At 40.5% G+C, this 57671-nt stretch carries 55 protein-coding genes (1 of these 55 running past the window's edge); 23 read left to right on the top strand and 32 right to left on the bottom strand.

Annotated elements, in window-relative coordinates:
• Positions 1-94 precede the first annotated feature (94 nt).
• A complete protein-coding gene (tnpC, locus tag ACFOUY_RS15680) occupies positions 95-1207 on the top strand; it encodes an IS66 family transposase (protein ID WP_378961972.1) in 1113 nt (370 codons plus the stop codon).
• A gap of 606 nt (positions 1208-1813) precedes the next feature.
• Here the strand turns inward: tnpC and ACFOUY_RS15685 are convergent.
• The 6 genes from ACFOUY_RS15685 to ACFOUY_RS15710 all read right to left on the bottom strand — a co-directional run bounded on the left by ACFOUY_RS15685 (position 1814) and on the right by ACFOUY_RS15710 (position 6826).
• The gene (locus ACFOUY_RS15685; protein ID WP_378961973.1) at positions 1814-3337 is read right to left on the bottom strand and encodes an ATP-binding protein; all 1524 of its coding nucleotides are present in this window, start codon (positions 3335-3337) and stop codon (positions 1814-1816) included.
• A 421-nt stretch (positions 3338-3758) separates the two neighbouring features.
• Positions 3759-4037 carry a hypothetical protein gene (locus tag ACFOUY_RS15690; RefSeq protein ID WP_378961976.1) on the bottom strand — a complete coding sequence of 93 codons (279 nt, stop codon included), beginning with the start codon at positions 4035-4037 and terminating at the stop codon, positions 3759-3761.
• A 97-nt stretch (positions 4038-4134) separates the two neighbouring features.
• Complete coding sequence (locus ACFOUY_RS15695; RefSeq protein WP_378961977.1) at positions 4135-4908, bottom strand: DNA-formamidopyrimidine glycosylase family protein; 774 nt, start codon at positions 4906-4908, stop codon at positions 4135-4137.
• A gap of 2 nt (positions 4909-4910) precedes the next feature.
• Complete coding sequence (locus ACFOUY_RS15700; protein ID WP_378961979.1) at positions 4911-5294, bottom strand: DUF3606 domain-containing protein; 384 nt, start codon at positions 5292-5294, stop codon at positions 4911-4913.
• Between the two features lie 263 nt (positions 5295-5557).
• Positions 5558-6436: an SDR family oxidoreductase gene (locus tag ACFOUY_RS15705; RefSeq protein ID WP_378961981.1), complete on the bottom strand. Its 879-nt coding sequence runs from the start codon at positions 6434-6436 to the stop codon at positions 5558-5560.
• A 21-nt stretch (positions 6437-6457) separates the two neighbouring features.
• Positions 6458-6826, bottom strand: a complete 369-nt coding sequence (locus tag ACFOUY_RS15710) for a DoxX family protein (protein ID WP_378961983.1) — start codon at positions 6824-6826, stop codon at positions 6458-6460.
• Between the two features lie 108 nt (positions 6827-6934).
• Between ACFOUY_RS15710 and ACFOUY_RS15715 the strand changes: the two genes are divergently transcribed.
• From ACFOUY_RS15715 to ACFOUY_RS15750, 8 genes are all read left to right on the top strand, one after another.
• The gene (locus tag ACFOUY_RS15715; protein WP_378961985.1) at positions 6935-7297 is read left to right on the top strand and encodes a winged helix-turn-helix transcriptional regulator; all 363 of its coding nucleotides are present in this window, start codon (positions 6935-6937) and stop codon (positions 7295-7297) included.
• Positions 7298-7491: 194 nt separating this feature from the next.
• Complete coding sequence (locus tag ACFOUY_RS15720; RefSeq protein ID WP_378961987.1) at positions 7492-7806, top strand: hypothetical protein; 315 nt, start codon at positions 7492-7494, stop codon at positions 7804-7806.
• Between the two features lie 133 nt (positions 7807-7939).
• The gene (locus tag ACFOUY_RS15725) at positions 7940-8446 is read left to right on the top strand and encodes a helix-turn-helix transcriptional regulator (protein ID WP_378961989.1); all 507 of its coding nucleotides are present in this window, start codon (positions 7940-7942) and stop codon (positions 8444-8446) included.
• Between the two features lies 1 nt (position 8447).
• Complete coding sequence (locus ACFOUY_RS15730) at positions 8448-9086, top strand: nucleotidyl transferase AbiEii/AbiGii toxin family protein (RefSeq protein WP_378961991.1); 639 nt, start codon at positions 8448-8450, stop codon at positions 9084-9086.
• 264 nt (positions 9087-9350) lie between these two features.
• Entirely contained in the window at positions 9351-9785 is a 435-nt protein-coding gene (locus tag ACFOUY_RS15735) for a hypothetical protein (protein ID WP_378961992.1), read from the top strand.
• A gap of 278 nt (positions 9786-10063) precedes the next feature.
• Positions 10064-11428, top strand: a complete 1365-nt coding sequence (locus ACFOUY_RS15740) for a Fic family protein (protein WP_378961994.1) — start codon at positions 10064-10066, stop codon at positions 11426-11428.
• Positions 11429-12045: 617 nt separating this feature from the next.
• Complete coding sequence (locus ACFOUY_RS15745) at positions 12046-12768, top strand: helix-turn-helix transcriptional regulator (protein ID WP_378961996.1); 723 nt, start codon at positions 12046-12048, stop codon at positions 12766-12768.
• Between the two features lie 50 nt (positions 12769-12818).
• Positions 12819-13277 (top strand): GyrI-like domain-containing protein, encoded by a 459-nt coding sequence (locus ACFOUY_RS15750; RefSeq protein ID WP_378961998.1) that lies wholly within the window; start codon positions 12819-12821, stop codon positions 13275-13277.
• A gap of 354 nt (positions 13278-13631) precedes the next feature.
• On the opposite strand, the gene ACFOUY_RS15755 is transcribed toward ACFOUY_RS15750, so the two are convergent.
• The 5 genes from ACFOUY_RS15755 to ACFOUY_RS15775 all read right to left on the bottom strand — a co-directional run bounded on the left by ACFOUY_RS15755 (position 13632) and on the right by ACFOUY_RS15775 (position 19684).
• Positions 13632-14816 (bottom strand): ATP-binding protein, encoded by a 1185-nt coding sequence (locus ACFOUY_RS15755; RefSeq protein ID WP_378962000.1) that lies wholly within the window; start codon positions 14814-14816, stop codon positions 13632-13634.
• A gap of 763 nt (positions 14817-15579) precedes the next feature.
• Positions 15580-16479, bottom strand: coding sequence for a nucleotidyl transferase AbiEii/AbiGii toxin family protein (locus tag ACFOUY_RS15760; protein ID WP_378962001.1), 900 nt, complete (start codon positions 16477-16479; stop codon positions 15580-15582).
• Between the two features lie 84 nt (positions 16480-16563).
• On the bottom strand, positions 16564-17187 hold the full coding sequence (locus ACFOUY_RS15765) for a DUF6088 family protein (RefSeq protein ID WP_378962003.1): 624 nt from the start codon (positions 17185-17187) through the stop codon (positions 16564-16566).
• Positions 17188-17527: 340 nt separating this feature from the next.
• Positions 17528-18241: a class I SAM-dependent methyltransferase gene (locus tag ACFOUY_RS15770; RefSeq protein ID WP_378962005.1), complete on the bottom strand. Its 714-nt coding sequence runs from the start codon at positions 18239-18241 to the stop codon at positions 17528-17530.
• 1026 nt (positions 18242-19267) lie between these two features.
• Positions 19268-19684: a winged helix-turn-helix transcriptional regulator gene (locus ACFOUY_RS15775; protein ID WP_378962007.1), complete on the bottom strand. Its 417-nt coding sequence runs from the start codon at positions 19682-19684 to the stop codon at positions 19268-19270.
• An 89-nt stretch (positions 19685-19773) separates the two neighbouring features.
• Between ACFOUY_RS15775 and ACFOUY_RS15780 the strand changes: the two genes are divergently transcribed.
• On the top strand, positions 19774-20220 hold the full coding sequence (locus ACFOUY_RS15780) for a nuclear transport factor 2 family protein (protein WP_378962009.1): 447 nt from the start codon (positions 19774-19776) through the stop codon (positions 20218-20220).
• A gap of 4 nt (positions 20221-20224) precedes the next feature.
• Positions 20225-21106 carry an NmrA family NAD(P)-binding protein gene (locus ACFOUY_RS15785; RefSeq protein ID WP_378962011.1) on the top strand — a complete coding sequence of 294 codons (882 nt, stop codon included), beginning with the start codon at positions 20225-20227 and terminating at the stop codon, positions 21104-21106.
• 724 nt (positions 21107-21830) lie between these two features.
• On the opposite strand, the gene infC is transcribed toward ACFOUY_RS15785, so the two are convergent.
• The 4 genes from infC to ACFOUY_RS15805 all read right to left on the bottom strand — a co-directional run bounded on the left by infC (position 21831) and on the right by ACFOUY_RS15805 (position 26980).
• Positions 21831-22400, bottom strand: a complete 570-nt coding sequence (gene infC, locus ACFOUY_RS15790; protein WP_378962014.1) for a translation initiation factor IF-3 — start codon at positions 22398-22400, stop codon at positions 21831-21833.
• Positions 22401-23101: 701 nt separating this feature from the next.
• Positions 23102-23287, bottom strand: coding sequence for a hypothetical protein (locus ACFOUY_RS15795; protein WP_378962016.1), 186 nt, complete (start codon positions 23285-23287; stop codon positions 23102-23104).
• 541 nt (positions 23288-23828) lie between these two features.
• On the bottom strand, positions 23829-25064 hold the full coding sequence (locus ACFOUY_RS15800; RefSeq protein ID WP_378962019.1) for a cation:proton antiporter: 1236 nt from the start codon (positions 25062-25064) through the stop codon (positions 23829-23831).
• A 38-nt stretch (positions 25065-25102) separates the two neighbouring features.
• Positions 25103-26980 carry a mechanosensitive ion channel family protein gene (locus ACFOUY_RS15805; protein ID WP_378962021.1) on the bottom strand — a complete coding sequence of 626 codons (1878 nt, stop codon included), beginning with the start codon at positions 26978-26980 and terminating at the stop codon, positions 25103-25105.
• Between the two features lie 221 nt (positions 26981-27201).
• Here ACFOUY_RS15805 and ACFOUY_RS15810 point away from each other — a divergent pair, with 221 nt between their 5' ends.
• From ACFOUY_RS15810 to ACFOUY_RS15820, 3 genes are all read left to right on the top strand, one after another.
• A complete protein-coding gene (locus tag ACFOUY_RS15810) occupies positions 27202-29436 on the top strand; it encodes a bifunctional alpha,alpha-trehalose-phosphate synthase (UDP-forming)/trehalose-phosphatase (RefSeq protein ID WP_378962023.1) in 2235 nt (744 codons plus the stop codon).
• Positions 29437-29505: 69 nt separating this feature from the next.
• Positions 29506-30540, top strand: coding sequence for an AI-2E family transporter (locus tag ACFOUY_RS15815; RefSeq protein ID WP_378962026.1), 1035 nt, complete (start codon positions 29506-29508; stop codon positions 30538-30540).
• A gap of 204 nt (positions 30541-30744) precedes the next feature.
• Positions 30745-32007 (top strand): DUF2254 domain-containing protein, encoded by a 1263-nt coding sequence (locus ACFOUY_RS15820; RefSeq protein WP_378962028.1) that lies wholly within the window; start codon positions 30745-30747, stop codon positions 32005-32007.
• A 419-nt stretch (positions 32008-32426) separates the two neighbouring features.
• Here the strand turns inward: ACFOUY_RS15820 and ACFOUY_RS15825 are convergent, their stop codons facing one another.
• From ACFOUY_RS15825 to ACFOUY_RS15870, 10 genes are all read right to left on the bottom strand, one after another.
• The gene (locus tag ACFOUY_RS15825; RefSeq protein WP_378962030.1) at positions 32427-33320 is read right to left on the bottom strand and encodes a mechanosensitive ion channel family protein; all 894 of its coding nucleotides are present in this window, start codon (positions 33318-33320) and stop codon (positions 32427-32429) included.
• 10 nt (positions 33321-33330) lie between these two features.
• Positions 33331-35079, bottom strand: a complete 1749-nt coding sequence (locus ACFOUY_RS15830; RefSeq protein WP_378962032.1) for an APC family permease — start codon at positions 35077-35079, stop codon at positions 33331-33333.
• An 84-nt stretch (positions 35080-35163) separates the two neighbouring features.
• Complete coding sequence (locus ACFOUY_RS15835) at positions 35164-35736, bottom strand: hypothetical protein (RefSeq protein ID WP_378962033.1); 573 nt, start codon at positions 35734-35736, stop codon at positions 35164-35166.
• A gap of 128 nt (positions 35737-35864) precedes the next feature.
• Positions 35865-36254: a LytR/AlgR family response regulator transcription factor gene (locus ACFOUY_RS15840; RefSeq protein WP_378962035.1), complete on the bottom strand. Its 390-nt coding sequence runs from the start codon at positions 36252-36254 to the stop codon at positions 35865-35867.
• Between the two features lie 422 nt (positions 36255-36676).
• The gene (locus ACFOUY_RS15845; protein ID WP_378962038.1) at positions 36677-37078 is read right to left on the bottom strand and encodes a hypothetical protein; all 402 of its coding nucleotides are present in this window, start codon (positions 37076-37078) and stop codon (positions 36677-36679) included.
• Between the two features lie 261 nt (positions 37079-37339).
• Positions 37340-38677 carry a TIGR00341 family protein gene (locus tag ACFOUY_RS15850; protein ID WP_378962040.1) on the bottom strand — a complete coding sequence of 446 codons (1338 nt, stop codon included), beginning with the start codon at positions 38675-38677 and terminating at the stop codon, positions 37340-37342.
• Between the two features lie 30 nt (positions 38678-38707).
• On the bottom strand, positions 38708-40024 hold the full coding sequence (nhaA, locus tag ACFOUY_RS15855; RefSeq protein WP_378962042.1) for a Na+/H+ antiporter NhaA: 1317 nt from the start codon (positions 40022-40024) through the stop codon (positions 38708-38710).
• Between the two features lie 832 nt (positions 40025-40856).
• Positions 40857-41549, bottom strand: coding sequence for a winged helix-turn-helix transcriptional regulator (locus ACFOUY_RS15860; RefSeq protein ID WP_378962044.1), 693 nt, complete (start codon positions 41547-41549; stop codon positions 40857-40859).
• Between the two features lie 495 nt (positions 41550-42044).
• Complete coding sequence (locus ACFOUY_RS15865) at positions 42045-42206, bottom strand: hypothetical protein (RefSeq protein ID WP_378962047.1); 162 nt, start codon at positions 42204-42206, stop codon at positions 42045-42047.
• A gap of 1 nt (position 42207) precedes the next feature.
• Positions 42208-42747 carry a DUF6934 family protein gene (locus ACFOUY_RS15870; protein WP_378962049.1) on the bottom strand — a complete coding sequence of 180 codons (540 nt, stop codon included), beginning with the start codon at positions 42745-42747 and terminating at the stop codon, positions 42208-42210.
• Between the two features lie 233 nt (positions 42748-42980).
• Between ACFOUY_RS15870 and ACFOUY_RS15875 the strand changes: the two genes are divergently transcribed.
• Positions 42981-43292 (top strand): hypothetical protein, encoded by a 312-nt coding sequence (locus tag ACFOUY_RS15875; RefSeq protein ID WP_378962091.1) that lies wholly within the window; start codon positions 42981-42983, stop codon positions 43290-43292.
• On the top strand, positions 43252-43407 hold the full coding sequence (locus tag ACFOUY_RS15880; protein WP_378962088.1) for an HNH endonuclease: 156 nt from the start codon (positions 43252-43254) through the stop codon (positions 43405-43407). Before ACFOUY_RS15875 ends, ACFOUY_RS15880 begins: the two co-directional genes overlap by 41 nt.
• A gap of 150 nt (positions 43408-43557) precedes the next feature.
• Here the strand turns inward: ACFOUY_RS15880 and ACFOUY_RS15885 are convergent, their stop codons facing one another.
• Complete coding sequence (locus tag ACFOUY_RS15885; protein WP_378962050.1) at positions 43558-45054, bottom strand: Fic family protein; 1497 nt, start codon at positions 45052-45054, stop codon at positions 43558-43560.
• A gap of 835 nt (positions 45055-45889) precedes the next feature.
• Here ACFOUY_RS15885 and ACFOUY_RS15890 point away from each other — a divergent pair.
• From ACFOUY_RS15890 to ACFOUY_RS15920, 7 genes are all read left to right on the top strand, one after another.
• On the top strand, positions 45890-47281 hold the full coding sequence (locus tag ACFOUY_RS15890) for a TolC family protein (protein ID WP_378962052.1): 1392 nt from the start codon (positions 45890-45892) through the stop codon (positions 47279-47281).
• A gap of 7 nt (positions 47282-47288) precedes the next feature.
• The gene (locus tag ACFOUY_RS15895; RefSeq protein ID WP_378962053.1) at positions 47289-50510 is read left to right on the top strand and encodes an efflux RND transporter permease subunit; all 3222 of its coding nucleotides are present in this window, start codon (positions 47289-47291) and stop codon (positions 50508-50510) included.
• Between the two features lie 13 nt (positions 50511-50523).
• On the top strand, positions 50524-51603 hold the full coding sequence (locus ACFOUY_RS15900) for an efflux RND transporter periplasmic adaptor subunit (protein ID WP_378962056.1): 1080 nt from the start codon (positions 50524-50526) through the stop codon (positions 51601-51603).
• A 67-nt stretch (positions 51604-51670) separates the two neighbouring features.
• Positions 51671-51901: a hypothetical protein gene (locus ACFOUY_RS15905; protein ID WP_378962058.1), complete on the top strand. Its 231-nt coding sequence runs from the start codon at positions 51671-51673 to the stop codon at positions 51899-51901.
• Entirely contained in the window at positions 51898-52464 is a 567-nt protein-coding gene (locus ACFOUY_RS15910; RefSeq protein ID WP_378962059.1) for a hypothetical protein, read from the top strand. Before ACFOUY_RS15905 ends, ACFOUY_RS15910 begins: the two co-directional genes overlap by 4 nt.
• 29 nt (positions 52465-52493) lie before the next feature.
• Positions 52494-52676: a hypothetical protein gene (locus ACFOUY_RS15915; RefSeq protein WP_378962061.1), complete on the top strand. Its 183-nt coding sequence runs from the start codon at positions 52494-52496 to the stop codon at positions 52674-52676.
• Positions 52677-52762: 86 nt separating this feature from the next.
• On the top strand, positions 52763-53119 hold the full coding sequence (locus tag ACFOUY_RS15920; RefSeq protein WP_378962063.1) for a response regulator: 357 nt from the start codon (positions 52763-52765) through the stop codon (positions 53117-53119).
• A gap of 73 nt (positions 53120-53192) precedes the next feature.
• Here the strand turns inward: ACFOUY_RS15920 and ACFOUY_RS15925 are convergent, their stop codons facing one another.
• The 6 genes from ACFOUY_RS15925 to ACFOUY_RS15950 form a co-directional block, all read right to left on the bottom strand.
• Complete coding sequence (locus tag ACFOUY_RS15925; RefSeq protein ID WP_378962064.1) at positions 53193-53582, bottom strand: YidH family protein; 390 nt, start codon at positions 53580-53582, stop codon at positions 53193-53195.
• A gap of 343 nt (positions 53583-53925) precedes the next feature.
• Entirely contained in the window at positions 53926-54381 is a 456-nt protein-coding gene (locus ACFOUY_RS15930; protein ID WP_378962065.1) for a DsrE family protein, read from the bottom strand.
• A 3-nt stretch (positions 54382-54384) separates the two neighbouring features.
• Complete coding sequence (locus tag ACFOUY_RS15935) at positions 54385-55464, bottom strand: c-type cytochrome (RefSeq protein ID WP_378962067.1); 1080 nt, start codon at positions 55462-55464, stop codon at positions 54385-54387.
• A gap of 12 nt (positions 55465-55476) precedes the next feature.
• A complete protein-coding gene (locus tag ACFOUY_RS15940; RefSeq protein WP_378962068.1) occupies positions 55477-56817 on the bottom strand; it encodes an MBL fold metallo-hydrolase in 1341 nt (446 codons plus the stop codon).
• A 43-nt stretch (positions 56818-56860) separates the two neighbouring features.
• Positions 56861-57241: a DUF983 domain-containing protein gene (locus ACFOUY_RS15945; protein ID WP_378962070.1), complete on the bottom strand. Its 381-nt coding sequence runs from the start codon at positions 57239-57241 to the stop codon at positions 56861-56863.
• An 86-nt stretch (positions 57242-57327) separates the two neighbouring features.
• Positions 57328-57671, bottom strand: the 3' portion of a protein-coding gene (locus ACFOUY_RS15950; protein ID WP_378962072.1) for a DUF6691 family protein. The gene runs 70 nt beyond the window's last position; 344 of the gene's 414 nt are visible here — the last part of the coding sequence; its start codon lies beyond the right edge, outside the window; its stop codon occupies positions 57328-57330.

The raw sequence follows: 57671 nt of genomic DNA on the forward strand, positions 1-57671 counted from the left end.
ACATTAACTAATTGGTTATAAGTTAAATATAAGAAAATAAACCCATAAAAACAAGTCAAATAGTTGGTAATCAGATATTTAAACACTTAACTTAATGACATTGCCGGCAGGTGAGCCGGGATTAAAAAGCACATTTATTATTGCGCCGCTTCCTACCGCGGTAATCAAAAATTGCATGGCTGACGCTTCGCTACTGGCCACACTGATTGTTGAGAAATACTGCGATCACCTTCCGGTCTATCGACAGATGACCCGTTTTGAACGTGCAGGCATCAAACTGGCTCATTCTACATTACTGGACTGGATCGCAAAAACCTGTACACTGTTACAGCCCCTTTATGAAAGTCTAAAACAGGAAATTTTGAAAAGCAGTTACCTGATGATGGATGAAACAACGATGAAGGTGATGGATAAAAATAAACAGGGAACCACTCATAGAGGATATTTCTGGGCAGCACAAGCTCCGCCCGCCAAACTGGTATACTTCGAATATCATCTCGGCCGAAATCAGGAAGTACCTCAACTTATCCTTGCGGGTTATAAAGGCTATCTCCAATCGGACGGATATGCCTGCTACGACACGCTATCAACAAATAAGGATATCAAATTGCTGGGCTGCATCGCCCATAGCCGCCGGTATTTTTCTGAGGCAGAGAAAAATGATCCCAAAAGGGCTGCTTACGCGCTTGAGATATTTGGTCAGCTATATGATATTGAGCGGGACATCAAGGATAAAACTGCTGAAGAGCGGAAACAGGCTAGAACTGAATTGTCAAAACCGATATGGGAAAGCTTTGGACGGTGGCTTGAGGATAATGCTGGCCAGTTAGGTGAAAAAAGTGCTATTTACAAAGCTTTTGCTTACACTATGAAACGCTTTAAACGCCTTTCAGTTTACATGGACGACGAAATGCTCAATATTGACAATAATCCCCTGGAGTCCAGTATCAGACCCATTGCATTGGGCAGGCGCAACTTTCTCTTTAGCGGATCCCATGATGGGGCACAAAGAAGTGCAATGCTATATTCATTTATGGGAAGCTGTAAGTTGCATGGAATAAACCCTATGATGTGGCTGGAGGATGTGCTGAAAAAGCTGTCCAACAATCCAAATCAGCCAATTCAGAACTTTTTACCAAATAATTGGAAAAAAACTCAAACAATAGAAACTGAAAATCAACAAGAACTTGCTGTAAAATTAGCTTAAAAGACAAATATCATAATACTGTAGATCCTAGATGTGCCGTATTGTTAGCTTACTCTTGAACAATTTTTTTCTCTTGGTTTCTATTTTCTATGTTAGCCATGTTTTTTATAATAAAGACATAATCTGTAATGAAAGGTTTTGTAAAATTTGATCAAAGTGTTATATCTTAATTTTATAGGCCTATATATCTGTTTTTTATTTTGTAATTGTTGAGTCCAGGCATGATATTCATTCATCCCGGCTGCCAGATTTTGAGTTCCTGTTCTCTGGGGCTACTTTTTCGTCTTTTCTTTTTGAAAAGATTTTTTGGGCAACTGAACAGTAAACAGAAATTTAGTTCACTAAAAGATTTTTTATTTATGGAAATTACAGAAATCTTGATAGGAAGAGCTGTGGTTGAAACAGTTAAAGAAGACAAAAACGTAAAGTAACTAGACTGCCTTTTTTAGCTGAATTAAATGGACATGCCCTGTGTCAAATTCCTTGATAATTAACTGCTATTCCATGATTTGACTGAAAAATAAGCAAGGCAATAGGGGTATTTATCCCTCTCGGTGAGCTTTTTTCAATACCCTGAAATGATTGATAATTGATCCATTTCCTCCTTTAAACGTTTCCGAGCCATGCAATGCCTTCTTCTGCCTGATTAAAAAAGATTATCTCTGAACGTTTTGCCTCATTATCGATGCTTTTTTCAGCAGAAAGCTGACTAAAGGTGCTTTCAGATAAAATCCATGCGAAATACTTTAATCCAGCAAGTTCCATTAACGGCAGCCATACCGTAGCAGCCCAGTCCGATGCTTCTGACCAAGTGCCTGGTACCAAACGATTGTCGTTAAAAACTTTAGATTTTTGGTTAGCCTTCAGATATTCAACCATCAAGGAGCCCCCATGTTTTACAGAATGCATGTCTTGATATCCGGTCCATTCGACATTCATAATATCTGAATCTTGGCTACATGAAATGGTTATATATCGATCTTTATAATAGCTGTTCGTACGTATTTTTGGCTCAAAGTATTTTTCTTGAAGAAGTGGTAGCTTAAAGGAAAATACTGAGCCTTGACCAATAGTACTTTCAATCCAGAAACTTCCTCCGTGACGCTTTATGATGTCCGCTGAAATGTAAAGTCCTAAACCAAGTCCATCGAACCGCGTTGAAGAGTTATCTGCACGATAGTAGCGGTCAAAAAGCTTTTTTACGTCTTTTGGGTCAATGCCAATTCCATAATCTTTTACTGAGACAATTAAATTTTTGTCGATAATCCTGCAATCAATGTCAACTTTAGAAGCGCCAGGGGAGTATTTTACCGCATTTGAAATAAAATTTTGAATGACCTGTTCCAGTCTGAATTTATCACCGGTATAAACGATGTCTTTTTCAATTTCGAGATTTAGTTTGTGGCTAGTATAAATGTGGTTCATTTCCGAAACAGCATCTGATAGCATTTGCGAAAAATTGAAATTATCCTGATTAAGCGTCAGCTTTCCCGCATTGATCTTGCTTACATCAAGTAAATCACCTATCAATCGCTCTAACCGTTCGAGCTGGCTTGCCGAGCGCTGGAGATAGTTTTTTGTTTTTCCATCTTCCATACTTTTAAGCAATAGCTGATGGAATCCTTTAATAGTAGTTAAAGGCGTTTTTAGTTCATGACTGGCAATAGAAAGAAACTCATCCTTTCTAGCTTCATTTAATTTCTGGAAGTGAATATTTGTATTGGTGCCAACCCAAATATCTGGCCGGCCTTGCTGTTCTATCAATCGGGCTCGGGCTAGGTGCCAATAGTAATTGCCGTCAGCGAACAGTAACCTGAATTCGGTGACATAGTCATTTTTACTTCTCAAGGATTTCTGCCATAGTTCGACACTGGTCTCCAAATCTTCTTTATGTACGAAAGCGGTCCAGCCATGCTCCAATATTGCCTGTTGGCTGTGTCCAAAATCAGAGCATATAATTTCATTGACGTAGTCGATTTCACCAGTAGCATTGGCTGTCCATACCTGTTGCGGAATGGCACTCAAAAGTAAATTTGGGAATGGGATCTCGTTGTCAGCAGTTAGCTTTGAGATGGTATCATGGTTTTTATGCTTACTATTTTTTTCGGGACCTCGCCTCACAGAATTCATAGTCAAATTTAAATAAAATCATACAAGAAGTATGTGCTAACCGGCTTAATATTGTAATCAAACTTTTTACCGGCTTTCCATCTTCAATTCTTTTTTGCAGCTCAAGGCAGACTGCGTTCAGGATGAGTAGGGGCTAAGTCACCATAAACAACTGATTCAAACACTCACTTTTACAAACCATTTATTAAACTTTTGATAAGCTTATCAAAGCCTATATACCTATGCATTAAAACAGCAGCACTATAGTAATTTTATCTCTAGCTCCTTCAATTTGCAATCCGTTCAAACCTTAAGCTGGATATAAATGATCGTTGAATTAGTGGACAAAGCTTCGAGCGGATCAGCTGGTGTTTTGTTTTATAAAAATGATCAAAAACCGAGCGCTGCCTATCTTAAAGAGCCCATGGAAAACATTGTTTTTTTAAAGATTATTGTTCCTATGGGCTTCAATTTTTCCTATGACTTCCCGTAAATCGGAGGTTTGAAGTTTGATAGTGCTACCATTTTGCAGCTCCTGCTCATATAGAGGGAAATTTTCTATAAGATCTTCGATGGTTAGAAGTTCCCAGTCTTCCCCAGGCGGTCGCAAACCGGCGATAATTCGTCCCTCATGCAGAAGTTCGTATAATCCATTTACTTCAACTATCGTTAAAACGTATTTGCTGCTGTTGATTTCCAGATCAATTGTTAGTGGTGTCATGCTTCTTAAAACGCCATGCGCTTCGAAAATGTTTAGCGTTAGCTAAAATATGGCATTCTTAAAGGATTTTCAGTACATTGGAATTCTGAGCGCTAAACTATCCGAAAATTTCCTGGCTATCTGTGTAATAGGATTTACGTCCGCCAATTTTTTCTGATTTTATCGCTTCTCCCTTTTTGGTTTGCTTTAGTTCAGCGTTATGGATCTGCATGAAATCTCTCAGTTCGCCCTTCAGCTCATCACCATTCTCTTTGTCGATTTTTTCAATAGCCTGGTTAAGGACGCTTTCGATGCTTCTAAAAAGAATTTTAGCCTGCTTTACCGGTATCGCTTTAGCAACTGAAAATGGCGAGATACCTGCATGATAGAGTATTTCATCCGCATAGGAATTACCAATTCCCCTTATCAGGTGCTGATCCATTAAAAGGGTTTTAATGAGGGTACGTTTCTTTGCCAGCAGGCTGAGAAACTCCGCTTCACTGATTTCCAGCGCATCGGGGACTTCAGTATCTTTAGGGTTCAGAGTCGGGGTAGCCTGCTTTTGCATATCAATAAGCGAAAAGCCCTCGCCATCCTCAAAATAAAAACCAAGGATCTGAAACCTTGGGGGCTCATCTTGTGCATTCGCCACCAGTTCTCCCCTTAACATCAGGTGCAGCCCAAGAACCTGATTTCCCGTAAAGTGCAGTTGCAGGGTTTTGCCCGCCCGGGTAACTTGCAGTAGCTCCCTGTTCTCAAGGTTTTTCTTCAATTCTCTGCCTGAAACGTTGATTTTTTTTGCCAGGCTGACTTCCAGCTTGCTAATTACTTTTCCTTTAAACCTCCGGTTTAGGATTTGCGCAAAAACAGTCAGATCGGGTAGTTCAGCCATATTTATTTTTGTAAAAAATTTTTAACCGCTTCAATAGAATTTCCCTGCATAAGGATAGCCGCTTTAAGTTCATCCACACTAACTTGAAATTTCTCCGCCCATTGCGATAAATCATCAGGCGAATCCGGATTTATCTTTCCGCTGCTGGTTGCAAAATCTCCAGGTTCAACGCCCTCCCAATCACTTTCTATCCCATGCCTGTCCATTGATTTGTCAGCATCAATTTCCTTATAAAATTCCCTCGCCCGTTTCAGCCCGGTAGCAATCGCAATACCTTCCTCAACCCCCTCACTAAGTAAGGCATTTGCTATTTCTACAGCTTTCTCCTTCAAGTGGTCTGGCTGATTTTTATATGATGGGGGGAAATCTCCGTTATACCAGGGCATGATCATTGATTTAATTAAGGATAAAACAGGATACTAACTGAGAATGTTTTGTGAAACGAGAGAATAATCTTTAGCTTCTGTCCTATACTGGAGTAAGTTAGACATTTTGGCCAATCGCCATGGTATCGTTTGACAATAGGCTCCGAAATCCCCACCCAGAAGCATAATATTATGAGCCCAATATCCTTTATTCGACGAGCTATAAATTTTTATATTTCGCCAAATTCAATAGACACCAGTGAGGACGTCAAAAGTTTTATCTACTACTTTCTAAAATAATTTTCTAGATATTGGCGTACAGAAGTTGGTTCCCTCTTCAAAAAACTGGCTAAAGTATCATCTTCCTTATCCATTACCTGCTGTTTCAATGCAGTACCCCACATTGTTAACATATCAATGTACATTTCTGGGACTTTTGCCTTTTGGAGAATAGCATTAAATTCGTTGATGCTAGGAGATTTATATTCAATTTCTTTGCCTAGTATTTCAGATATATTCTGTGCGACGAATTCGAAATCCACAGCTTCGGAATTAGTCAAAGTATAGATTTTATTTTCATGGCCCTCGGTGATCAAAACATGAGCAGCAGCTTCTGCCAATTCTTCACGAAGTACCCATCTCGCTTTTCCCTTACCTGCCGGAAACAAAATGCTTTTAGTTTCGGCAACCTTATCACCTAAAAAAGCCATTATCATTTCTGCATAGATACCATTTTGAAGTATCGTGTAATCCAGTCCGCTCTCGGCCAAGTGTTTTTCAGTCTCGAGGTGGGATTTTTGAAAATCAGCAATCGCTGAATCCTCAAATCCTGGTTTTCTCACAAAAGAAGTATACACAATATGGTTTACGCCTGCTTCTCTGGCCGCATTTATTGCATTTTTGTGATGCTGTGTCCGGTTTTCAATCGCTTCTCTATTGTTGCTTGATACTAACAATAATTTATCTACACCCGTAAATGCCTTTACCATCGAACTATGGTCGGTATAATCACCTTGCCTAACATCTATTCCTTTTTCCAAATCCTTTGCTTTGTTGCTGTTTCTTACCAAAACAGCAATTGTTGAAGGTTCAACTCCATTCTTTAACAAATGTTCAACTGCTTTAGAACCAAATTGACCTGTTGCTCCTGTAACTAAAATCATAAATTATTTTTTAAATTTTTATTAATCTCTATTTGTTTTTCGAAGTTTTGCATCACACACATACGACACAATCAAGATCGCCAGGAAAACCAATCCTGTTATCACTTTACCAAGGGGATCGCCTACTGCCGCATGTGATAAGGAAGCTGAGGCAAACATAATAGCGAAACCAATGTATGCAGTTTCCCTCAATAAGCGGACAGGCAACCATATCAAAACTGCACCTATAATTTTTGCAATTCCCAATTCAATCCTGAAATAATCAGGGAAACCTAAATGTGCCATTGATATTTTGACTTCAGGTTTGGTAAGCGTTTCAAACGCAATAAATAGCATCATTGCTGAAATAATTCCAGTTGTAGCGTAATAGGTAATTTTTAATTTGTTCATTTCTTTATTATTTTATGTTACAAAGCTATGTATATTTGCTAACCAAATTATAGTAGTATACCAAAGGTGAGTAGTTACCTTTTGGTTAGTTTTAATTAGATAGAAATTATGGCAACAAGTAAATTAGAATACACACCAGTCCAATGTACAAACCGTATTTCGGCAACTGAGGATGCCATTTATGTTCTTGGCGGTAGGTGGACCATTAGGGTCATGATCGGGGTTTTAGGTGGCAATACAAGATTTAATGAATTGCAACGAACTGTAAAAGGGATTTCTGCAAAAATGCTGTCAGTAGAATTAAAGAAATTAGAAATAAACCAACTTGTGGAAAGAAAAGTGCTAGCTGAACAGACTCCTGTTATAGTGGAGTACCTGCCAACTGAATATAGTGAATCTTTAAAGGATATTATCACTGCCCTGGCGCATTGGGGTACAAACCATAAAAAGAAAATTACAACTGATAATTAGGGAAATATAGCCGTTTTATCGAAAAGGGTGATTTTTAGCTGCGTTAACTGTACTTTAAATCTTCTTCCAAATTTATATCATACAAAAAAACGGAACTAGGGGACTTGCAGGGAAAGACGTTTGAGGGAAAATACGAGATAAGATAGGGCTCAAAATGTAATAATGGCAGGCGTCCACACGATATCGTAATTTTATTGAATATTATTGAAAAACAAAAAGGCTGGCTAAGTAGGGAAATTGCCGAAGAATTAAAGATAAGTCCGTCCGAAATAAGTGAATCATTGAATCGTTCCAGTATATCAGGCTCGCTGAGCCCTGATAAAAAAAAGGTAATTAAGTCTGCTTTTTTATCTTTTTTGCAGTACGGTCTTCGATATGTTTTCCCGGTTGAGCCTGGCCCTGTAGAATGTGGGATGCCAACAGGCCATAGTGCAGATATATTAAAGGACTATTTCATTTCTGAGGAAACCTATGTCTGGCCGCGTAATTTGCATCCAAAAGGAATCTAAACTAATGCATCTCAAAAAAAATATCTGACGAGAAAAAATCTCCAGCATACTATTGCAATTCCACTATCCCATTTTCAGTTAAATAATCAGATATAAGCATTATTGTATAAACAAATTTGTTTATATTTGTTTTATGGAATCAGCATTTGAAAAATATAAGGGTATTCATCCAGGTTTGTTATTGGAGCGGGAATTAAAAAAAAGAAGCCTCAAAAAAGGCCCTTTTGCACTTTCTATTGGTGAGTATCCTCAAGTTTTAAATGAGATAACAAAAGGTAAACGTGGTATTTCTGCAGCACTATCGGTAAAATTGGATAAAACTTTGGGACTGGAAATCGGTACAATGTTCGTTCTTCAGGCTTATTATCAGGTGAAGAAAGAAGAAGAAAAAACCTCAAAAAGTATTCATCCAAATCTTTCCATTATTCGTGAAATTCTTTTCTGGGATACTGATTTCAATAAGATTGATTGGATAAGAGATTATAATGCGATCATACGCCGGGTATTCGAGAGGGGGGAGGACGCTGAGAAAACAGAAATACTTAATTTTTATGGTCCTGAAAAAGTTGAATCAGTTATAGGTCGAGATAGTCTTTCTGCTAACCAACTAGTTCTCATGCCGCATTTAAGACCAAATTAATATGTATTGGAATACAGTGAGTCCTTTATTACAGAATGTTTTAATGAATCTCATGCAGGAGGATTTGCTCTCAAATTTTCGTCTTGTTGGCGGAACTGCTCTAAGTCTTCATATTGGTCACAGAATGTCAGTTGATATCGATCTTTTTACTGATGCTCCTTACCGTTCTATAGATTTTGAAGCTATTGAAGCAAAACTGAAATCTACTTTTGGGTATGTATATGGCGATTTCGGTGGAAATCCAGTAATGGGAAAATCTTATCTTGTCGGCACTGATAAAAAAAACGTTATTAAAGTGGATATATATTATTCCATGGACCCTTTCTTTCAGGATGCGGTATTGATAGATGGGGTAAGAATGGCAAGTATTGAGGAAATTATTGCCATGAAAGTAGATATTATTCAACGTGATGGCAGGAAAAAGGATTTTTGGGATCTCCATGAATTACTCGAACACTATTCTATTGCAGATATGATTGAACTTCACCGAAAAAGATTTGAATGGACGCATGAACCTCTGGTTATCAAGAAAAATTTTTCTAAATTTTCAAAGGCTGATTTAGATTTTGATCCGATTTGTTTGAAATCTAAAGAGTGGATTTTTATCAAAGAAGATTTTGAAAATGCTAATGACAATTAATTTTATTTCTGAGTATTCTACTCACATTTAATATTCTTTTTTCTTCATTAAAATTGTACTTACAGAGTCCTAAAAGCCACAGGCTGTATTTTATTTCCAATGCGGCCGGAAGCGGCAATTCAACCTTGGTTTATGAATTGGTGAAAGCGATGAGACAGGCGGGCAGCAGTACCATTTTTAGTAGTGGACTGGGATTTAAAAAATAAACCACAGGACAATGTCTATGTCCATGGGGAGGGCTCAAGGTACAGCATCGAAAATTTTGTGCTGGATCCAATCTACCTGATGATTCTGTTTGCAGGTATTGGCAACGGCGCTTTTGACGTTTTTAAGAAAATTGGCAAGGATCAAACCTACAACCAGTATAATCTGGGAGAGGAATCTCAGGACTATTTACAAGGAATTGCGGAAAGCTATTTCATAGATTTCGAAGCCGCCTTTGCAGGAATAAGAAAAGATGAGGTGATGAGAGAAATCCGTTATTATAATGGTAAAGTACTATCCTTCCCGGTTTGGTGCCTGGAAATGAAAGGCCATGATATCGTGAGTAAACTCGCTAAGGTATATCCTGGTATTGAAGGAAAATATAGAAATGAGGGTGATTTGCAAAAAGCACTGGTTGTTGTCATGGTGAAAGCATTTCCATTTGTACCCCTGGATTCAGTAGAACTGCTCGGCAGCATTGGAACTGCGAGTTAAAGGAGATCTATCCTAAAGTTTTCAGTAGCATTATTTCACACATAATCTAGTTTAACGAGCGAATGTCGCAATTTAATAATTGAGACATAAATTGGTCAAAATTGTCGCGATAAACCTCTTTTGTGACATTACCTGTCGAAATGTAAGAATCGCGACATTAATCGGTTAAAATTGTCGCGATTCGGATTATTGCGACAAAAAATATTTATTTTTGTCGCAATACCACTGTTTTTGTCGCAATAATCGGTATTTTGTCGGCATACTAAATCTGTCGCCTTATGAATAATATAAAACGCAACGAGCATCTTCTCGAACTTCTATCAGATTTCCCTGACGGGGCCAAGCTCAGCGATATTCTTGCGAAGCTTGAAACTGAGGTGACCGCTAGGACACTGCAGCGCTGGCTGGGCGGAATGACCAAACAGGGCTTAATCACAATCGAAGGGTCGGCCAGGGGTACCAGGTACTTCACAAAGGCTGCAGAGGCTGCGCCAGACAAGGAGACCGAGAAAGCGCAGGAAATACTGATTCCATTGTCGGAACAGGCAAAAAATGCCCTTGCAAATGTTGCCGTTCCCATTCAGCAAAGACCCGTGGTGGGCTATCAGCAGGACTTCTTGAAATCCTACCGCCCAAATATCGATAGCTATCTTTCCAAGGAGGAAAAAAAGCAACTGGCCGAAATAGGGGACAACAACGTTGGAGCGGTGGCAGGGACATATGCCCAGCAGATCCTGAACCGATTATTGATCGATTTGTCATGGAACTCCAGTCGTCTGGAAGGAAATACTTACAGTTTGCTGGACACCCAGCGGCTCATCGAATATGGAGAAGCTGATGATCAAAAGTCGGCCAAAGAGGCGCAGATGATCTTAAACCACAAAGATGCGATAGAGTTTTTGGTGCAGGCGGCTGAGGAGATCGGCTATAACCGCTACACTCTCCTCAATCTCCACGCGATGCTGGCCAACAACCTGCTTCCCGATCCAGAGGCGCCAGGTCGGTTGAGGTCAATAGCAGTCGGGATTACAGGCACCTCATTTACTCCACTAGCCATACCACAGCTGATCGAAAAATACTTTGATCTTATAATGGAAAAAGCAGGCCAAATACTTGACCCCTTCGAACAGTCGTTTTTTCTGATGGTTCATCTTCCGTATCTGCAACCTTTTGATGACGTCAACAAGCGTGTTTCCAGACTGGCGGCAAATATCCCGATGATCAAAAAGAACCTGGCGCCGCTGTCCTTCATTGATGTCCCGGAGGATCTTTATTTTAAAGGCGTAATGGCCATATATGAGCAGAATGATATCCATCTTTTAAAGGATGTATATCTGTGGTCTTATGAGCGTTCAGCCAGTAGGTATAGGGTAATCCGGCAATCGCTTGGCGAACCTGATACCTTCAAGTTGAAATACCGTACCGCCATCAGAGAACTGATTACCACCGTCATCGTTAAAGAAATTGAGCATAAAAACCTAGCTCATTTCATTAGGGAAAATGCCCAGGCGATAGACGAGCAGGATAGAGAGGAATTTATCAAAGCAGTCGAACAGGAGATCATGTCCCTTCACGAAGGTAATTTTGCACGCTACCGGGTGAGCCCCTCTGAATTTCGCCGTTGGAAAGAGAATGGTAGATAATCAAAACCATAGTTCGAAAAACAAGTTGCCGATATTGAGGATTATCCTAGGTATTTATTAAAGAAAACGAAGACTTATCTGAGAAGCTATATGAGTTAAGGGGATAGTTTATTTAACCCAACTCCTCCATATTTCTCACTCCCATAATTCCATCAGCATCCCGGATAAGCTCGAGCTGTTAGGTGGATAAGATTTCTACTCATGGCATTTATCTTTTCTACCATCTACATATTTATTTAGATTAGTTGCTGTAAAATTTGCTCATTGCAGAAATTATCACGTTCTTCATTTTTGTTACTTGATTATCCATTAACATTTAGGTGGAACGGTTTGGGCAACAATTTATTTTCATAGTGGAGAATATTGCATTATCCGCAGATTTCTTCTAGTGTCTTGTTTATTTATTCATTTGATGATGGTCAACTTGGATAGTATCTCTTTATACAACCTATATTTCTATTTATTTTTTTGCGAATTTAATTGATTGTCAGATTAAAAGTTGGAATTTGCTGGCTTTTAAATGCTATTGTTGATGTTTTCGACTAAATTATTAGCGCATTAATTTTATAAATTTGAAGTTTATCAAATTACAACAGCAAAGACTTGACTAGTAAACAATGATCGAAAATGATACTAAAAGACTTTCAAGGTTAACTGCAATCTTAACCCAGTTGCAAACGAAACGACTTTTGACGGCTTCTGAATTGGCCAGCAAATTTTCGGTAAGTTGCAGGACAATTTATCGAGATATTAAAGCGTTAGAGCAAGCTGGAGTTCCTATTATAACAGAAGAGGGGAAAGGTTATACTTTAATGGAAGGTTATCGAATTCCACCCGTGATGTTTACCGAAAGTGAAGCTAATGCATTGATTACAGCAGAGCAACTCATCTTAAAAAACAAAGACGCTTCTTTTGTAAAGGAATATTCAGAAGCCATTAACAAAGTAAAATCTGTTTTACGCAATAACACCAAAGACAGAGCAAATTTGCTTTCCAATAGAATTGTTTTTAGGCAAAACTCAGGCAACGATCGAACAAGCAACTATTTATCCTCAATTCAACTGGCTTTGAAAAGCTTTAACCTTGTCAAAATAAAATATAATTCACTTGATAATGGACAAACAACAGAAAGAACCATTGAGCCCTTTGCTGTTTACAGTACACAAGAAAATTGGTTACTTATTGCTTTTTGCCGGTTAAGACGTGATTTCAGGGCATTTCGACTAGATAGAATTGAAAATCTAACCATACTTAACGAGCAGTTTGAACCCCATCAAATGACCTTAGAAGAATATTTTGAAATCTGCAAAGAAAAATATGCTTCACCACCCTTGACATAGGGCTGTCATCGTCCATTTTTAATTTTGTGGCTCAACAAAAAAAAAATAAAATGAATAACGTGAAAATTGAACCTTTTAAAGTAATCGGCATTTCGGTACGCACTACAAATGAAAACAATCAGGCCGGAAAAGATATCCCGGCTTTGTGGAGCAGATTTATCAGCGACAAAATTTTAGACGCAATCCCCAACAAAATTGACCGTACTGTATACTCCATATATACCGATTATGAAAGCGACCATACAAAGCCTTATACTACAGTTTTGGGTTGCAAAGTAGCCAGTTTAGAAACTATACCTGACGGAATGGTGGGCAAATCGTTTAACGGTGGAAACTATATCAAACTATCTGCCAAGGGAGATTTGATGCAAGACTTGATCGTAAATAAATGGTTGGAAATTTGGGAAATGGATTTAGAAAGAGTATTTACTGCCGACTTTGAAGTTTTTGGCGAAAAAGCACAAAACCCAATAGATGCAGAAATAGATTTTTTAATTGCTGTAAAATAGCGAAAAATGAATGAACAACTACATCACTATTATCTGAATAAAGAAGAGCCAAACAAGAGTTGCTTATTGAATTGATAGTTGTGCAAGAAGATATAAAAAGATTGGAAGCAGAATTCTTTCAGGAAATCTTTCTGCTTATATTGATATACATAATTATAAGGGCAATCATGCCATGCTAAAATTTGAATATCATTTTAAGAATTATTTTTCTTCCGCACTGAAATCTCGGTTTAAGAAGTGGTGCGAACAATTTAATTATGCCCAGCGAGCCCTTGATTTGTTAGGCTCAAAACCAAAAAAGTTCATTCCAATTCCTCAGGACGAATTGATCGTACTTTAAGTAACTTCAAGTTATTAATAAAGCATTCCGATTAGCCATAAGGGTATCTTATTTCTTCCTCCAATTTCAATGTCATCAGCAGCGATGTAAGCGTTTTCAAGGCCTGCTATCTGATCAAATTTTTTCTTTGCTCCACCAACCTCAAAGGTATATTTATTATCAATTATGAAATCCCCAGCTTTTGCGAGACTGACCTGATGTTTTGCATTTCTAAATTGATTGACAAAATAAGATTCCCTTCTACTCCCTTCGTTAGCTGGAGTTGTAGACAGTGCATCAAACAAATTTGGATTATCTAATAGGATTTTAGACGGTTTTTCCATCGCACCCATTCCTTTTCCTTGAAGAAATACTTGTTGAATTAGTTTAGCTTTCTCAAGATAATGTAAGTATTGGATAAGCGTTGAACGGCCCATTTCCAAAGTCTGAGCAAGGCTTGTTATATTTGGTTTGAATGGCACTTGAGCTGCAAGCATACCTAATAATTGAAAAATTTTTCTAGTCTGCAATTTATCCAAAGATTGAAGAGATGATAAATCATAACCAATTATTAAATTGACAACTTGTGTTAGTTGAATAGAATATCCCTCTTTATCCTCTTTAAAAAATGGATAGTATCCATAATTACAATAATCTTTAAATGCTTTTAAAGGTTTTGTTGAATTTAAATCAGATGAAATCATAATATGCTTAGTTACCAGCTCCTCCAGCGTTACTTTTGGGTATTTTATGTTTTGACTGTAAGCCATAAATTCCCTAAAAGATAGCCCGCTTAATTCATAAACTCTCGCTCTTCTGCTTAAGTCAACCTCGAGCCCCAGCATTTCTATAATTGACGATCCGGTTACGATTAAATTCAAATCTTTATAGAAATCGTAAATATTCTTAATCTCCCTTGCCCAATTAGGATATTTATGTACCTCATCAATGTAAAGATATTTTCCTCCTTGTTGTCTAAACTTTTCTGCGGTTTCGATAAGGTTATTCGTAGTGAAATAAATATCATCAAGGGTTATATACATTGCCTCATCTAATCCTCTTTTGCTCAGCTTTATCCGTTGCAATAAGGTTGTAGTTTTTCCTGTACCTCTTGCTCCCAAAATGCAGATCAACCGATTATCCCAATTAATTTCTTGCAAAATATATCGCTGAAAATCTACATTTTGTTGGCTAAGTAATATCCCAGCCTTTTCTTTCAACTTTTCCATAAAGGTTTATTTTGTTTTACAAATATAACATTTTTTGTTAAAAACGTTCTGTTGTCAGAACAATTCTTTTAATTATCGCTCGTATTTCAAGACGTTTTTATTTTTAAATTGTTATTATAATTGCTTCATTTTACCTAATAAAATATCAGTAGCGCCCATATTCTTTCCATAATTTTGTCAGGGCTAACTATTCGGTTGATTAGATTCATCAATTTCTGTTAGACAGAAATAAGATTTTAAAAGATATTTTATATCTTAAATTTTAATTGAGAAAATTCTGCTTGCTTAAGCTTGTTTCATGATATCATTTAAGCAAGAAGCAATTTTCTTTTTGTAAATGAATAATGCTCACTCATCATGTTAAACGCACTTACACTACTCATCTATTGTTTTTTCGTATATTCCGAAACCTAAAAACTTCAGGTCACTATCCCTTTTACTAACACTTACTAACGCTTTTATTTTATTAGTTAGGCACATCAGTATTTACCACTTAACGTAACTTCTATGATTTGGAAATTTTTATTAATCGATGTTATTCAGGAAACAACCGCTCATATGAGTGAACGTCTAAAGGAAATTGTTAAAAGTAATTAGGTATAATCGGTGCATTGACACGCAAATTCGGTTTACCGAAACGGAGAATTGCGGGGATCATCGCCGAAAACTCCCATTTTCTTAAACTAAAATCCAGCTGATATGAATAAACCTTAAAACAAAAAAGCAGGCAATTTATCCTCGTGAAATAAAGAAGTTATTTTACATCTCGAAACCTTTTGGTCAGTCCCTCCATACCTCCGACCAACTTTTTAAACGTTTTCGAGTCACCATAGATCATGCTTTGCTGCATGGCCTTATAATCATTTTCCCAAGCTCCCAATACCTCAACCAGTGGAATAAAGCTGATATCGTGATATCCATGTTTTTCGGAACCGATTCCTCGGATCAGATTGAATTTTGCCCGATGTTCCACTATTCCCCTGTATAAATCCTTATCTTCCAGCGCCTGTTTACCATGCTCAGTATTCATAATCCTATCCAGATCATATAGATGCCGCGACATTCTTTCTGTTCTTATCTTTTCAGCAGGCTTACAAAATTCCTCATGTAGGAGAAAAACCTTTTCCAAAAATGTACGCGCTGGCAGAACAGTAAGCACGCTGAACGGTTTCCCAGCTATGTTAAAATCGCCCAAAGCCTGCGAAATAATCGGGCTAATTTCCCTTTGCTCTGAAGGCTCTTTTAGCGACCTGGCACCAATCTCGATGAGTACAGCCTCTTTTAAATAACCACCTTTTTCTAGTACAGACTCGTAATACAGCTCTAGTACCTGAGGATCCCGGTCAGATTCTGTCGTTTCAGCTACTTTTAAAGAAAACAGATCTGCAGGGATGCCCAAATCGAGCAATTCCTTTTCCAACCCTTCCCTAAATTCCCCTGAAATAAAGGCACAGGAAGCCTTGCGCAATTCTTTAATCTTGGAATTACTTAGCTCTTCCCCAAAACCCAGTACCGACACGTCAATAACCAGATCGATATCTTCGGAAAAACGCTCGATCAGTTCCCAGGATTTACTTAAAGAAGTACCGCCTTTGAACACCAAAGATCCGACCAGGGAGTCCGGAATATCGCATACATCGCCAAAGTTACCCACCAATCCTTTTCTATCGCATAAGCGGGAAGACCAGTCTTGTTACTGGCCAGTCCCAATAATTCTTTCTGACGTTCAGCCGTTGATTTAAGCCAGTTTATCATTTTCTATCGATTTAGAGAGTTCATTCAATATCACCGCAATCCATGCCGGTGCTAATTTAGCATCATGTTCAATGTTCCTGTTATCTTCATCCTTCAGTACCAACTTCAAACGGTCTAGCACATGGCTATCCACATTCTTCTGACCCAATTCTGAAAGCGCCTGTATCACCAGCGTACTTATCTTTCCTTTAGTAGCCAGTTTCTTTGCCGTTGTTGACTTAAAAGTAATCCGCTGCTTTCCGATCTTGATTTTCCTGGGCGCACCATCAGTCAGATAAGTAACATTCATCGGCACCTGCGTAGTCAGCCTCGGTTTATGTAAAGCAGCAGATCCTGTAAGAATAATCCTCGCATGATCACGCCTAGCAATACTTTCCGCTATCTCCTCAGTAGAAGGGTAGAGGCTACCAAAAACAGGATCTATCTTCGGATACAAATAAATTCCATGCGCAAGCCGTTCTAATACCTGATTCCTTTCGAGCCTGTACAGGCTGCTTCTGATCGCATCAGCACTACCAATATCCGAAAAGTCGGTTGGGAAAAACAGCTTTCCGTGCTTATTCTTTATTATCTTGTTAACTATCTGATTATGTGCTGAATATTTCATATTAAAATGAATTATTTTGCCACAAATTCATGAAATATTTGTGACACTTTATACTAGCTTTTTTTGGCTCATAAGAAGAATGATTGACGTATAGGAATAAGTCATGGCCCATCTTTAATGGCCATGACTATACAGCAAGTGCATTTTTTACTGTTTACCGAATGGCAACTTTGTTGCCATTCGGTAAACAGTAAAAAACATCTGAAATAGAACCATACCTAGCAACTATATGATTAAGTTGTTGATTATATATGACCTAAACCAAATCAAAAAGTGACAGATTCGTTGAAATCAAGGTCTTGTCAGCTAAATAAAAATATTCGATTAAAGAGGACTTCAATTAATTGACTGTTTTCTCAAAAAGTAGATAATGCTGCAGCGGCAAAAATGTGCCGTTTTTGACTAGTTTAAAACCGTTGGCCGCCAGTTCTTTTTTCGCTTGTTTGACACTCATCTTATGTTCAGCTTTGATGGCCACTGCCGGATCCTCCTCCTTATATTCCAGTAATAGCAGCCTGCCACCTGGTTTAAGTGCCTTGCTTAAAGAGGCCAGATAGGCTACAGGGTGTGCTAACTCGTGGTAAACATCCACCATAAAAGCCAAGTCAATCGAGTTAGGTGGTAAGTTAGGAGATATTTCTGTACCCTTGATTACTTCAACGTTCGCTAATTTATCCTCAAGAGCTTTTTTCTTAAGATAGGTAATGGCGTCATTTTGGATCTCCACCGCATAGACTTTGCCTTTTGGGATGCGCTGGGCAACTCGGAAAGTGTAAAACCCTGAGCCCGCACCGATATCGGCCACTACACAATTGCTTTTTATTGGCAGGGAAGCTACGGCCAAAATGGTGTTTTCCTCCTGCGTTCTGCTGTTGCGTTCCAGCCAATCTACACCCTCAAAGCTCATAACGTGGGCAATTTCTCTACCCAGGTAAACCTTCCCAGTACCGTTTGCAGATGGCTTTTTAAAAGTGTAGGATGATTCATCCTGGGCAAATGCAGTATGGAACGAGATGAAAAAGCAAAAGAGAAGTATAAGCTGAGATATTTTCATAACGATGTGGTTTATAGGAGAAACGAAAAGCAGCCTGCAAAAGTTTCGGTGGTTGTTGTTTTAATCCGTGGGAAGACTAATTTTTAACGCTTTACCAAGAGAAGTTCGTTATTTTTTCAAAGAATGAACAACTAATCATCTTCAATCAAGGAGGGGTTGAGCTGACAAATGCTGAGAATAAATATTAAAATAAATTATTGTAACAACCGAAGAATTTCTGTCCCCGCATAATACGGCTATCCGGATTTATACAGGTTCGCTGCATATTACTGATGCGCTTACCCCAAGGACGGGGAGAAATACAAACTATTGAATCTGCCTGATTATCTTGTATTTCAAATCGATAATTACCTAAACTGGTTCAAAACACATATCTAGAGTAACATAGCGATGTGTCAGATTATGTTTTGACACTTATTTGAAGCCAGGAAATCTTTATCTTCGGGTATACTTTTTGAATTTGGGCTGCGAAGTTCGCTGTTATTGATCTTTTTTACCCACCTGTGTGTATATGCTTTCCTTTTTTTGAAACGAGGGATAATCCAGGAACGACTTGCGGACCGTTTGCTGGGAACTTTTTGTTTTTTGTCGGCATTATTTATATTTCCCTGGATGTCCGGCTTTGCTGGCTGGTATGATACCCAGCCCTATAGGGAATTTCTTTTTTACACGCCCTTTATTCATGCGCTGTTTTTTGGCCCATTGCTGTATTTTTATTTAAAGAGCCTGACCAATGCCTATTACAGATTAACGAGTAAAGACAGGATGATTAATGGAATTCGTTTCATAAAGTTAGAACCTGAGCCACAATTTATAAAAAATTCAACAACAAAGCTAACCGCTTTAAAAAAATACAGAATGGAATTAGAATATTTCGTTATGATCTTTTAATTCTTATAAATTAGGTATACCTAAGAGCATTTTTCAATAATGATTATGCATAAATTAAATTGCACTTTCAAAAATTTAATAATCGGCATCGGGCTCCTACAAGTCGTGTAGTGGATTGCGTCATGTAAGATGTTATTATAAAAAAGTTTCTTTGTACAGCTTTGTAACCTGCTCTTCCCACGAGACAGACCAGTTAAGTAGGGCCATCAATGGATCTGCTGTGCTTATACCAAATTCTGTCAATGCGTATTCTACTCTTGGTGGTACCTCTGGAAATACTTTTCGGGTTACCATGCCATAAGTAATTAAGCTCTTAAGAGTTTGAGTAAGCATTTTAGGCGATATGCCATTGATTTGTCGCAGTAATTCACTGTTGCGCTTAGTGCCCTGCATCAATGCCATCAAGATCAATAGTGTCCATTTATTAGCGATCAGCGATAATGACTGATTTAGGATACAACTTTCATCCAAAATAGATTTTACCAGTAACGTCTGCTGTAACTTTAAATAATTTTCATTTTTTTTTCGCTGTTTCTCCACTATTGAATCCATATCTTACTTTACAGTGCTTACGGCACTTTTGGGTGCCTACTTGCAAATATATAGTGCCGAATTTACATTTGTCATAAATTATAAGAAATATGGCAATAGAACAAACAAAAGGGTATCAAATTTTGCAGGATTTGTTAAACGCATTTAACGAAGATACAGAAACGGTTTTAGCACTATTCAATCCAGAAGCTATAGTAGAATATCCTTATGCGAAATCATTAGGTATGTCTTACTATTTGACGATGGACGACTATCGAAGGCATCTGGATAATATCCTTGGGAATATGCCTGATATTACTTTTATAGAATTGCAGGTTTATAAATTACAAGAACAAGAATGCTATTGGGCGGAATTTCATGGCGAGACTACGGTTCCTCAAACAGGTGCACTGTACCAGCAGGATTATGTCGTCAATTTCAAATTGGAAAATGGAAAGTTTAGTCACTATAAAGAATATTGGAATGTGCTTCCAGTTTTAAACGCTTTGATTGGGAAAGAGCAAGCCCAGCAGATTCTTGACAACCTAAAAAACTAAATATATGAGAAAAATAGCAATTGCAGCAGCAACAGGAAATATAGGAAGAAGCATAGCAAAGCAGATCGCCATGCAGGGAGCAACACCTGTGTTGCTAGGTCAAAACTTAGAAAGATTAAACGATTTGAACATTAGCGGGGGAATATCTTTAGTTGCAGACATCAGCAGTATTGAACAGGCTATTTTAGCTACGAAGGATGTGGACGCTTTATTCTGGCTTGTTCCACCTGTTCCTACAACGCCAAGTTTAAACGAATGGTATAAGAAAGTAATTGATGCAGGAATTGCGGCTGTTAATCAAAACAGGATTAAAAGAGTTGTTCTAGTTTCTTCTCTTGGGGCAAGCTTAACTCCAAATCTTGGAACTGTAAGCTATTGTGGCAATATGGAAGTCGCATTTGACAAGTTGAATACCAACGTATTGGCTCTAAGACCGGGTTACTTTATGGAAAACTTTATACAACAGGCACAAAGCATCAGTGAAAAAGGGGAGTTTACCTTTCCTTATGACAGCGAGCATGATATTCCTTTTATTAGTACGGATGACATTGCTGATGCCGCAACACGTTACTTGCTAGATGAAACCTGGGCAGGGCATTGGAAACTAAACCTAATGGGACCAGAGAATATAACCTTGAAAGAAGCTGCATCGCGTTTGGCTGCTTTGATAGGCAAACCGGTTAACTATGTACAACAATCTATTGAGGACGTAAAAGTTCAGCTGAATGGCTGGGGAGTGCCAGAAGTAGCGCAGCAAGAGCTGGTAGATTTATTTTATGCATTAGGTGATCCTAACGGTGCATACGCCACTCCCCGCACACCCGAGGCTTCTACAGCTACAAGTTTCGAACAGTTTTTAGAACGGAAGCTTTTACCTTTGCTTTAAGTTGTAAATTAGAAATCCGCTGAATCTCAAAATGGTATAGAGTCAATAACCAGGTTACTTCAAAGTAAATTCTCAATACAGTTGACTGCAGATATAACCCTATGATGTAGTACCATTCCTGGTTTCGGAACAAATTTTTGTAGTTCAGGAATAAAGTCCTTATTCAATTCATTGGCTTTAAATTTAGAAATACATTTGATGAAGGGTATTCTAATCGACTGACCGTTGGCACAAGCGTTGGACTAACTGGAAGATAAAAGATGGTAGCGGAAAATAACGCTACCAATTCTAAAATAAAATCATAAACTGCCCATCGTCTACAAGTAGCGTTGGATTTATCGCTTCTGTTTTTTTCTTCAGGGCCAGCAATTGACGGAGGCCACCATGAATATAAATTTAAGATAATAATGCAGTCTAAAATTGATTGTTCAGCAGTTCAAAATCCCTTTTATCCGATTTAATTTTCATCTGGATTAACGACAATATTTATAAACCAGAATATTCCTTTCCTAATTTGAATGATTCGCCGGTATTTATAGGCAGAGGGAGTTGTTTTGATAGACTAACCTATCAATAATGCTAAAGCTCATTCCCTTTTGGAGCCGGAAAAAAAATGTTCCGCCCCCTAAAAAATACTTACCGACAATATAGCTCCCTGATTTCAAAATAGGTTCCGATGGCTGGGAGTATATTTTAAATTTAGAAGAATTTATATTGTCAGGCTTTATTTTCTCGCCACTTTTGGTGCTAGGGTCAGAAACATTCTCTTGCCTTCGAGTTTTGGCAATAACTCAACTTTACCTACCTCTTCCAGACTTTGTGCAAATTTCAAAAGCAGAATTTCGCCTTGGTCTTTATATACTATAGAACGGCCCTTAAAGTGGACAAAGGCGCGTACCTTTTCACCACTTTCCAAAAATGAAACTGCGTGTTTAAGTTTAAACTGGAAATCGTGATCGTCGGTATTCGGGCCGAAACGGATATCTTTGGTTATGGTCTGCTTGGCCTTACTTTTAATCTCCTTTTGCTTTTTTTTCTGTTCGTAAAGAAACTTGCTGTAGTCGATGATGCGGCAAACGGGTGGGACTGCGTTTGGAGAGATTTCAACTAGATCTAGATCCAGTTCTTTCGCCATTTTGAGCGCTTCTGTGAGCGGGTAAATATTGGTCTCAACATTTTCCCCCGTCAGGCGCACCTCCGTAGAGGTGATAAACTCATTTATTTTATGTTCCGCTTCTTTTTTTCTGAAGGGCAAGCGTGGCCCCCTGTAAAATCCTGCTTTTTTTAATGCCAAATTTGAAAAGTTTTAATGAAAAATTTTATTATTTGTAGCGGTAAATATCGATGATATTGATAATATAGCTCTTTGCGAGGAAAAATCCAAAACAATTGGGAAATCATGACGCTATAAGTACGGTTAAGCTTCGCGTTTTCGAATCACACATGAACGAACTGTTTTGCAAAACCTGAGTCTGATTCTATCCCTTTTTCTAGGTCGCTATAACGTTGTTGATTGCCTTATCTTCAATTCTAATCGCTTCAAACGTGATAAGCATAAAACCGGATATAAGAAGCACCAATGCTAAAAAACGCAATATTCTTTCGGTGCTTTTGGTGTTTACCATCCTGTCTGAGCAGGTGAACTCATTGATTCCAATTAGTTTTCTCCGATTGTTTCTTCGCCAGATTGCGAAGATTAAAATAAAGGTGCCGAAAATCAGCGCTAGGATACCGCTAACTAAGGGCATTGGGGTAAAATTAAAGCTTTCCTGTGTTTCTATCATATAAAATAGACCAATAGGAAGCTAAAAAGTTTAAAAATATATTTTTTTAGCATTTATATCGGAGTTTAATGGGATGTGCATCTCAATTGCCAAAATGCTTTTCTTTATGTTGTCTCAAAGCAGTTTTCCCCTAAAAAAAAGCTTTAAGTTTCATATCTGTTACAGTAATGTAACTGAATTTTGTACCGTGATTTGTAGTTTTTCATCCAAATCATTGTGCATCAATTCTTAGAATAAGAGAAGATTCTTTTTTTAAAATCCGCTCTGCTGTTCCGGAGCATTTTCCGTTACTGCTATTGTTGGCTTCCTTTTTTTTACGTTCGTCCCAACTAACCGGGGATCTGGCCCAGGGGATTTCCTCTGTTTCGACAAAGTTTACCAGTATTGGGAGCCCCATTTCAGGGGAGGATCAGCGACAAGCTTCGCTGGCCGCGGTAGATCAGAAGCAGCCAAAATTTCGTAAGAAATTCCATCACCTTAACGATGCCACAAGTGATCTTCAGCCTTTTGAGAAGCGCTTGGAGATTCGCTACCATCTTCCTGTTTCAGCTCCACCAGGTTATGAAACACCACATTTATTTTGCGGGCAACACGCCTTCCTATACAGACTGACTTATTTCTAATTTTTCCTGCCTACGTATTCCATAGAAGAAACTTTTTGAGCGTGCCATTTCCCGTAAGCCAGCCAATGAGTCCAATCGCAGCGAATGCGATGGAAGCGACCGCGAGATAGACAGAGATTTTCTTGGTTATTTTCATCGGTTTTGTAAATTCTTTGGTGATGACCAAAGTAGTCATTTTAAAATTCAATGAAAAAATATGGTTAAAAAATTCAGTATTAATCATTGGGGCGCTAACAAGTGTTAGTTTGATGTTGACTTTCTAGAGGTATTGTAAAGCAGAATTCCGAATATATCATCAGCAATACCTGCTTTTCTTTAAAACCCTAGCCATTTGGCAACCTTTCCGATGCTCAGACCCTGCACCAGGATCGAAAAGACAACAATAATATAGGTGATCAGTACGAACTGTTCGCGGTACATCGCAGGGCTCAGCGAAAGTGCCAGCGCCACAGAAATTCCTCCCCTCAGCCCACCCCAGGTCATTATTGTTACTGCATGTTTTTCAAACTTTATTTTAAATCGCATCAATGAAACCGGGATAATCACTGAAATCCACCTGGCCATTAGCACGATAGCGATACTGATAATTCCGATCCAGAACACCGTTGATTCTATTTTTATGATAAGCATCTCCACGCCGATGAATAAAAACAGTACCGCGTTAAGGATCTCATCAATCATTTCCCAGAACTTGCCCAGATAGTCCCTGGTAAGATCAGACATGCCCTCCCGCCTGGATTTATTGCCGGTAAAAATCCCTGCGATAACCATTGCAAGTGGTCCCGATACATGAAATCTGCCTGCCAGAAAATATCCTCCGGTCACAATGGCCAGGGTGATGAGCACCTCGACCTTATAGTCATCAATGCTTCGCAAAGCCAAATATCCGATATAACCAAGCAACAGGCCAAAAAACAGACCGCCCAGTGCTTCGATCAAAAAAAGCTTGCCTATTGAGATGATGGAAAAATCCCCTGTCGTTGAACGCGCAATTTCTGCAAGGCTCACAAATACAACCACTGCGACACCATCGTTAAATAACGACTCCCCGGAAATTTTCAGCTCCAAACTAGCGGGAATATTTGCTTTTTTAAGGATACCCAGAACAGCAATGGGATCGGTAGGGGAAATTAGCGCCCCAAACAGCAGGCAGTATATCAATGGGATCGGCATATTAAACCAGCCAAAAAGGAAATATACTAATATCCCAACTACAAACGTAGAAATAAGGATTCCTACGGTGGCCAGTACAAGGACCGGCAGGCGTTCAGCCCTAAGCTTGCTGGCATCAATATGTATCGCTCCGGCAAAAAGTAGAAAGCTCAGCATAAAGTTCATCAGCACATCCTGAAAATCTACTGAGGTAGCAAGCGAAATGGCTTTCTCTGAAAGTAGTGATCTGGAGCTCCCCAGACTCACCAGCAGGATTGATGAAATTAGGGAGAGTGCCATAATTCCAATCGTTGGCGGCCATTTGATAAAACGGTGGTTGATATAAGCAAAGATTGCTGCAAGTACTATGGTTATGGCTATAATTTCTTGGGTGTTCATCTGAAATATTGTCTATGCTTTTAACGCTCTGATAAAGCTTAATTCTTTGTTCCTTTTTTGTTCTCTTCTGTTTCAGTACGAAACCGGGGTGCAAGGTAATCGCCGGGAAGGTAATCCTGTGGGATGGTAGTCGAGTTACCGTCCCGGATTGCCTTGTAATGAGGAGACATAATTTCTACGCCCGCACGGTTAAACTCATCCTGAATATTGGCATGAAGAGCAGAATAGATAAATGCCTGACGATTTGGCGAATGGGTATGGGCATTGAGGCGGTAACTTACGTAATAATCATCCAGGCTGGTCTGCAAAACATAGGGCGCTGGCTCGGTCTCAATGAGTTCAGTGGCCAGGGCGGCCTCGATCAGCAAACGGTGGACTGTTCTCCAGGGCACGTCATATCCGATTGTGACTGTAGTATTTATGATCAGACCTTTTTCCGCTGCTTCGATGCTATAATTAACCGTGTGGTTGTTCATCACAGCTGAATTCGGGATAGAGACCACTTCGTTTTGTATAGTCCTCACGCGGGTAACAAGAAGTGTTTTTTCTATAATGTCGCCCGTTACCTCACCGATCTTAACCCGGTCGCCAATCTTAAAGGCCCGCATATAAGTAAGCACCAGTCCCGCAACGATATTGCCCAGTGCACCCGCAGAACCGAAGGTAAACAATACTCCGATGAACACCGATACGCCTTTGAATACGCCCGAATCAGATCCTGGGAGATATGGAAAGATAACAATAAGCATAAAAGCCAGGATCAGTACGCGCACAATTTGATAAGTAGGGTTGGCCCAGTCCTTATAAAAACCGGGGATGGTCAATTTGCCTCTTTCAATCTCTGTTTTTAAAAAACGTACAAATTTGATAACATAGCGGAAGACTACTAAAAGAACCAGTATCGTCATCAGGTTTGGAAAATAGTCCCAGACAGATGTGCCAATTTTTTTTAGCGGGCTAAGAATATACTTGAGCAGATTTTCTGAAAGGTCTCTGGTAAAAGGGAAAATTCCAAACAGCACAGGAAAAGCCAGATAGACCACCACCAGGATAACCAGATAGCGGATAACTCTTATCAGAACCTTCAATGCTCCAAGCTGCCTGGAAGGATCCAGGAGCTCATAGCTTTTTATCTTTATCCCTTTTCCCAAGCGGCTTTCAGAAGAGAGAAACCGTCCGGAAATCTTGGCAAAGAGTTTATTGATGAGATAGATTAGTCCTATAACGACTCCAATAACAAGAAAGGTCAGCAGTATTTCCCTCAACAGTACCTGCCAACTGTTGTCTGTGCGATATTTTTTCAGAGACACCGCTATCTTTTCACTGATTTCTTTTGCATAGGCATTACGATCTTTTCTTGCCCATAACGCATCCTGATCGGTAACCGAGAGGATAAGTGTTCCTCCATAAACTAGGTCTGTAGACTGTTCGGCGTTACTAAGCCGAAGTGAATCGGCCGAGAAGCCTGCAAGGTCGCCAATGCGCTCGAGCCTTTCTGAGATAGCTTTCGCCCGGTCCGCAGCGCTAAAGCTTCCCATACGTGCATAAATGTTGAATAGCGTATCGGCGGAAAGATGCACAGGGGTTGCTTTAATGATCCTCCGCAGGGAGTCTATCTGGGCGATCTGACGCGAAAGATGTACCGAATCCTTTTTACGCAGTAAGGAAAGTTCTTCCATCAACGTGTTTTTCTCTATTCGGTCTTTATCACCTAAGGTACTGACCCGACGTTCCAGCTCTGCACGCTTGAGCGAATCGGAAAGCCGCTCCGCAGATAGTTGACTAACCTTATCCAGTTCGCTGTTGAGTTTTTTGGTATTCAAGCTGTCGAACTTTTTACCAATACTGTCCTGCGGAGTCGTGTTCAGCTGGGCAGAGATGAGTAAGCTTATCGAAAGGGTAAAGATTTTGACCATATTCTACTTTGATATCACAATGTAACAAAATAAAGCCTTTTAAGCTAAAAAGGAGCTATTTTTGTTGCCCCAAAAGGCATTTAATTCATTTTTGCTACCTTTGTCAAAATCCCGTTCAATCCGGAAATATTTTAGCCCCCTCCCTTGCGGGAATCCCGGGGTATTATGGCCTTCCTTAAAAATCATCTGGCCGTCATCTTGTTTCACCTTAAAATGCCGCTATGCAGAAAAGACTACTTATTGTCTCTAACCGTTTGCCAATATCCATAGAAAAAAACAATGAGGGATACTCCTTCCGCCAGTCCTCGGGTGGCCTCATATCAGCTGTAGGAGCCTATCTTAAAGGTCAGGGGAGAGAGGTGTTTTCCGAAAAAGTATGGGCAGGTGTGCCGGACTGCGATGAAGATACCTGGAGCGTTGCCTCCCTCAACCATGGCGGGACCGATTATGATTTTCTGCCTGTTTTCCCAAGCACATCTGATTATGAAAATTATTACAACGGCTTTTCCAATTCGGTTTTATGGCCGCTTTTTCATTATTTTCCTTCACTGGCAGACTACCGGCCTGATTTTTTTAAGGCCTATGAGCTTGTGAACGAGCAGTTTGCCGAGAAATTATCCCCGCTCTTGCATGAAGGGGATACCGTCTGGATACACGATTATCATCTCATGCTCCTCCCTGGTCTTTTAAGGAAGAAAAATCGCGGTATAACCATTGCCTTTTTTCTCCATATCCCTTTCCCCTCAGCGGAACTCTTTAGGGTCATTCCCAGGGGATGGCAAAGGGCATTGTTGGAAGGTGTGCTGGGCGCCGACCTCATTGGCTTTCATACAGCTGAATATGTAAGCCATTTTCTAAAATCCCTCGAGCTTTCCATTGGACTTGAACAGGAGGATGATTACATCACCTACCAGCATCGGGAGATCAAAGCTGATGCTTTCCCTGTGAGCATTGATTTCAGTCTTTTTGATACTGCACATAGCCTAGGGAAGGTCAGCCTGGCCAGAGATAAATACCTTGCCATAAAAGGAGATAAGAAAATGATATTTTCAGTGGACAGGCTGGATTATACCAAGGGGATTTTTAACAGGCTACGTGCATTTGAGCATTTTCTGACTACAAATCCTTCCTATTTTGGAAAAATAGTTTTCATCATGGTTGTAGTACCATCCAGGCATTCGATTTTTCAATACTCGGATAGAAAGAAAAGGATCGATGAATTTATCGGCAGGCTTAATTCAACCATGGGGACCATTTCCTGGCAGCCTGTGATCTACCAATATGACCACCTCAGTTTTGAGGATTTGCTGGGTCTTTATACCGCATGCGATGTCGCACTGGTCACTCCGCTGCGCGATGGGATGAATCTGGTAGCCAAAGAATTTGTTGCCAGTAGGAACGATAAAATGGGGGTACTGATCTTAAGCGAGATGGCTGGTGCTGCATTCGAGCTCACCGAATCCCTGCTCATCAATCCCAATGATGTGCTGGAGATGGCAGAGATGATCCGCGTTGCACTGGAAATGGATCCGCTGGAGCAGGGGCGGCGTCTTTCGGTTATGCGCGAGCGGATAAGCAGGTATGATGTCAATGCTTGGGCATTGGACTTCTTTACCCAGTTGAATAGGGTCAAAGACCGGCAAAAAAAATTGGATATCCGTTTTATGGACGCCTTTTCAAAATCTGTATTGCTTAATGCCTATGCCGAAAGTGCTCATCGCCTTCTGCTACTGGATTATGACGGGACGCTGGTACCCTTTTCTTCACAGCCTGAGCACGCCTCTCCGGGCGAGCCGCTGTTGTCCCATCTTTCAGCCTTGTCTTCAGATCCAAGGGTGAGCCTATACATCATTAGCGGTAGGGACAGTGCTACCCTTGAAAAATGGCTCGGGCATTTGCCCATTGGGCTGATCGGGGAACATGGCGCTAAAGTAAAGGCGATTGGTGGGGCCTGGGCGGTTGCAATTGAAGACATGGCGGCCGGATGGAAAACAGAGATAAGGCCGGTTATGGAAGAAATGGTCTCCAGGACACCAGGAAGTTTTATTGAGGAAAAGGATTTCTCCCTGGCTTGGCATTACCGCAAAACAGAGGCCTCTCTTGGTCTCAAGCGGGCTGGTGAGCTCAGCGCAAGGCTACGGGAAGTCACGCCCGGACTTTCCCTGGACGTACTCGATGGCAACCGTGTTATCGAGGTGAGAAACCATGGAATCAACAAGGGCAGGGCCGTGGAGAATATCCTAAAAGAAAAACAAAACAGTTTTATCCTTTGTATAGGAGATGACCATACTGATGAGGATATGTTCCGTGTGCTTGCCGGCAAAAAGGGTGCCTTTACCATAAAGATAGGAAATCAGGCTTCCCTGGCGGATTATAATTTACATAGCCCTCATGTAGTATCGTCGCTTTTGGGTACCATTATCGATTTTCCTGATCATGATAATACTGTTCAATAGCAGAAATGCCCGGCGCAATATAAACAAATCAGTTATCATTGATAGTAAACCATAAAAATGCATTAGATTATGGAAAAACAGGATAAATTAACCAAGGAGTTCAGCTACATCAAAAAGGTGTGGATTGCTGTAGGGATTATAGCTTTGACAACATGCTTTTTATTAATTATGCAGGCAACTTTTAGTGTTCTGTTGTTAATATTCGCAGGAATATTACTAGCGGTATTTTTTAGAGGCTGCAGCGGAATACTCGAAAAATGGCTGGGCTGGAATGAAAAGGTTTGTACAGCAATAGCAATTTTTGTCGTTATATTGCTAACAGTTGGTTTTTTCTGGTTGGTCGGTGCACAGATTGAAACTCAGGTGTCAGAGCTTTCCGAGACACTGCCCAAAACCATAGAAAATTTAAAGGGCAGGTTGACCAATAGTGATATTGGCAATAAGGTTATGGAAAGAATTACCAGTGAGGAATCCAGCAAGAAGATTCAAGGTTTTGCTACTGGATTTTTCACTTCGACTTTTGGAGGATTTGGAGATATTTATGTAGTAATTTTCATTGGCCTTTTCATTACCGTATCCCCAAAAACATATATTGATGGCCTGGTCGAACTTGTTCCAGAACGGGGACAAGCTGAGACCAGAAGTCTAATCGATACCCTGGGCATTCAGCTTAGAAAATGGATTAAAGGAAAGCTGTTATCTATGCTGGTAGTATTCATTCTTACTGCTATAGGTCTTGCAATTCTTGGAATTCCACTATGGCTTGTACTTGCCTTGCTGGCTGGTATACTGAGCTTCATCCCAAATTTTGGACCCATTCTTGCCCTTTTACCTGCGGTGCTTGTAGGTCTTTTACAAAGTCCGCAAACTGCCCTTTGGATCACTGGATTATATATTCTGATTCAATTTATCGAAAGCAATTTTATCACAACAATCATACAACAAAAGATGGTTAATATCCCTCCGGCATTGATAATTTCTGCGCAGATGATGCTCGGTACTTTGACCGGTAGCTGGGGGCTCGTACTATCCACGCCACTGACCGTTGTGGTCATAATTTTAATCAAAAATCTATACATTAAAAAAAGAACTCCTGAAGGTTGATAATGTTTATTTAAAACGCTACATTACTCTGTGCTTCAGGTGTTTGCTGTGTTAGCTAACCTAGGGGAGGGTCTGGTAAAATGAAATTAAGTATGTTTTTTGCAGAGATCAGTTTAGATGAAGCAACCTAGGGCAGATTGGACAGGCTATTGGTGTAGCCTACCACCGGCTTAGAGCCGATAAATTAAATATAAAATTAGGAAAATGAAAGTAAAAGTTCTGGTCCAAAATACCCTCAAGTCAATAGATATCCTGTATTCGAAAACAGTTAGCAGCATTGCTTTTATCCCGGCAATTGTTGCCTTGGTGTTCTTATTTCTATCGGTATTCATGGTCCAGTTTGATTATTCCGAATCCGGAAAGGCCATTAAGTCAAATTCTCATTGGCTTACCCTTAAAGATGCAAGTACTGCCAGGAGCATTATCTCCACAATTACCGGCGGGATCATTTCGCTTACCGTATTCAGCTTCAGTATGGTGATGATACTTTTAAATCAGGCTGCCTCACAAATGAGTAACAGGATACTTGAAAAGCTTATCGGTAACCGCTTTCAGCAGATTGTTCTAGGCTTTTATATTGGCACTATCGTATATGCGCTATTCCTCCTCAGCACCATACGCGACATTGACTCGGGTGTATATGTGCCTGCCATCAGCACATATTTGCTAATCTCTTTTACGGTAATAGATATTTTCCTTTTCATATATTTCCTTCACTATGTTACCCAGTCGGTCAAATATGAAACCATAATCCATAAAATCTTCAACGATACACAGAAAAGTCTTGAAAGAAATTGTACCACCAGGGATGTTAAGGAGCCTTCCTTGCAACAATTATCAGGTACTGTTTTAAATGCCAGCAAGTCTGGAATCTATCAGGGCTTTATGGAAAAGCCACTGCTAGCATTATGCTCAAGAGAAAACCTTGTCATTCGAATTGAATGGCCAAGTGGTACAATGATCATAAAAAACACACCTTTTCTATCAGTGCTAAACAAGAATGAGGTTTCTAAAGACCTCCAGGAGGAAATTATTGGCTTTATCAATATTCATGGCGGACAAAATATCGATACCAATTATTATTACGGTTTCAGGCAGTTGATGGAAGTCGCAGTCAAAGCACTCAGTCCAGGTATCAATGATCCTGGAACAGCGATCTTAAGTCTGCAGGCACTCGGCCATCTGCTAAAAATTCGAAGTGAGCATTATCCACAACATGAAATCCTTGACCAGGATAAGGAAGCCAGGATCTTAGTCAAGGAAAGAACTTTGGAAGAGATTTTTGCGGATTGTATTTATCCTATTTGGGACTATGGAAAGCATGATAGGCTCGTTACAATGGAAATGCATCATATTCTTTTACTCCTTTCCACAAATACAAACATCCCGGTTTTTGATAAAATGCTTGACAAAGTAAAGCGATCAGAGATGTATCAGGATGTAAATTTGAACTTTAAGGGAAGCTGACCATCACCAGCAGAAAGGGAATATCATTTGAAAGTGTCCAGTATCTGCAGCGCCCATTACCTATACATCGTGTCACATAAGATTTTTTGCGAAATCCTTTAGGTAGATTTGGTTATTATTTATTCTTTTTGAGGCTAAGAGCTTCCGTGATAGGCGTTGCTGTCAGAACATGGAGTACGATGGAAATCAACATGGTAGCGGACGCGACTGCCCACAGCACATACTGATCATCGAATTTTACTTCACCGAAAGCCAGTTAATATATATACCCCATACCACGAATTCCAAAAAAACTAATTGCAAGTTTTTCCTTTATTACTATCGTTATCGCTCGCAGTCTGCCGGCAGATACTAGCGGGGTAACATCATTTGCTCTGTTTGGTTTCAATTATTTCGCCGGGCTTGAAAGATCAGTCTAATTACTCCGCTCTCAAATTTTGCTGCACGTCCATATACGACACACCTCCCTTTATTCCAAAATCAAGCGTTCTGATCGGAAAGGGGATCATGATATTATTCGCATCATATGCTTTTTTGATTCTGATGATACATTGGCTCTGAACCTCTAAAAAATTAACGTTTTCATGGATATTGATCCACAGCCTGATCACATAATTAATAGAGCTGTCACCAAACTCTGTATAGAACATCGTTACTTCTTCCTCTTCAACCAGCCCTTCAATATCCTTCACCGCTTCAATGGTTATTGTTTTAACGCGCTCAAGATCCTCACCATAGGAGATTCCTACTTTTAGGTCTACCCGCCTTTTGCCCAACAGGGTGTAGTTTTCTATTGGGTTCTGAAAAACGTCTTTGTTTGGAATGATCACCATTTGGCCCTGGTAGGTTCTAATGACCGTATCCCTTAGGTTAATTTCTTCAACCTTTCCCATATAATCCTTTATCTTAACAATGTCTCCAACATATAGGGGTTTTCTCACTGAAAGAAAAATGCCTGAAATAAAATTTGAGGCAATATCCTGAAAAGCAAATGCAAGGGCAAGTCCAATAATTCCCGCCCCGGCTAAAATGGAGGTTACCGCCTTATCTAACTGCAAAACGCTCAGGGCCACGAAGATTACAATCCCAAGCAAGAAAATATAAATCAGAGAGCTAAACAGGTTGTCCAAAGCCTCATTTAAAATAAAACGTCTTAAAAGCTTTCTCAAAAGGTTCCGCAGGCGCTTTGCGGCATAGAATCCTAAGACCAGGATAAATGCTGCAAGGGCTATGTTTGGTAAAATTCTGATGAACTCTTTGGCCCAGAGGCTGAGTTTATCCAAAATTAATTCATAAGCGTGTTCGATATTCATAAGTCTGTTGTTACATGATAAGTCTAACCCCACCGAGTTCGGAGACATGGTATGGGAATTTATTTCCGGGAGCTCCTATAAACATAAAATTCTTTGGTATTCCCCATTCCTGAGATAACCGCTCGATAAGTTCGGGACCAAATTGTCCCTCTATCTCCACAAAATCGATATCAATATCTGGATAGGCACGGTCTAATACCAGGATATCTGACCTGAGGTTTTCATTATCGCTATCGCTATTGGTGATATGCACGATCTTCAATTTCTTTGTCGCCTCATTTTCCTCTACATAGATCATAACCCTGTTCAGTACTGCGACGTTATCTCCCCGGGTAAAAAACACCAATTCCTGTGAGTTAATCTTTATAAGTGCCCGGTGAAGCCTGATATTATCCAGCACCAGCCTTTTATAAGATTTGTCCAGATGGCGCATCGAATATAGTGTCCACTTGATAATCTGGGACCTTTTTAGCATTACAATGATGAACAGCATTGCCGGAATCAGGTATTGCAGAAATACATAAAATGCATGGGCATTCAGCAGCAGATTGCCAAAGAAAGCCGCAAGGATAAAAGATATCGCTACAATTACCGATAGTATTGTAGCCCTTTCAGGACGAGGAAGCCGGTTCCTTTTTATTTTCAACATCAGGTTGCCAATACCAAAAAGTGCCATCACCAGGAGGAAGGAAAAGGTGTAAACTCCTGCGAGATTGACCAGATTGCCCCGAGTAACCAATAGTATAGAAAGGCAAAGGATAAAAAAGCCAATCACAATCCGGTAGTTTACCCCCCTGCGGTTCTTCACCAGGAAGAAGTTGGGAAGGATTCTATCCAGTGCTATACGTTCGGCTAGTCCGGTAACGCCCACATAGGAGGTCAAAACTGCTCCGCTTAGGACCAAAACAGCATCAATAGAAATCAGGTAAGCCAGCCATTTACCGCCCGCGGTCTCTCCGATAAAAGAAAGGAGTGACTCTTTATGGTCATCAATACCGGCAAGGGGAATAATGCTCAGCGCCAGTAGCGCAATGGCAGGGTTAAAAAAACTTACCACCCTCCACATGTTTCTTAGTGTTTTCGGAAAAACGCCCGGCTTTTGTTCCTCAACAAAGTTCGCAGAACTTTCAAATCCCGATATGCCAAGCATGGCAGCGGAAAAGCCAAAGAATAATGCAGCCATGATGCCGCCTGAACGGACAGGAAGTTGCCAGTTTTGCTCAAATACCGCTACGCCATGATTGATTACAAACCAGCCCCCTGCCAGAATCAGCAAGGTGAGGGAAGCAATGTGAGTGATAAATATTATAACAGCCACAACTGCGGATTCGCCGATTCCTATAATGGCCAGCATCATAAAAATTAACAGCAGAAGTATCGTCGCCGGAATTAAGGGAAGCACATGAACAATATCCCTGAAATAGTGCATACCTTCATATGCCGAGATTACTGCAGTAGCCATGTAAGACAAAATTGTCAGACATGCAGCGAAAGAAGCGGTAGATTTAGAGGTTGTATTAAGCAGTACATTGTACGCGCCACCGTTTAAAGGAAGCGCACCCACAACCTCACCATATATTTTTCTGAAAAGATAAAGCACCAGCCCCACAACGATCAGCGAGATCCAGGCATATTGACCAGCGAATGAAATGGTCAGCGCGGCGACATACAGACAGGAAGAGCTGATATCATTACCACAGATAGCAGTTGCTTGAAGCTCACTCAATTTAAATGAAGGTTTGTGTAAAGATGTGTCCATCAATCTATTGTTTAAACTAAGTTCATTAATTCATTTTGTCTGATCCCTGCATTATAAATATCTTGAATCAAATTTCTTGGCACCTCAATCCAAATTAGGATTAGGCATGTTATATTTAATTGAAAGGGTACCAAGACGCTTGTCCAAGCCTAATATCGGCGTAGTAATGATTATGGTTCTGCCACCTTGAGTATACATCTTGGTGCTATCGGATTTTAGGAAAGCGCTGTTGTAAAAGGTAGAGTATGGTTTCCCCTCCTCCTTTTTATCTGTAGAAAGCAGAATAACATTCCGTTGATCAACAATGGAGATTTCTTCAAAGTTCTTTTCCTTTACCATCTGGTTCATGTAAACATTGATATCCTGCCTGTTTCCTGAAATCATTTTATCCCGGATTGCCCAGGCAAGGGGTTTGGATAATAATATTAGTTGCGACTTTAAGCCAGAATCCATCTGCATGGAAACTTTTCTTTTGAGGGTTTTACTGGCCATTTCGCTTTCAGATCTGACCCTCCCTAATTCGACTGCTTTCCATATCCAAAGACCGGAGAGCAGAGCCAGAGCGATGACAATCACAATAAGAAAGCTCTTCCTGGACACCATTGGTACGCTTTGATGGGATAACTCTTGCTGATCAGTTGGTCTGGTTTTTTCCATAATGTAATATTTTGAATGGTAGGTTTGATAAAGACTTTTATTTTTTTAACTGTTATTCCTTGCAACACGAATCAGGCCAAAACGAAATTAACCTTAAGAAGGATACAATTCTTCGGGCATTTAAACGCTTAGGCATTTAACCGGGCATGTTGGGATTGTAGCTCATTTACCGTCAGTGCGAATTTCTGCAGACTCACAGGTTTGAGCAGGAATCGGTCAGCGTTTACAGAAAAGGCCTCCAGCGCACATTCGGGGTGTCCGGTCACAAACACGATAAAGCAAACATGCTCCCGTAACATACGTGCAATGTCAAGTCCGGAAATATCCATATCAATATCAAGAAATAAGAAGTCTACCCCTTTTCGATCTTTGATCTCTTTTATTGCAGCTGCCGGATTCGAAAAGGTTGCGTGAACTGATAACTCAGGCAGGGCATATACATATTCCTTCAAAAGCTGAATGCAATTTATATCATCATCAATGATTACACACTTATATTTGGATTCTGGTCTCATCATTTAATCACGGGTTTAACTTTATATTTTTCCTGGCTATTTGTTTTATTGGTATCGCGAACATGGGGATTACATGTCTTCACTCTGTTGCTTCTATAGGCTCAATGGAAGAAAAAGGGCCAGAAATATTATCCGGCCCAATTCCAGACAACAATGCTTTATTCACGGGAGTCGTAGCTAATCTATTCCAGTTTACGAGCCGTTTTTTTGTTAATTGTAAGTTCTAGAGTACTTTCAGGCTTAAAATTAAACACTACCCGATAATTAGTATATGAACAGTTTATGTAAAATTTAAAATGAGCTAATAAGACTTTTAGTTATCCTTGGTGCATTAATCACACTCAAATATTGTTAAAAGTCCATAGGATGAGTAAACCAATTAGCGTATCGTTAAAAAAAAAATGATAGGTAGGTGGATCTTGAAATTAGAAAGAAGCAAGTCTATGCATAAATAGCACAACGGCGGTGATTACATTAGGCGTATGATAATTTATAATAGGGTCGCGGAATTGATTAGCTAACTTGTAAACAACGGTTTCTGCTGCTTTAAACTCGATATAGGAATCTCCACCCATTTGGAATTTCTTCCTGTATTTGGATTGCCTGCCCTCAGGGTTAGAAAAGAGACCGCCCTTTATATTTACCGGAGTGATGTTAGCGATCTTATTAAGATCCTTTTCGAAGGAGGTAATTTTAGGGCATGACTTGAATGCAATTATCCTTGCTTTTGATGAATGAGAAAAAAAAACAAGTAAACAGGCAAAAGCGATTCCCATAAATAATGGCAAATACTTTTTTATACCTGTCCCGATATCGTTTTTCCTCATCAATTGAAGTAGTGATTGTCAATATACAAAAAATTAATTTAAAAAAAAACCTCTTAGCAACAGAAACTATTCAGCACGGATGCACCGAGAGTGGAGACATCCGATTTTCGACAAATAGATTTAATGGTATGGGGCTATTTTACGCTTAGTTTTAGCAGGCATTGGTATGGTTTGTTATTTTTTCAGTCATCTTTTTTCACGGTTTTTGAAAACCCTATCTCCGAACAGATCGATAACTAATTTCTCTAATCTTAGGCAGCATCAATTACTACTATAAATTGTCTTTAGAGAATCTACTTTTAACCGGCTTTTAAGCCAGGAATGGATCTTCATCTGATTGCTGGCACTGGGCGCTTTGGATACCTCGGCACTGAAAAGGGTGAGGGTGTCTTTGCGTTGGGTATCCAGCCTGCTTATCACAGTATTGGAAAGTGAATAGCTTTTGATCTCCGGAAACAGGGCAATAAGCTCAGATCTAATCTCGGGCAGGGGCTGGGCAAGCTTATCGGGCTTTACCGAGCTACCGGACTGGTTCTCTTTTTTGAAGACGTCTTCCATTATACTGGCCTTAATCTGCGAAAAATCAATTTCCTGCCTGGCATTAAGCCCCTGCCTTATCTGCAAAGTAGTTCCTTCCAACTTATATTTCTTTAGATTACCTTTTATGGAGTTTACTTTACTCTGGGGAAGTTCGTCCCCGATCAACAACAAGTCGATCTCTTTTTCTCCTTTAACGTAACGAAGGTTCCGGTTGATCACCTGGGTAGTTTTGAAGTTGAACTGCTCACGAATGAACTTCTGTGCATTGTTTTCAAAAATACTTTTCTGCACAATACCGTAGGCAAGGTATATACTGGGGATGACGGTGACGAGTACGCTGATAAGAATATATCTAGAGACCCTTTTTTCCACTCCCGGATCCTCGAAATGTTTTTTGTCAAATTTTAAAAATCTTACGATAAGATAGGTCGAGATACAGATAAATAGACTATTGATGAAGAACAAATATAGAGCGCCAAAGAAAAAAGGCCAGTTGCCCATAGCCAATCCGTAACCTGCCGTACAAAGCGGTGGCATTAGTGCCGTCGCAATGGCTACGCCTGGGATAACGTTACTCTTGTCCCTCCTGGTGGCGGCAATGATGCCCGCGAGCCCGCCGGTGAAAGCGATAAATACATCCCATATGGATGGAGTGGTTCTGGCGAGAAGTTCGCTCTGTGCTTCGTGAAGTGGGGTGATGTAGAAATATATGGTTGAGGTGACTATACTGATAAAAGTAGCAATCAGCAGGTTTCTCCCGCCTTTTTTAACGAGTTCGAAATCATTTGTACCAATACCCAGGCCTATCCCCATGATAGGCCCCATTAGTGGAGAGATCAGCATGGCACCGATAATCACTGCTGTGGAGTTCACATTCAGCCCTACGGATGCGATAATGATTGCAAAAATGAGCGTCCAAAGTGGGCCGCCAACAAATATAGAATTTTTGGAAATGGAATTTACCACCTCACTTTCATTGGCCTTATCAATTTGCAGATTGAAACGATTTTCAATAAAGGCTTTTAGTGCACCCCTCACATCATCTGTTTTCTTTTCCATGTGGCTGTTTTATATATTAACTAACTTGTTTTACCTGCCTCTTTTTCCCCTAATGCGCTTTAGCACGACCGTCCCCAAGACTCCAGCAATTATCGAGGCGATTAAGATTCCGTATTTGGCCTGAACGATAAATGCAGGATTTTTGAACGCGAGCCCACTAATGAAAAGCGACATCGTAAATCCTATTCCCGCAAGTAAAGCAACACCTGCGATATGCTTCCAGTTTGCCCCCTCGGGTAAATTTGAAATACGGAATCTAACCATAACCCAGCAAAACAGCAAGATTCCGGTAAACTTTCCAATGATCAGGCCTGCAGCAACGCCTATCGAAACAGGGTTAATAAGCGAACTAAAAAAATCCGAGGTGATCACTATGCCGGCATTTGCCAGCGCGAAAAGGGGCATTATCCCAAACGCCACCCAGGGGTGTAGTGCATGCTCAATGGTTTGCAAAGGTGTTTCAGCTGCCATGCTCAACGTTTTTACTTTTTGAATAGTCTTGTTCTGCAATGGCGTTATCAGCGTTCCCCTCTCGGGGATGTCGGCCTCAAAATCGTAAGAAAGTTTTCTTAAGTTACTCGAATAGATCTGCTCATCAATTCGGGTAACGGCCGGGATGGTGAAAGCAACCAATACCCCAGCAATGGTAGCATGCACGCCGGAGAGTAAAAAGCCGATCCACACGCATATGCCAAGCAAGAGATAGAATATTGTACTTCTGATTCCCATCCGGTTTCCCACCATCAGCAATATCAGAAAGCCGGCACCTACGGCCAGTGGTACAAAATTGATCTGGTCTGTATAGAAAAAAGCAATCACCAACACTGCGCCCAGATCATCGGCAACGGCAAGTGCAGAAAGGAAGATTTTAACCGAAACGGGGATGTGTTTGCTGGCCATGGAAAGAAGGGCCAGCGCAAAGGCGATGTCGGTTGCCATAGGAATTCCCCATCCGTGGTCGGCGTTTGTACCTTTATTGATTAAAAAATATATCACTGCCGGAACCAGCATTCCACCCAATGCCGCACTCATCGGAAGAGACGCCTTTTGAAGCGAGGAGAGTTCTCCTTCCATGAATTCGCGCTTAAGTTCAAGACCTATTACGAAAAAGAAAATAGCCATAAGTCCATCATTTATCCAAATATGAAGCGGATGACTGAGTAGAAATTTATCAAATCCTATAGTAAAATTGATATGCCAGAGGTGTTCATAAAATTCATGGAAGGGTGAATTTGCCCATAAAATAGCAATCACTACACTGATAAGCAGCACTATCCCACTGGTATATTCCAAATGTATGAAGCGGCTCACCGGAGCCATAATCTTCTCAATTGTTGTTTTTTCCATATTCCACAAAATTCCAAATATACATTTTTAAAAAACTATCCGTTTTATTGCACAAACCAATTTATTTGATCCCTTTGCGCCAATTTTCAATTGACTATAAGTGACTTAAAAATAAGGTGTTATAAATATATTATTATTGGCTATATGGGGTCAATTGAGAGTGGTTCATCCAGGTTATCAAAAGATTGAGTTTTAAACGATTTGGCCATTCAGTCACTCCAGGTTTGTTGGATTAACCTAATGCAAATCGTTAAGATCCGCTTTCAGCCGAATTTTGAGATGATAAACCAGTTCACTATTTTATTAGCGGTTAACACTTTAACGCTTATGATGCTCAAGACTGCTTTTCGCAACATAAAAAGCTAAAAAAAAATCATTATCCATAACTGGTTCTCACCCGAAGGACCTTATCGAAATTTCAAAAATACCAAGTTTTAAGTATTGATTTACAGTGTTTTATTGATTATATTAGTTTCACTCAATTTAATCAAACGCTCTCAAGAATGAAAAGAACAAAAACTAGCGTTGACTTCATCGATAAAACTGTGATAAAAGTGGGTTATATCATTCCATGTTGCACTGAACTAAAGAATGACAGCATAGCTTGTTTTCTGCAATGCCTTCAGGTAATCTTAAAATCTACCTCGATCAGTTGTCTCTTGGACTTAGAGTTCAATCAGTGTGTAGTCATTCGTTTAAATGTATCCGGCCTACTAAGTACATATTGACTCAGTAACCTACTGTTTCTAGCTTTGCGTCGATGAATACTGAAGAAAAACGCATTTCAATGACTTCGATGATCAAAGACTGGCGCGGCAGCTAAGTTATCATGTTAAACTTTTTCTTTGTTCCACGCCGATATATATGCTAACAATGGACAAAGGCTTTGTCCATATTCCGTGAGTGCATACTCTACTTTCGGTGGAACTTCCTTGTATTGTTTCCTGCTAATCAAGCCATCGGCTTCAAGTTCTCGCAATTGCTCAGTTAACACTTTTCTCGATATAGTATCGACATACTCCTTCTTTTGATGTTCGCGACTTTCAATGTACTTTACTATCGCCTCTTCTGTTATTCCTAAAAGATTTTCTATTCCAATCTCGAATAGATATTCAATAAAGTTGCTTATTGTTTTCTTGTAACGTGGCAGCGTTTTCTTCTCGCTTATTCGTTGGGATATCAGGAAATCAAGGTATTGATTCGCAGCTTTCCCAATATCACCCCTTAACGGGTATGGTACCGCATGGTGTATTCTTCCACCAAGATTGTCATTCAGCAACACATTGGTTAGCAACTCAATACTTTTAATAAGGTCGCGATGGCGGAATGTAACACCGTAACCATCATGGCACGTCAGCATATATTCATTGCCGACGTTTTCGTCATAGTCAACCAAACCTTTTGAATTCATGAATTCAAGAATTCCCTTCTTCCATAACCAATTATAGATATAGATCCGGCTACTTGAATATCTCGCTTCTTTTAAAAGGTGATTGGCACGTTCAATAAGATTTTGAATTTTCATAACTTTTAATTTTAATGTAGATTTTGTAATATGCCACACTAAAGTTATGGAAAGTGATTATGTATATATTATTCTTAAAAGGCTGATAATTAATTGATTTTTTTATAATCTGGAGAACTTATTATCATAACGATATTGTTGTCATAGCCTTTTTTATGGAAAGCTTTCCGTAAAAAAGGAGAAAGTCTAAGAAAAAAAAGGTAAAATTGTCATGCCGTCAGCTATGACAGGCCAAATCCCCGAGGGGGGTCAGTATCATGCATTACTGGGGTCAATATCACGGTTCTTCGTCACTTTTGGTGAAGATTTATGTGTTAACAATTAGAAACTGCCCTGATTCACAAAAAAAAGAGTATTTAGTTTGCACCGCCATTTCGGATTGGTTCAAGGTTTATGGTTTTCAACAAAAGTGACGAAGAACCAGTTTGGAGCGAAATGAGGTTTCAGCTTATTTCCGGATTCAGCGGACAGTAATGCCGAAACATGCACTAAGCACTAAATTGCTGCTTTCTTGTTGATATGTTTTAAATATTTTTTTGCGGCTTCGATTTTTTCCGGGAATAGTATCACACCTTTGAGTTGTGATAACACCAAAGCCATTACTGCAGACTCTGGTATCTTTACCAGATTATCTGTTTTTATGTTCTTTGTTTTCATATTACAAAGTTAGTGTTTTTTTCATTACTAATACTGTATCATACTTTTTATCTTTTTCAAAAGGTTCAACTGTATCTTGATTTCCACCTAAAAAAGTATAACCTTTTTCAAGTTCATCATAGTTAGTATTTACATACCTGGTGTAAACACTAATTCTTCTGTTTTGGTTTCTACACTCCCCATCTTTACAATTCTTTTTACAATCAGGCAGACAATTCGCTATAAAATCTTCTCCGCTATCGCTTCCCCTAACCATGAGTGCATAATCCGGATATTCTTCAAAAAAAAGTGGAATAGTATTTAACACAGTATTGAGCACATCGTATACGTCGCCATTTTCTGTATTCGCATTATCATTAATTTTACGAGTTACTGGATTGTAATCTCCGAAACCCAAGTTGAAGGTTTTCGTATCATGGTATAAGCCTACATAGTCATAAGCAATTACTTTGATCACATCTTGAGCACCCCGACTAACAAATGCAAACCTAATTTTTAGTCTAGATTTGTCCATTGTTACCTCATACCCTGGTTTTGCCATAATTTCGCGTTAATTTTCGGCGAATATAACAAAATTGCAGCTGATAAACTGTTGTTAGAACTAGGAATAGGCGTCCAGGTAAACCGATCCTTGTACAGGATGATAAAGTGACAAGCATTACGTAATAAAAATAGATTTAGTGGTAAGCTGTATATTTAGGATTGGTTCAAGGTTTATGGTTTTCACCAAAAGTGACGAAGAACCAATATCACCATAATATCCAGATAAATAGAATGATCGCAAAAAATCTTTTATTGGATACTTATTTCTCCGCTTATAAAGCTAATTATATATCTGCGAAAAATCATGGAGAAGGCTATCTGCACCAACAGGAAGAGTTTGTATTAAATGAACCAGTGGCAAACTATAGGCGGGTTATTATTAACACAGAAGAAGATATCTTTGTGCGTAACGGACTCTTCAAAAGGCTCATTCCTAAACTCTACGGTAATCAATGTAGTATTACGAGCATGCAGCTCAGTAGCACATTTGGCCACAGCTTTGTTGACGCTTGCCATATTCGTACCTTTCAACGTCAGTCATAATGACAAAGTCACAAATGGTATCGCTTTATGTCCAAATTTGCATCGTGCTTTTGATCGTGGACTCGTTAGCATCTCAAGGATTAAAGATATTGTTCAGTGTATCCATGCAGAGTAGCCGGCCATCCAGATTGCTCTCAAGGTCTAGGATTATTTTTAAACCTTCTGGCAATAGGAATATTCGCGAATTGAAAATCTTTTAAATTGAACGCTGGAGATAGGATTGTGAAATACCCAATATATGCTGCCTAATTCAAGCATTCCTGGTTTAGTTGTTATCAAAGATGTCGTTATAGATTTTTTCCATTTCCGCAAACTCTTCCTCAGTGATTTCCTCAAAATTTTTCTTCCTGCGTTTTGGGAAAACACCCTTATTTTGATGTAAGAAGATGATAACTTCGTTTAATCTTCTATCAGGCATGTCTATTAGGTTTTGCAGTTCCCGCTTTAACTCATCATACCGTTCTAAAAAATGAAGTTCTTCAGATAGGTCCTGCTTAATTGTCGCTTGTATAGTAGTAGCGAGATAAGCACATTGTTGAGTTAGATCAGGGTATCGAAAATACGCATTGACTTCCTTGGGATTAGTGATTATTATTTCTCCTCTTTCGTCCCGTTTGAACTTTATTCTCTGCATTAAAGGTTTGGAATAATTCTCTAACGCTGCATCATAATCTCTCATATTGTTGACCATATGCGCAGATACAGGTATGATTAACCCATGCTCCGAAAGTCCATCACGGGTCAGCATATCATGAATTAAAAACCTATGGATTCTTCCGTTTCCATCCTCAAATGGATGAATAAATACAAACCCAAACGCGATGATAGCCGCCCTCACTACAGCAGGCTCACCAGTTGTTTTTTCTTCCAACTCAATTAGACCCTCCATCATAGATTTAACCATATCAGGCGGAGGACATATATAATGATAAATTTCCTCCATGCGATAGTTGGTTTGCCCAACAAAGTTCTGAAAATTTCGGAAACCTTTCTGAGCATAGCGTTGATCGACAATGGCATTTTGCAATTCAGTTAGGCTTTTGACATCAAGCACTTCAGCGCTCGGAGCAGTTCCAGCTTTATACAAAATGGCTATAAAGCGGTCGATTCTTTCAGGCGACGGCTTTTCACTCTCTATTTCGTATGAGGACTTGGTTTCTTTCCTATATAAATATTGGGTTGCCCTTTTAAAGACTTCAGGGGAAAACTCTTCTTTTAATTCTTCAATCTCTGCTCTATAATCAATATCTAAGACATCCTCTATGGCCTTTGTACGACGGACAATCGGGCAGAATTTTCGCCCTCCTAAGAGGTTATCATTAATTCTCCATCTGCTATTCTTGATCTGCTTTCCTGTAACATACTGTTCTTCATCCAATAAATTCACGTAGTTGCCGCTGGGTTCAGTAGTAAGATCAAGTTGCTTACCAGTCAACCATTCATAAAGAAACCCCAGCTTCCTGCTGTATTTACCTGAAGGGCTAGCAGAAATAAACTTATTTAGTTCTTTTCGATCTGCACTTGCAAATACCGCACTTAGGAAATCAAGATTAACATCTTCATATTTTAGAAGGAACTCTAGATGGTTCGGTACCGTATTGCCCCCAGAAGCGTATTTCGGCCCAAACTGCTGATCTAGAGTACCATCAGCTGCCATCTCTATCTTATTTTGAGTCCCGATAAAAGACCGTTTTGTTACTCCGTACCCTTCTAGATTCAAATGTTCTTTTAACCATTCACTACCTACTTTGTTCTTTGCCATTTTTTTCAGTAAAACGTATATTATTTCAGTAAATTTAATAAAATACCAATATAAACCAGTAAAACAATTAAAAAATCAATAAAATTAGTATGAAAGAGCTTCCATTAAGTAAAACAAATCTAGTGTTTGTAAAACGAATAAAATCAATTAGCTATTGAGTAAAACTGATTACAAGGGGTCAAATGAATTGGTTTATGCACAATATGCATATGCATCAACATATACTCGTTGTTGATGTTTTGTAACGGTTTTGTTGCTATTTATTCTCTCATCTTTTTAGATTAATGCGGATTTTAGCGCCGATATATTTAGGTTATTAAATTTGAAGGGTTTGAAAGTTAAGCAGGTACCAAATTGCTCTATAATTGGAGTTGTTTTGCTGTACTTGTGTATCTCTTTGGGCAATATCTTTTTTTTATCCAATCTATCCCTTTTAGAGTCAGCCAGGGGAATAAAATCAGCCTCCCAGTACAGTGGTAGCTTTTCTCCGCTTGGAAAGGATTCAAAAATTACCAGACAATTTAAGTGTATCCTTGATGAACGCAAGAAAACCGTGATTCCTGTTTTGGAAGCTTTTCTTATCGGCATCATCTTATTTTTAGGGCTTTCACTTTTAGCCTCCAACCTAAACAGGTATTTTCTTGAGATCAGATACAGGATTGCCGGATCAGTCCCAATTTATATTTCCAACCAGGTCTTTCGGATCTGAGATTTATCTCCAAATTTCTTTTCTGACAGGTCCTTCATATGATGAAGTGACGACGGCCGGTTAATCACCGAGTTTCCTGTCCTAAACGTCCGTCAAATCTTTTTCCTTAAATTTTAATTTAAAGACATGATCCGTATTAAACAGATTTTCTGTTTGTTCCCACTTTTATATATGGGGCTGGAAAGCCATGCCCAAACCGCTCCAAAACCCGTCGGGATCGTCGATCTAATCGATCAGGTGACCGCTTTTTCACCTTCACTGGCCGCTGATTCAGCAGAAGTGGAGATCCGTGCTGCTCAGTTAAAAGAGACCGCGGCGAATGCCCTTCCAAACCTGAAACTTAATTATCAGGCAGATCTGGGCTCAAACAATAACGTGGCAGGACCTTATATGGCCTTTGGTATAGTTCCCTCCAATTCCAGGGGCGTTAGAACTGAAAGCACTACGAAAGCTGCACTTACTAACCTTGGCATTGTCTCCCTTGATTGGGAGGTCTATAATTTTGGTGCCTACAAGGCCCAGAATGCAGTAGCCAAATCAGAACTTATAGCAGAGCGCTCCAGGTTTGCCCAGCGCCGATACCAGACCAGGGCCGTCGCCATTGATGATTACTTGAGCCTACTAAAGCTTCAGGATATGCTATCTATTCAAGCAAGCAATATCAGTCGCAATGAGCAGATCAACCGTTCGATTTTATCCCTTGCCAGAAGCGGTGTACGTCCAGGTGTGGATACCAGTATCGCAGGAGCCGAACTCTCCAAATCAAGGCTGAATTATATTGAAATGGACAATACCTATAAACAGGTTCAGCTCGACATTGCAGCAATCAGCGGGCTAGAACCAAAAAGTATTGTTGCAGATAGTACGATCCTCGACCGATTAAAATCGCTCGAGGTAAACCTATCGGTAAAGTTGACGGACAGTTCAAGCCATCCGTTGCTTGATTTCTACAAAAGCAATTACCTAAGCAGTGTTGAGAAGGAAAATTTGGTTAGAAAAGCCTATAATCCGAAGATAAGTCTTCAAGCTGCGGCATGGTCAAGGGGATCAAGCATTGATGCCAATGACAATTTCAACAGTCTATCCAGTGGTCTGGAATGGCAACGGGAAAATTACCTCCTGGGTGTAGGTGTTAGTTATAACCTCTTTGATCTGCGCAGGCGTCAGTTGAAGCTCAGGACCCAAAAGGCCAGTAGCAATTTTTACTTAAAGGAACTACAGCAGGAAAGGTTAATGTTATCAAATGCCGCCCTTCAGGCAGGCCTTGAAATCAGTACTGCGCATAAAAGACTCGATGAAATACCAAATCAGCTAAAGGCAGCGGCCGCAGGGTATCGCCAGAAGCTCTCCCTTTACAAGAACGGGCTGACAGACATCATTGAGCTCAATGCAGCCTTGAACATCCTTTACCGTGCAGAAACCGATTTTGTGAATGCAAAGTACCTGTACATTCGGGCTCTTTTTCAAAAGGCTATTGCCACCAATCAAGTAGATTCACTGTTAAACGCATTAAAATAATAAAGATATGTCAATGGTTACCTCGGCCTTGAAAAAGCCGATTACAACAGTGGTGATCACCGCGAGTTTACTGCTCTTTGCAGTGCTCAGTGCGCTGAAGATCCCAATAGATATTTTTCCCCAACTTAATTCTCCAACTATATATGTTATCGAATCCTATGGGGGCATGTCTCCACAGCAGATGGAGGGTTTCTTCTCTACCCGTTTGCAGGATCAGTTCCTTTACGTAAACGGTGTAAAGAATATCACTGCCAAGAACATTCAGGGACTCACCATGCTCAAGCTGAGTTTTTATGAGAGCACCAACATGGCCGAGGCATCTGCACAGGTTGCCCTCCAGGTAAACCGGGCCATGAAGTTCTTTCCACCCGGAGCACTGCCTCCGCAGGTAGTCCGCTTTGATGCCTCTTCACTGCCCGTCGGCCAGCTTGTGCTCTCGGCCAAATCTCGCAGCCTGAAGGAAATCTATGATATGGCGGCAACGCGTATCCGACCCATGTTTTCCTCGGTTGCCGGACTTTCGGCGCCACCACCATTCGGTGCCAATTCCCGCTCGATTACCATTAGTGTAGATCCAAGCAAATTAAGGAGTTATAATCTGACTCCGGACGAGGTGGTAGGGGCTTTATCCAAGTTCAATGTCATGTCTCCTTCGGGAAATCTAAGATTGGACAATACGATGATGGTAACCTCCATGAACTCGCTGATAAAGACTGTAGATGAATTCAACAATATTCCCATAGCCACAAAAAACGGCGTTTCGATATTGGTTAGAGATGTGGCGAGAGTTGCAGATGCAGCAGATGTTACGGTCGATTATGCACTGATCAACGGAAAACGGTCGGTTTATATACCGGTTGTAAAAACTGCAGACGCATCAACCTGGTCGGTGGTTAAATCCTTGAAGGCCAAAATTCCGGAAATGCAGAGTCTCTTGCCGGACGATGTCCACATCTCCTATGAATTTGACCAGTCTGTGGCCGTTATCAACTCGGTAAAAAGTCTGATCACTGAAGGTGGTTTGGGGGCACTATTAACAGGTCTTATGGTATTGTTGTTCCTGCGTGACCTTCGAAGCAGTCTTATCGTGGTGATTACCATTCCAGTATCGATTTTAATCGGCGTTCTTTTACTGGGCATGTTTGGTCAAACCATTAATATTATGACCTTGAGCGGTTTGGCACTTGCAATTGGGATTCTGGTCGATCAGGCAACGGTTACGATTGAAAATATCCACCAGCACTTGGAAATGGGAAAACCCAAACGCGAAGCCATTTACGATGCCTGTGAAGAAATTGCATTCCCGCTGCTGCTCATCCTGCTGTGTATATTGGCCGTTTTTGCGCCATCTTTTATGATGAACGGGATACCAAAGGCGATGTTTTTGCCACTATCCCTGTCCATTGGCTTTACCATGATTGTCTCCTTTATTGTGGCTCAGACCCTGGTTCCAATTCTATCCAACTGGATGATCAAGGAAGAACGTTATCAGCACTATGACCATGGTAAGATCCATGCCCATGCAGGGGAAGCCTTGGACGAAAGGGAAGGAGAGCAGGTAGAGAAGCATCTGCAAAATGAAAAGGATGAACCAGAGAAAAACGATTTCTTTGAACGGGTCAAAGTGAGATTTATGGCGATCATCGAGCGGTGGATGCCGATGAAAAAGGGAATTGTCGGAATTTATCTTTTTGCCGTTATTATCCTTGCCGGACTGGGCTTTGTGTTTATTGGAAAGGATATGATGCCAAAGCTCAATAACGGGCAGTTCCAGATCCGCATCAAAGCGCCGGACGGTACCAGGTTAGAGCGCACCGAAGAGAAATTTAAGCAGGTACTCTCCATCATCAATCAAACAGTAGATAACCATGTCGCAGTTAGTTCTGGATACGTTGGGCTCATTCCAAGCAGTTACGGAACCAGTAACTTATATATCTTCAATACCGGTACCCACGAGGCCGTGTTACAGGTGAACCTTGATGAAGATTACAAGGTAAATATGGATGAGCTGAAAGATGCGCTGAGAAAGAACATCGCTTATAAACTTCCTGATCTGCGTATTACCTTTGAGCCGATTGACATGACCGAAAAGATCATGAGCCAGGGTGCTGCCACACCGATTGAGATCAGGGTAGCGGGAAAAGATATGGTCCAGATCGAATCTTACTCTAATAAGGTTTTGGCAAAACTTAAAAAAATAGATTATCTCCGTGATATCCAGATTGCTCAACCCCTGCATATTCCCGTAGTTTCTATTACCCTTGATAGGTTAAAGGCGGCGCAGTTTGGACTTAATGTTGTTGATATTGCAAGGTCAGTTACCGCGAGTACCTCATCTAGCCGTTTTACCGAGAAGAACCAATGGCTCGATGAAAAAACTGCCTACACCTACCAGGTACAGGTACAGGTTCCCGAATATGTGATGAATACCATGGATGAACTTAAGGAAATTCCTTTGGTCAAAGGGCAGAGCAGTCCGGTACTTGGCGACATCGCTACTTTCAATACCAGTTACCTTCCTGGGGAATATGACCGCTCCGGGCCAAGACGCTTTCTGACCGTGAGCGCAAACATTTATAAAAAGGATCTGGGAACGGCAACGGCTGATGTAGAAAAGGCCTTAAAATCCGTTGGCACACCACCGAAGGGACTCACGGCAGAAGTGAAAGGTATGTCGAGCCTGCTGACCGAGACGCTGTCTTCTCTTCAGGGCGGACTAGCCTTTGCGATACTCGTTATCTTTCTTCTGCTTGCAGCCAATTATCAGTCTTTCAAGCTTTCGCTGACTGTGCTTTCGACTGTTCCGGCAGTAATCCTGGGCTCACTGACTGCGCTGTTATTGACAGGTTCAACACTTAACCTGCAGAGCTATATGGGTATGATCATGTCTACCGGTGTTTCGGTAGCCAATGCGATTCTGATCGTGACCAACGCCGAAAAACTTAGACTGGATTACAAGGATTCTACCCGAGCGGCCATCGTTAGTGCCGGGATCCGTTTAAGGCCGATCTTAATGACCAGTTTCGCGATGATAGCCGGGATGATCCCGATGGCCTCTGGGTTGGGCGAATCCGGAGAACAGACCGCGCCGCTCGGTAGGGCTGTTATTGGCGGGCTATTCTTTTCAACCCTGGCTGCGCTCTTCATCCTTCCGCAGGTTTTCGCCTGGGTACAGAAAAAAAGCAGCTTAAAAGAACCCAACCTAATGCCTAGAAAAACAAAACTTTAAAATGATAAACAACATGAAAACCAGATTCATTCCCATTATAATTATTATAAGTTCTCTGGCCGCTTGTGGCGGCAACCAGAAGCCTGTGGACATCAGTCCGGAAAAAAACGGCAAGGAAGCCAAATATGAAACGGCTAAGGTTGAAGAAGAGGCCCTTTCGAGTTTTACCCGCATTCCCGGCGTGCTCAAGCCTTTCAACCAGGTAAACATTTTTCCAAAGGCAAACGGCTTTGTGAAGGCGATACTAGTCGACTTAGGGTCGAAAGTGACCAAAGGCCAGCTGCTGATGACTTTGGAAGCACCAGAGCTCGAATCACAACTGCAATCGGCAAATTCCCGCTACCTGCAGGCACGTGAGACCGCATCGGCGAGCAGTGAAAAATACAGACGTCTGAAAGAGGCTGCAAAGGAAGAGGGTTCGGTATCTCCCTTAGAGCTTGACAATGCGCTTTCCAGGATGAAAGGAGATAAGGCCATAGCTGAGGCTGAGCGGTCAAATGTATCCTCAGTACGCACCATGCAGGACTACTTGAAAGTATATGCACCTTTTGACGGGGTGATTGTGGACAGGAATGTATCACCGGGAGCATTGGTATCAGCAGGTAAATCTTCTGACCTGCCTATGCTTGTATTACAGGACCTCACCCACATGAGGCTTGAGGTGTCCATACCTGAAGATTATGTGGACAAGGTGGACCTAAGTCAGATGGTCAAGTTCCGCTTTAATGCGCTGCCGGGAGAACAGCACCAGGCAAAGATTAGCCGGTCTGCAAATTCCCTTGGCAATATGCGCCAGGAAGTTGTGGAGGTTGACGTGGCCAATAAAGACAATCGTTTAAAGGCCGGAATGTATGCAGAGGTTGAAATCCCGCTTAAATCCGGTTCTACCTCGCTTCTTGTGCCTAATTCCGCTATCGTACGTTCTACAGAAAGGAAGTACGTAGTGGAAGTTGCAAATGGTAAAGCAAAGCTCGTTGACATTAAGGAAGGGATGAAGGGAGCAGAGATGACCGAGATTTTTGGTTCCATCAAAGCCGGCACAGAGATAATCTCGCCTGCGAACGATGAGATCAAAAGCGGTCAGACGCTATAATACTTTGCCAGGCGGTGGTATCCGCCTGGCAAATCTTTTTATTAGTCAGATAAGAAAAAAGGAAAATATGAAAGATTTAGAATTTAACCATGAGTTTGAAATCGGGGGAAAACACATCTGCATAGATGTCCCAAAAGAAAAATGCAACCAGGTCTACATCGAGGGAGAGCTTGTTGGAACAGTCTGGGAGTGTAAAAAACAGGGTGTGATATCGTTTGTATCACGAGATTTTAAGCTTGCTCCATACCTGGAAATCATTGCAGCCGAGTTAAACAATTTTTACAGTACCTCCTTATGAGTACCTATGCCGGATGGACATATAAATGTTTTGTAATCTCGTTCCTGTTATTGATGATTGTAAAGGTACAGGCACAAGATCAAGCTGCCGTCCCTAAAATATCGGTGGGCTTTGTCATGGGCTTTCCGACAGGGAAGACTGCCAAAACTTATGTAAATGGATATGGGGCTTCAACAAAAGTCGAATTAAACTTTACCAAACACCTCAACCTGACAGGGTCTGCGGGCTATATGACTTTCCGCTATAGAGATGAGGTAAAAAAACGGCTCGATTATTTAGGAGAGCCAACAAGTATGAATGGCGTTGTTCCAATTAAAGTCGGAGCAAAATATTACTTTGAAGGTATCTATTACGCTGCCCTTGAGATTGGTGCAGCAAATACTCTTGGAGACGGGCTGAATACCTCTTTTGCCTACGGACCAACTTTGGGTGCCAGCATTCCAATTTCGAAGCATTATAGTGCAGATCTCGGCCTTCGTTATGAGGGTTGGAAAAGCAGCGCAGGGCAGGTTTCCTTTTTTGGGCTTCGTTTGGCTCTGGCAATTTCAGGAGCTAAAAAATAATAGGCAATATTTAACCTAAAATTTACATTATGAAAGAGAAAAATATTTCACAGCCATTTGAAACTTTTAACCATAATAAATCCTTATTAAAGGGTGAAGATCATGCATATCACTCCGCAAACCAAGATAGGGAGGTTTTATTGCGTTACCTGCTGGAGCGATTGAACTTGGAAACCGGCCATCTCAGTGAGCAGCGAAAAGTGAGAAAGTAGTGGGCGTTTTGGACATTTGAAAAGCATTCGTAGGAATGGCAAATCAGATTTATTATAACTGGGGCAACCCACAATATGCAAAGTAAATGGGAAAGATGATATATCTTTTGGAAGATGATGAGGGTATAAGTGAAGTATTAAAGCTTCTCTTTGGCGGCGAGGGATATGGGGTTTCCTCGTTTTCGTCGGTAAGCTCTTTTATGGATGGGATAGGTGAACATGCTGCAGATCTTTTTCTGCTGGATGTTATGCTCCCTGATGGAAACGGCATTGAAGTATGCAGGTACCTTAAGTCGTCGGAGAAAACTCGACAGGTTCCTGTTATCATGATGAGTGCGCATGCGGACCGTTATGACATCAGAAGGGGCTGCGCTGCGGAGAATTTTATTCAAAAGCCTTTTGATATTTATGACCTTCTGCGTTTGGTAGCGAAACATATTTGACCTGTAATATAGTACGGCTTCTCTCAAGTTTGCTATCCGCGCTGATAATCAGTGTTTACATGTCAGAGATTCCCTAAGTTGTTCTAACAAGGTATATCAACAAAAGGATGCTTGAAATGAAAATAACCACAGTTAGGATTTTGATGAGTGTAGAGGAATGGTAATAGCTGCCTTGATTGATTAGAACGTGGGTTTTTTGATAGCGCAGAAATGCCAGAATGATGGTCAGTGCGCCTACCCCGACAAGAAGGATTCCTATCCGCTGTGAGTTGCCGGTTTGGTGTACGACAGCTTTGGTACCAAGTGCCAGAGTGATCTGCTTGATAAAAAGTGAAAACTTTACAACCACAAAACCAAAACCCATAATTCCTATACTGGTTCTTATCCAGGCGAGAAAAGTACGTTCGTTGGCCAGATGGTCACCGGTGTTTGATTTAGGAATGGCTTGTTCTTCTTTTTCCATTGTGATAATATTGGTTGGCCGGTCAAGGCACAGCTGATTAACAAAATTTTATCAAGTGCTGTTTGGATGAGAGGGCTTTTTTAATTGTGTAGCTTCTCGACAAAATCCATAGCATTTTAAAATACTCTAATCCGCACAGCACATTCGATGATAAACAATTTTGTCGGACCCTTTGAATATGAATGTTGTCGGCCTCAGTCATTGATATATAATCATGACAATAGTTTTCATCATTTTCGGCCCCGGATGAAATGGATCCGGTACAACTGATCATAATCTTTGCATTGGATCGAAATGCAAATTTACAGCTTTTAACCGTTCAGTGGCCGTTTTGGTTTTTACATCAGGGATGAACGATTACCCATCCTTCCGCCGAACGGATGATGATCTCTCCATTGCCGCTTGGAACAAAGCTGATGAAATCGAAAAGATCTGATTTATCAATTTTCCGCTCACGAACGGTATTCTCGCACTGCGCCAGGATTACCCCTTTTGACTTTAGCGTATTAAGCTGATTGAGGAATTTTCCATCCGTGCGATAAACCGCCACGCCATCCCCGAAGGCGATGAGCTCAACCTCCAGTTTTCCCTTTAGTCTTGGATCCTCCAAAGCATTGTTAATGTTCCTTAGTGTTCCGGAAATGTGTTTTTCCTCCGAACTATTAAGCACATATAGCGCTTTATATGATTTCTTTTTTGCAACAGCACCCGTAAAAGGCTTTTTTGTCTCCTGTGCGCATACATTTGTGGTGATGGCCATCACGAGAACAAAAGGGAATAAAATCAGTAATTTTTTCATTTTCTATTTTTGTTGTTTGAGAAGTGCGTGCTGTTTTTCTACTTCAATAAATGGACCATATTTATGCTGCTCTTCGCTGAAGGAATCTGCGTATGGCCCGAATGGATAATCTATTGGCTTTGTGTACAGGTTTTTATAATCATTTTTGGAATCCATGTGCGGTCTGGGCTGCGCATTTACAAAAGCGGCTACGTCCCACGCTTGCGCATCCGTTAAATTCGGATCTTTGTAGGTTGCACCATAAGGCATGTTATTTTTGACAAAGCCTGCAAAATTTCCAAGCCTGAACATTCCTGCACCATCATTATAGCTGTCCCTGCCCCACAGGGGAGGGTAAATGTATCCTTTTTCATCGGGTGAGGCAACGCCTTTACCCGTTTCTCCATGACAGCTACTGCATTTAGAGGCATATACCATTTTCCCTTTTAGGGGATCTGCAGGCACATCCAGATATGGGATTTTTTTTACCGAATTATCCGCAATGGAATGTGCGGCGTTCTGTTTTTTTCCAACCCATTTTAAATAGGCGAGCATGGCCAGCATTTCCCTGGAATTTCTTCCCGGCGCTTTGCCGTTCAAGCTTCGCTCAAAGCACTCAGCAATCCGTTCAAAGGCTTCTTCCTTTCTCCCGCTTCTTGCGCTCATTTTAGGAAAACCTGCATAAAAGACTGAAAAATTATTCGCAAAGGGCCTGGTTCCTGCATCCAAATGGCAGTTCTGACAATTCATGCCATTAGTTAGCTTTCCTACGATGCCTTCGGGCCCTAAATAGTATGCAGTACGGACAATCAAATTCTTTCCATAAATGATCAGATCAGCATAAGCTTTGCCCTGAAGCTGTATCGTATCAGGTGCCCTCCAATATTCGGGTTCGGGAACACGGCTCTTTAAAGGCTTTATTTGATTTTTTTGAATGGGTGAATTGGGCTTATCAGCATAGATGCCTTTTGGAAGATGAAATCCGCTGAGCGCTAAAACAAGAGAAAACATGACTACAACGAATAGACATGATGTCCATGCCAGATATTTTCCAAGCCGGGCAAATACATGCAGTTTCTCTTCGTTATTTCTTTCTGTTTTCAACCTTTTAAAATATTAATTCTGAAAATCTTTTATCGCCTCACCAATATCAAGCACCTTTTGTTTACCATCAATAATGGAAGAAATCAGTGAGCTTGCAGCTGCACTCCTGTATCCACCGGCGCAGTGTACCGCTATGGGTTTCTCCAGCGGAATTTCGCTTATCCTCTCCCTTAAATTTCCCAGAGGAATATTTATGCTGTTTTCAAAAATACTTTTCTCCATCCGTTCTGTTTTGTTCCTAACATCCAAAATGGTATATTTATTTTGGTTGTTTTTAAAATTTTGGATATCGATACCTTCATCCTGCACGGTTTCTGTAATATTCACAAAACCGCCAGCGAGCTGCGTTTCATATCCAATTGATGCGGTCCTTGCGATAAGATTATGCAATGTAGGAAGATTTTCTGCTATAAGGTAATAGGGCTCTTCAGGCTTCACAATGCTGCCCAGCCAGGTTTCGAATTTATTTCCATCCATGATGTTAATAGCACCTGTGATATGACCTTTCTTAAAAATGTCTTCCCTTCGGGTATCGATAATTAGGGCATTTGGTTTTAGGCTTTTGCCTGATTCAATGATTGGAACAGCACTTACTGAATCTTCAAACAGTGCTGCGCCTTTCTTGTTCAAGGCCACATCAAAAGGGAAGTAGAATGGAATAAAGGGCTGATTTTCATTTAATGCGCTCACAAAATCCGCCTCAGTCATTTCTTGCAATGACCAATTATTTATTTTTTCAGCACCAATGGTACTGTTATTGGCCTCGCTCAACGCTTTTCCGCAAAGTGTACCTGCCCCGTGTGCCGGATACAATATAACTTCATCTGAAAGCTTCATCAGTTTGTCCCTTAATGAATGGTACATCTGGGAGGCAAGGAAATTCCGTTCTGCTTTTGCATCACCTCCATTTTCCCGTAAGTCAGGCCTTCCGCAGTCACCGATGAAAAGGGTATCCCCGGAAAATAGCGCTTTTTGTTTCCCTTCGTGTTCGAGCAAAATACTAATACTGTCTGGAGAATGCCCCGGGGTATTGATTGCCCTTAATGTGACCTTTCCCAAGTTTATCGTCTGGTCTTCATCAAATGGGGAAAACAGGTAGGACGGAGTATTGAGTTTACTGCAATATATTGTTGCGCTGGTCTTATTATGGATTTCCAGATGCGCACTCACAAAATCCGCATGCGGGTGCGTTTCGATAACGCCAACTATTTTAGCCTGGTGTCTTTCGGCAAAATGGTAATATGCGGATGGATCTCTGGAGGGATCGATCAATATGATTTCATTCATGCATTCGCTCAGTACCGCGTAGCTGTAATGGGAAAGGTGCTTGTCTTCAAATTGTTCTATTTTCATGTGTTTTTGTTTTTGATTAATGTGTTTACGGTTTTCTCTGCCTTTACTTGGTATACATCAAATTTACCCATTGGCGGTTTTTCGCTCTGTAACGTTTCTCACAGAGCCCCGAAACTTGTCGGCAGTTTCTGCCTGCACTTTTATCATACTTGATTGGAGAGAGTATATGCAGCAAAAGGGTCCTGGCATAACGGTAGTTGAAGGTGAATAATAGGATAACCGGTGCAATGGTGGTTGCGATGATTGCCCACTGATCGTCTTCACCAAAGATCATGAATGCCAGAATGCCTGCATTGACAAGTTCTGCGACAATGAAAACATAGCTCACATACATCGCTCCGATAAAGAAGCCTGGCTCTATCTCGTAATTCAGGTTGCAGCAGGTACATTTTTTATTCATTTGATCATATTTCCAGTGAAACATGGAATGGGTATATAATTTTCCCTTTCGGCATCTTGGACATCTGTGGTCTATTATTGCCCTTAGTTTGCTCATCGTGTTCTATTTTATTAATGAGGGAGCTTGCTTTTCACCGCTCCGTATAGATAAGTTCCCAATAGGGCACCAAGAATCACCACCGCCATACCAGCATATCCGCTTCCAAGGTTAACAAACATAGGGCCGGGACAGGCGCCGGTGAGTGCCCAGCCCAGACCAAAAATGGTGCCTCCAAGTAAATATTTAACGTATGCTTTATCTTTGTCGTGGAAGACAATAGGATTTCCGGAGATATCTTTGGCTTTGAATTTTTTAATCAGGAATACTGCAATTACGCCAATTACAACGGCCGTGCCGATAATTCCATACATATGGAAAGACTGGAAACGGAACATTTCCTGGATCCTGTACCAGG

Source organism: Pedobacter jamesrossensis (assembly GCF_042650905.1).
Taxonomy (GTDB): domain Bacteria; phylum Bacteroidota; class Bacteroidia; order Sphingobacteriales; family Sphingobacteriaceae; genus Pedobacter; species Pedobacter jamesrossensis.

What these genes read in the sequence shown, in the direction of transcription:
- ACFOUY_RS15865 (WP_378962047.1), bottom strand. Translation starts at nt 42,206, where the DNA reads ATGAAAACAAAGAACATAAAAACAGATAATCTGGTAAAGATACCAGAG.
- ACFOUY_RS15875 (WP_378962091.1), top strand. Translation starts at nt 42,981, where the DNA reads ATGATCGCAAAAAATCTTTTATTGGATACTTATTTCTCCGCTTATAAA.
- ACFOUY_RS15710 (WP_378961983.1), bottom strand. Translation starts at nt 6,826, where the DNA reads ATGAACAAATTAAAAATTACCTATTACGCTACAACTGGAATTATTTCA.
- nhaA (WP_378962042.1), bottom strand. Translation starts at nt 40,024, where the DNA reads ATGGAAAAAACAACAATTGAGAAGATTATGGCTCCGGTGAGCCGCTTC.
- ACFOUY_RS15835 (WP_378962033.1), bottom strand. Translation starts at nt 35,736, where the DNA reads ATGGAAAAAACCAGACCAACTGATCAGCAAGAGTTATCCCATCAAAGC.
- ACFOUY_RS15775 (WP_378962007.1), bottom strand. Translation starts at nt 19,684, where the DNA reads ATGGATTCAATAGTGGAGAAACAGCGAAAAAAAAATGAAAATTATTTA.
- ACFOUY_RS15840 (WP_378962035.1), bottom strand. Translation starts at nt 36,254, where the DNA reads ATGATGAGACCAGAATCCAAATATAAGTGTGTAATCATTGATGATGAT.
- ACFOUY_RS15870 (WP_378962049.1), bottom strand. Translation starts at nt 42,747, where the DNA reads ATGGCAAAACCAGGGTATGAGGTAACAATGGACAAATCTAGACTAAAA.
- ACFOUY_RS15810 (WP_378962023.1), top strand. Translation starts at nt 27,202, where the DNA reads ATGCAGAAAAGACTACTTATTGTCTCTAACCGTTTGCCAATATCCATA.
- ACFOUY_RS15730 (WP_378961991.1), top strand. Translation starts at nt 8,448, where the DNA reads ATGTATTGGAATACAGTGAGTCCTTTATTACAGAATGTTTTAATGAAT.
- ACFOUY_RS15715 (WP_378961985.1), top strand. Translation starts at nt 6,935, where the DNA reads ATGGCAACAAGTAAATTAGAATACACACCAGTCCAATGTACAAACCGT.
- ACFOUY_RS15890 (WP_378962052.1), top strand. Translation starts at nt 45,890, where the DNA reads ATGATCCGTATTAAACAGATTTTCTGTTTGTTCCCACTTTTATATATG.
- ACFOUY_RS15770 (WP_378962005.1), bottom strand. Translation starts at nt 18,241, where the DNA reads ATGAAAATATCTCAGCTTATACTTCTCTTTTGCTTTTTCATCTCGTTC.
- ACFOUY_RS15845 (WP_378962038.1), bottom strand. Translation starts at nt 37,078, where the DNA reads ATGAGGAAAAACGATATCGGGACAGGTATAAAAAAGTATTTGCCATTA.
- ACFOUY_RS15825 (WP_378962030.1), bottom strand. Translation starts at nt 33,320, where the DNA reads ATGAATATCGAACACGCTTATGAATTAATTTTGGATAAACTCAGCCTC.
- ACFOUY_RS15905 (WP_378962058.1), top strand. Translation starts at nt 51,671, where the DNA reads ATGAAAGATTTAGAATTTAACCATGAGTTTGAAATCGGGGGAAAACAC.
- ACFOUY_RS15745 (WP_378961996.1), top strand. Translation starts at nt 12,046, where the DNA reads ATGATCGAAAATGATACTAAAAGACTTTCAAGGTTAACTGCAATCTTA.
- tnpC (WP_378961972.1), top strand. Translation starts at nt 95, where the DNA reads ATGACATTGCCGGCAGGTGAGCCGGGATTAAAAAGCACATTTATTATT.
- ACFOUY_RS15685 (WP_378961973.1), bottom strand. Translation starts at nt 3,337, where the DNA reads ATGAATTCTGTGAGGCGAGGTCCCGAAAAAAATAGTAAGCATAAAAAC.
- ACFOUY_RS15820 (WP_378962028.1), top strand. Translation starts at nt 30,745, where the DNA reads ATGAAAGTAAAAGTTCTGGTCCAAAATACCCTCAAGTCAATAGATATC.
- ACFOUY_RS15780 (WP_378962009.1), top strand. Translation starts at nt 19,774, where the DNA reads ATGGCAATAGAACAAACAAAAGGGTATCAAATTTTGCAGGATTTGTTA.
- ACFOUY_RS15900 (WP_378962056.1), top strand. Translation starts at nt 50,524, where the DNA reads ATGAAAACCAGATTCATTCCCATTATAATTATTATAAGTTCTCTGGCC.
- ACFOUY_RS15895 (WP_378962053.1), top strand. Translation starts at nt 47,289, where the DNA reads ATGTCAATGGTTACCTCGGCCTTGAAAAAGCCGATTACAACAGTGGTG.
- ACFOUY_RS15945 (WP_378962070.1), bottom strand. Translation starts at nt 57,241, where the DNA reads ATGTTTCACTGGAAATATGATCAAATGAATAAAAAATGTACCTGCTGC.
- ACFOUY_RS15725 (WP_378961989.1), top strand. Translation starts at nt 7,940, where the DNA reads ATGGAATCAGCATTTGAAAAATATAAGGGTATTCATCCAGGTTTGTTA.
- ACFOUY_RS15700 (WP_378961979.1), bottom strand. Translation starts at nt 5,294, where the DNA reads ATGCCCTGGTATAACGGAGATTTCCCCCCATCATATAAAAATCAGCCA.
- ACFOUY_RS15930 (WP_378962065.1), bottom strand. Translation starts at nt 54,381, where the DNA reads ATGAAAAAATTACTGATTTTATTCCCTTTTGTTCTCGTGATGGCCATC.
- ACFOUY_RS15740 (WP_378961994.1), top strand. Translation starts at nt 10,064, where the DNA reads ATGAATAATATAAAACGCAACGAGCATCTTCTCGAACTTCTATCAGAT.
- ACFOUY_RS15765 (WP_378962003.1), bottom strand. Translation starts at nt 17,187, where the DNA reads ATGAAATATTCAGCACATAATCAGATAGTTAACAAGATAATAAAGAAT.
- ACFOUY_RS15800 (WP_378962019.1), bottom strand. Translation starts at nt 25,064, where the DNA reads ATGAACACCCAAGAAATTATAGCCATAACCATAGTACTTGCAGCAATC.
- ACFOUY_RS15910 (WP_378962059.1), top strand. Translation starts at nt 51,898, where the DNA reads ATGAGTACCTATGCCGGATGGACATATAAATGTTTTGTAATCTCGTTC.
- ACFOUY_RS15850 (WP_378962040.1), bottom strand. Translation starts at nt 38,677, where the DNA reads ATGGAAAAGAAAACAGATGATGTGAGGGGTGCACTAAAAGCCTTTATT.
- ACFOUY_RS15940 (WP_378962068.1), bottom strand. Translation starts at nt 56,817, where the DNA reads ATGAAAATAGAACAATTTGAAGACAAGCACCTTTCCCATTACAGCTAC.
- ACFOUY_RS15925 (WP_378962064.1), bottom strand. Translation starts at nt 53,582, where the DNA reads ATGGAAAAAGAAGAACAAGCCATTCCTAAATCAAACACCGGTGACCAT.
- ACFOUY_RS15785 (WP_378962011.1), top strand. Translation starts at nt 20,225, where the DNA reads ATGAGAAAAATAGCAATTGCAGCAGCAACAGGAAATATAGGAAGAAGC.
- ACFOUY_RS15695 (WP_378961977.1), bottom strand. Translation starts at nt 4,908, where the DNA reads ATGGCTGAACTACCCGATCTGACTGTTTTTGCGCAAATCCTAAACCGG.
- ACFOUY_RS15915 (WP_378962061.1), top strand. Translation starts at nt 52,494, where the DNA reads ATGAAAGAGAAAAATATTTCACAGCCATTTGAAACTTTTAACCATAAT.
- ACFOUY_RS15750 (WP_378961998.1), top strand. Translation starts at nt 12,819, where the DNA reads ATGAATAACGTGAAAATTGAACCTTTTAAAGTAATCGGCATTTCGGTA.
- ACFOUY_RS15690 (WP_378961976.1), bottom strand. Translation starts at nt 4,037, where the DNA reads ATGACACCACTAACAATTGATCTGGAAATCAACAGCAGCAAATACGTT.
- ACFOUY_RS15860 (WP_378962044.1), bottom strand. Translation starts at nt 41,549, where the DNA reads ATGAAAATTCAAAATCTTATTGAACGTGCCAATCACCTTTTAAAAGAA.
- ACFOUY_RS15830 (WP_378962032.1), bottom strand. Translation starts at nt 35,079, where the DNA reads ATGGACACATCTTTACACAAACCTTCATTTAAATTGAGTGAGCTTCAA.
- ACFOUY_RS15795 (WP_378962016.1), bottom strand. Translation starts at nt 23,287, where the DNA reads ATGGGGCTCCCAATACTGGTAAACTTTGTCGAAACAGAGGAAATCCCC.
- ACFOUY_RS15885 (WP_378962050.1), bottom strand. Translation starts at nt 45,054, where the DNA reads ATGGCAAAGAACAAAGTAGGTAGTGAATGGTTAAAAGAACATTTGAAT.
- ACFOUY_RS15815 (WP_378962026.1), top strand. Translation starts at nt 29,506, where the DNA reads ATGGAAAAACAGGATAAATTAACCAAGGAGTTCAGCTACATCAAAAAG.
- ACFOUY_RS15705 (WP_378961981.1), bottom strand. Translation starts at nt 6,436, where the DNA reads ATGATTTTAGTTACAGGAGCAACAGGTCAATTTGGTTCTAAAGCAGTT.
- ACFOUY_RS15920 (WP_378962063.1), top strand. Translation starts at nt 52,763, where the DNA reads ATGGGAAAGATGATATATCTTTTGGAAGATGATGAGGGTATAAGTGAA.
- ACFOUY_RS15805 (WP_378962021.1), bottom strand. Translation starts at nt 26,980, where the DNA reads ATGGTCAAAATCTTTACCCTTTCGATAAGCTTACTCATCTCTGCCCAG.